The sequence below is a fragment of the Streptomyces sp. NPDC023157 genome (assembly GCF_055560575.1).
In genome coordinates, this window is the sequence record NZ_JBVHIL010000009.1 from 272,386 (window position 1) to 329,710 (window position 57,325).

The window sequence follows — 57,325 nt, forward strand, 5'->3', positions numbered from 1 at the left end:
ACGTCGTCATCAGCAACGTCCTCGTGATCGACGCCGTCCTGGGCATCCGCAAGGTGTCCATCGGCATCCGCGAGGGGCGCATCCACGCGATCGGGCGGGCCGGCAACCCCGACACCCTCGACGGCGTCGACGTCGTCGTCGGCACGGGGACCTCGATCGTCTCCGGCGAGGGCCTGATCGCCACCGCCGGCGCCGTCGACACCCACGTCCACCTGCTGTCGCCGCGGATCATGGAGGCCTCGCTCGCCAGCGGCGTCACCACGATCATCGGCCAGGAGTTCGGCCCCGTCTGGGGCGTGGGCGTCAACTCGCCCTGGGCCCTGCGGCACGCGTTCAGCGCCTTCGACGCGTGGCCGGTCAACATCGGTTTCCTGGCCCGGGGTTCGTCCTCGGACCCGGCTCCGCTGGTCGAGGCGCTGGCCGAGGGCGGCGCGTCGGGCTTCAAGGTGCACGAGGACATGGGCGCCCACACCCGGGCCCTGGACACCGCGCTGCGGGTCGCCGAGGAGCACGACGTGCAAGTGGCGCTCCACAGCGACGGGTTGAACGAGTGCCTGTCGGTCGAGGACACCCTGAGCGTCCTGGAGGGGCGTACGATCCACGCCTTCCACATCGAGGGCTGCGGCGGCGGACACGTACCCAACGTCCTGAAGATGGCGGGCGTCCCGAACGTCATCGGCTCCTCCACCAACCCCACGCTCCCCTTCGGCCGCGACGCCGTCGCCGAGCACTACGGCATGATCGTCTCCGTCCACGACCTGAAGACCGACCTGCCGGGCGACGCCGCCATGGCACGGGACCGGATCAGGGCCGGGACGATGGGCGCGGAGGACGTCCTGCACGACCTCGGCGCCATCGGCATCACCTCTTCCGACGCCCAGGGCATGGGCCGCGCCGGCGAGACCGTCCGGCGCACCTTCGCCATGGCCGGCAAGATGAAGGCCGAGCTCGGCCCCCTCGAAGGCGACGGCGCGCACGACGACAACGCGCGCGTACTCCGCTACATGGCCAAGCTGACCATCAACCCGGCGATCGCCCACGGCCTCGCCCACGAGATCGGCTCCATCGAGGTCGGCAAGATGGCCGACCTCGTGCTCTGGCGGCCCGAGTACTTCGGCGCCAAGCCGCAGATGGTGCTCAAGTCCGGCTTCCCCGCGTGGGGCGTCACCGGCGACCCGAACGCCGCCACCGACACCTGCCAGCCGCTCGTCCTCGGCCCGCTGTTCGGCGCCCACGGGGCGACCCCGGCCGACCTCTCGGTCGCGTTCGTCGCCCAGGCCGCCGTCGACCTCGGCTCCGACCGGATGCCGACCCGGCGCCGCCGCGTCGCCGTGCGCGGCACCCGCGGCATCGGCCCGGCGGACCTGCTGCTCAACTCCCGGATCGGCGACGTCCAGGTCGACGGCCACAGCGGCCTCGTCTCGCTGGACGGCTCGCCGATCCGCTCCGAGGCGGCCGAGTCCGTCTCGCTCAACCGCCTCTACTTCCTCTGACCCGCTAGGACCGCAGCCCATGACGTACCGCATGCCCGCCGAGTGGACCCGCCACGAGCGCACCTGGATGGCCTGGCCCAGCACCAACCCGACCTTCACCGACGCCGAGGAGCTCGCCGAGGCCCGTACCGCCTGGGCCTCGGTGGCCCGCGCCGTGCGCCGCTTCGAGCCGGTCACCGTGGTGGTCGGCCCCGGCGACGCCGACTCCGCCCGCGCCCTTCTCGGCGCCGACATCGACCTCGTCGAGCGCGAGCTGGACGACGCCTGGATGCGCGACATCGGCCCGACCTTCGTCACCGACGGCACCCGACTGGCCGCGGTCGACTGGGTGTTCAACGGCTGGGGCGGCCAGGACTGGGCCCGCTGGGAGCACGACTCCAAGATCGCCCGCCATGTCGCCGACGTGGCCGGCGTCCCCGTCCTGTCCTCCCCGCTCGTCAACGAGGGCGGCGCGATCCACGTCGACGGCGAGGGCACGGTCCTCCTCACCGACACCGTCCAGCTCGGCCCGGGCCGCAACCCCGAGTGGACCCGCCTCCAGGTCGAGGAGGAGATCCACGCGAAGCTGGGCACCACCAAGGCGATCTGGCTCCCGCACGGCCTGGCCGGCGACTACGGCCTGTACGGAACCCAGGGCCACGTCGACATCGTCGCCGCCTTCGCCCGCCCCGGCACCGTCCTGGTCCACAGCCAGCAGGACCCGGCCCACCCCGACCACGCGCGCTCCCGCCTCTACGTCGACCTCCTCCGCGGCCAGACCGACGCCCAGGGCCGCCCCCTGGAGGTCATCGAGGTCCCGGCCCCCACCGTCCTGAAGGACGAGGAGGGCGACTGGGTCGACTACTCGTACATCAACCACTACCTGTGCAACGACGGCGTGGTCCTCTGCGCCTTCGACGACCCGCACGACGAGCTCGCGGCCGAGATCTTCCGCCGCCTCTTCCCGGAGCGCGAGGTCGTCCTGGTGGACGCCCGGACGATCTTCGCGGGCGGCGGCGGCATCCACTGCATCACCCAGCAGCAGCCGGCGGTCTGACCGGCCACAGGGCGGAAAACACGTTGTAGGGGGTCCGACGAGCCCCCTAAGGTGATCGTCAAGGCGGGGTCGTAGCACAGAGGTAGTGCGCCGCGACATCATCTCGGAGGACGCCGGTTCGAATCCGGCCGCCCCGCCCCCTCCTCTCCCCGGCCGCCCCGCTTCCGCGCACGGACCCGGCGGCCGGATCATGTAGAACGTACGAGTGAGTCAGAGCAACGACCCGACCCCCCACCCCCGCCGCCGCAACCAGGCCGCCCCGCCCCGCGAGGACGTGCTGGCCGCCGCGATGGACACCATCGCCGAGCGCGGGCTCGACGGGCTGACCATGGCCGGGCTCGGCCGCCAGGTCGGGATGAGCAGCGGGCACCTCCTCTACTACTTCCGCACCAAGGACGAGCTGCTGCTGCGGACCCTGGAGTGGAGCGAGGGGCGGCTCGGCGCCGAGCGGAGCGCGCTGCTGTCCGGCCCGGGGAGCGCGCGGGAGCGGCTCGACGGCTATGTGGACGTGTACGTGCCCGTGGGGCCGCGCGACCCGCACTGGACGCTGTGGCTGGAGGTCTGGAACCGCTCGCAGAACGCCGACGACGACGCGCGGGCCCGGCAGGCCGCCATCGAGGGCGCCTGGCACCGGGACCTGGTGGCGATCCTCGCCGAGGGCGTCTCGCGCGGGGAGTTCCGGGCCGTCGACCCGGACCGGTTCGCGCACCGGATGCGGGCGCTCCTGGACGGCTTCAGTGTTCACGTCGCGGTCGGCATCCCCGGCACCGGACGAGAGCAAGTACTGGGCCACGTAAGGGAGTTCGTCGAGCAAACCCTGATCGCGCGATCTTAAGGAACGTAAGTACTCCCGATCGTTGCGCGGTGCGGCCTTGTTGGCGGCACGCTTCCTCCGGCACGGTTCCTGCCCATGGGACGAGAGCACTGGAAGAAGATCTGGGTCGGTTCGGCGGGCAACATGGTCGAGTGGTTCGACTGGTTCGTGTACGCCAGCTTCGCGACCTATTTCGCGGGGGCGTTCTTCCCCGAGGGCAACGACACCGCCAAGCTGATGAACACCGCCGGCATCTTCGCCGTCGGCTTCTTCATGCGCCCGGTCGGCGGCTGGCTCCTCGGCCGGGTCGCCGACCGCAAGGGCCGCAAGACCGCGCTGACCCTCACCGTGACACTGATGTCCGCCTCGGCCGTCCTCATCGCCGTCGCCCCCACCTACGCCGTCGCCGGATACGGCGGCGCCGCCGTCCTCCTCGTCGCCCGCCTCCTCCAGGGCCTGTCCGTCGGCGGCGAGTACGCCGCCAGCGCCACCTATCTCACCGAGGCCTCCGCCCCGGAACACCGCGGCTTCGCCTCCAGCTTCCAGTACGTGTCGATGACGGCCGGCCAGATCGTCGGCCTGGGGCTGCAGATCGTCCTCCAGCGCACCATGTCCGCCGAGGCCCTGCACAGCTGGGGCTGGCGCATCCCCTTCATCGTCGGCGCCCTCGGCGCGGGCGTCGTCTTCTACCTGCGCCGCACCATGCTGGAGACCGAGGTGTACGAGGAGACCGCCGAGGACGGGATCGCGCGGGGAGAGAAGGGCACGATCAAGGCGCTGTGGGCGCACAAGCGCGAGGCCTTCCTCGTCATCGCGCTCACCATGGGCGGCACCGTCGCGTACTACACGTACACCACCTATCTGACGAAGTACCTGTCCAACTCCGCCGGGCTGCCCAAGCAGACCGCCACCCTCGTCTCCTTCTGCGCGCTGATCGTCTTCGCCTGCCTCCAGCCGCTCGCCGGCCGCCTCTCCGACCGGATCGGGCGCCGCCCGCTGCTCATCACCTTCGCGGTCGGCTCCACCCTCCTGACCGTCCCGATCATGACGATGCTCCGGCACGCGGGCTCCTTCTGGCCGGCCCTCGGCCTCTCCCTGCTCGCGCTCGTCGTGGTCACCGGCTACACCTCCATCAACGCCTGCGTGAAGGCCGAACTCTTCCCGACCGGCATCCGCGCCCTCGGCGTCGCCCTGCCGTACGCGATCGCCAACGCCCTCTTCGGCGGCACGGCCGAGTACGTGGCGCTCTGGTTCAAGGACGCCGGGATCGAGTCCGGCTTCTTCTGGTACGTGGCGGGCTGCGCGGCCGTCTCGCTGGTCGTCTACCTCACGATGCGCGAGACCCGGGACATCGACCTGGGCCGGGTGGGCGGCGGCGCGCTGCCGGGGCAGCGGGCCGACGGGCCGGAGAAGGCCTCCGCCCCGGCGTCCTGAACCCGTTCGCGGACCGGCCGCCCGCATGCTGAGACCACAGCCCTTTCGGCCACCGGGCTGTGGCAGACTGCGGGCGTGCTCGCTACCACCATGATTATCGGCAGCAGCGCGCCGGTCCGCAGTGGCCGCTGACGCGTGGAACAACCCCCACGCAGGCGGACACCGTGCCCCAGACCCGCGCGCAGACCTCTCGCACCCGCGAGGGGTTTTTTCGTTTTCCGGCCCCACCACCGCCGAAAACGGACCGCGCGTGAGAATGGGGGCAAGTGGATCCAGACTTCCGGAGCCACATCCGACAGGAGCCATCACAGCCATGACCACGGAGAACGACGAGAGCCCGCGCCTCGACGACAGCTTCCATGTCTTCGACACGACGCTGCGCGACGGCGCCCAGCGCGAAGGAATCAACCTCACCGTCGCGGACAAGCTGACGATCGCGCGCCACCTCGACGACTTCGGCGTCGGTTTCATCGAGGGCGGCTGGCCCGGCGCCAACCCGCGTGACACCGAGTTCTTCGCCCGCGCCCGGCAGGAGATCGCGTTCAAGAACGCGCAGCTCGTCGCCTTCGGCGCCACCCGCAGGGCCGGCGGCAGCGCCGCCGCGGACCCGCAGGTCAAGGCGCTGCTCGACTCCGGCGCCCCGGTGATCACCCTCGTCGCCAAGTCGCACGACCGGCACGTCGAGCTCGCCCTGCGCACCACCCTCGAAGAGAACCTGGAGATGGTCCGCGACACCGTCTCCCACCTGCGCGCCCAGGGCCGCCGGGTCTTCGTCGACTGCGAGCACTTCTTCGACGGCTACAAGGCCAACCCCGGCTACGCCAAGGACGTCGTCCGCACCGCGTACGAGGCCGGCGCCGACGTCGTCATCCTCTGCGACACCAACGGCGGCATGCTGCCCGCCCAGGTCCAGGCCGTCGTCGCCACCGTCCTCGCCGACACCGGCGCCCGGCTCGGCATCCACGCCCAGGACGACACCGGCTGCGCCGTCGCCAACACCCTCGCCGCCGTCGACGCGGGCGCCACCCACGTCCAGTGCACCGCCAACGGCTACGGCGAGCGGGTCGGCAACGCCAACCTCTTCCCCGTCGTCGCGGCCCTGGAGCTGAAGTACGGCAAGCGGGTGCTGCCCGAGGGCTCCCTCCCGGAGATGACCCGGATCTCGCACGCCATCGCCGAGGTCGTCAACCTCACCCCCTCCACCCACCAGCCGTACGTGGGCGTCTCCGCCTTCGCGCACAAGGCGGGCCTGCACGCCTCCGCCATCAAGGTCGACCCGGACCTCTACCAGCACATCGACCCCGAGCTGGTCGGCAACACCATGCGGATGCTCGTCTCCGACATGGCCGGCCGCGCCTCCATCGAGCTCAAGGGCAAGGAGCTCGGCGTCGACCTGGGCGGCGACCGCGCACTGGTCGCCCGGGTCGTCGAGCGGGTCAAGGAACGCGAGCTCAAGGGCTACACGTACGAGGCCGCCGACGCCTCCTTCGAGCTGCTGCTCCGCGAGGAGGTCGAGGGGCGGCCGCGCCGCTACTTCCGCACCGAGTCCTGGCGGGCCATCGTCGAGGACCGCCCGGACGGCACCCACGCCAACGAGGCCACCGTGAAGCTGTGGGCCAAGGGCGAGCGGATCGTCGCCACCGCCGAGGGCAACGGCCCCGTCAACGCCCTCGACCGGGCCATCCGCGTGGCCCTGGAGCGGATCTACCCGCCGCTGGCCAAGTTCGGCCTCGTCGACTACAAGGTGCGCATCCTGGAGGGCCGCCACGGCACCGAGTCCACCACCCGCGTCCTGGTCACCACCAGCGACGGCAACACCGAGTGGGCGACCGTCGGCGTCGGCGGCAACGTCATCGCCGCCTCCTGGTACGCCCTGGAGGACGCCTTCACCTACGGGCTGCTCCGGGCGGGCATCGACCCGGCCGAATAGCCCCTCTATGTCCTGTTCGATGCTGTTCGGGTAGCGTCGAACCATGAGGACCAGGGCGATACCCCTTTGGTCGGCCCTCGCCGGGCTGACACTTCTGCTGCTCCTGGTCCTGGCCCCCTCCGCGGGGGCCAGGGCCACGGGCCTCTCCGACGCCGCCGCCGCACTGAAACAGGGGCCGGTGTACGTGGACCCGGCCGCCGCCGCCCAGCTGTCGAAGACCGACGCGGACACCCTGGCGACGAAGATCAAGGACGCGGACAAGCCGCTGTTCGTGGCGGTGCTCCCGGCGAACGCCCAGTTCCCGCCGGAGAACCTGCTGCGCAACCTGCGCACCGAGACCGGCGTGACCGGGCTCTACGCCGTACGCCTCGGCGACGGCTTCAACGCGGCCGCCGACCGCTCGGTGATGTCCCGCGACGCCGTGGGCAACCTCGTCACCGACGTACGGCAGCCGGGCGTCGACGCGAAGACCGAACTGAACAACTTCGTCGACCAGGCCCTGCCCACGATGCGCGGCTCCGCCCCCGCCAGCTGGGGCGCCACCGGCAAGGACTCCGGCGGTGTCCCGGTCGGCGGGCTGATCACCCTCGGCGCGGTCGTCGTGGCCGGCGGCGCCGGTCTCTACGCGGTGTCCCGCCGCAGGCGGCTCCGCCGGGAGGCCGAGGAGCGCGCCGCCCTCGACCGGCTGCGGGTCGTCGTGGACGAGGACATCACCGCCTTCGGCGAGGAGCTGGAGCGGCTCGACTTCCACCCGGCCGAAGCCGGCGCCGACGACGCCATGCGCGGCGACTACGAACGCTCCCTCGACTCCTACGACCGGGCCAAGTCGCTGATGGGCGCGGTCACCCGCCCGCACGAGGTGCGCGGGGTCACCCAGGCCCTGGAGGACGGGCGCTACTCGCTCGCCGTGCTCGCCGCCCGCCGCGAGGGACGGGCGCTGCCCGAGCGGCGCGCGCCCTGCTTCTTCGACCCGCGCCACGGCCCCTCCACCGAGGACCGCACCTGGACCCCGGCCGGCGGCGCCGCCCGCGAGGTCCCGGTCTGCGCCGCCGACGCGGCCCGCCTCGACGACGGGCTCGACCCGCAGGCCCGCACCGTCGAGACCGACGGCGGGCGCCGCCCCTACTGGGAGGCGGGGCCCGCGTACGGCCCGTGGGCGGGCGGCTACTTCGGCGGCGGGATGCTGCCCGGCCTGCTCGTCGGCACCATGCTCGGCTCGATGCTCGCCACCCCGGCCTACGCCGCCGAGTACGGCGGCGCGGACTTCCAGGGCGGGGACTTCTCCGGCGCCGACTTCAGCTCCGGCGACTTCGGTTCGAACGACTTCGGCGGCTTCGACGGAGGCGGTGGCTTCGACGGCGGTGGCGGCTTCGACGGCGGGGGCGGTTTCTGACCGCTCGGGCCCCCGCGTCGAGCGCGTGGGGCACACCTGCCCGCACGCGGGGTGGGACCGTGAACGCCCCGGTCAGACCAGGGGCTTCACCGACATCAGCAGATGCCGGTGGGTCCCGCCCTCCCCGTCCGTGATCAGCGCCCGCTGCCCGGGGCCGAGCAGCTGGAGACACAGCTCCGTGGCGTCGAAGGAGCCCAGGGCGTCCATCAGATAGCCCGGGTTGAAGGCGACCGTCAGCGACGCGGCGCCGGTGAGCGTGGCGGGGAGCCGCTGGGAGGCGATGTCGTCCTCGTACCCCGCCTGGAGGTGGACGCCGGTCGCGTCGAAGGTCAGCTGGACCGGGCTGTCGCCCTCGGCGACGACCGCGACCCGCTTCACCGCCTCGACCAGCGGCGCCCGCCCGGTGACGGCGACCGCGTGCTCGCCGAGCGCGAACAGCTTGTCGTGCCGGGGGAGCCGTCCGTCCAGGAGCCGGGTGGTGGTCCGCATGCCGCCGCTCTCGAAGCCGATCGAGCCGTGGTCGAGGGCGAGCCGGAGCGGCCCGGCGCCCGCGAGGGAGCGGGCGATCTCGGTGAGCCGCCGCGCCGGGACCACCACGTCGGCGGCCTCGGCGCCGGCCGCGGGCGCCTCCTCCGGCTTCCACTCCAGGGTGCGCACCGCGTACCGGTAGCGGTCCGTCGCGGCCAGCGTCATCGTCGTGCCGTCCAGGCCGAGCCGTATCCCCGTGAGCACCGGCAGCGCGTCGTCCCGCCCGGCCGCCACCGCCACATGCCCGACGGCCGCCGCGAAGGCGTCCGCGTCCACCGTGCCGCGCAGGGCGGGCAGCGCGGGCGGGGCCGGGTGGTCGTCCAGGGGCAGCAGCGAGAGGCCGAACCGGGCGTCGCCGCCGGTCACCGAGAGCCGGGCCCCCTCGACCGCGCAGCCCACCGTCCCCGCCGGCAGCACCTTGCAGATGTCCAGCAGCCGGCGCCCCAGCACCAGGGCGCGCCCGTCCCGCAGGGTGTCGGCGTCCACCTCGATCCGGGCGGACGCCTCGTAGTCCAGTCCGGAGACGCGCAGTCGCCCGTCGGCGGCCTCCAGGAGCAGACCGCCGAGGACGGGCACGGGGGAGCGGGCGGGCAGCACCCGGGCCGCCCACGCCACGGCTTCGGTCAACAGGCCACTGTCGATACGGAATTCCATGCCGCCGACGCTAACGCCCGGCACTGACAACGCCGGGAATCCCGCCCGCTCCTTGATCGTTCTGCGGTAGGAAGGCGATGCGGCGCGGTCCGTCGCGCCATGACGAGGGGGAGAAACGCGATGAGTGAAGTCCACGGCGGGATCCACGGCGGGATCCATGGCGAGGTCCATGGCGAGGCCCACGGTGGGGCCCATGGCGAGGTCTACGGCACGGTGGCGCCCGGATTCGAGTCCGTGCGGGAGGAGTTCGCCGGCGTCGTCGCCGACGAGGCGCGGGACGGCGGCGCCCAGCTCGCGGTCTACCACCGCGGCCGGCAGGTCGTCGACCTGTGGGGCGGCGACGGGGTCGACGGCGACTCGCTGCTCGCCCTGTACTCGTCCAGCAAGGGCGCCACCGCCTTGGTCGTCGCCCTCCTTGTGCAGGAGGGCGCGCTCGACCTGGACCGCGAAGTGGCGTCCTGGTGGCCGGAGTTCGCCGCCGAGGGCAAGGGGGGCGTCACCCTGCGGGAGCTCCTGGCGCACCGGGCCGGCTCGATCGGCGTCGAGGGCGGCTTCACGCTGGACGAGCTCGCCGACGACCGGGTGGTCGCCGCCCGGCTAGCCGCCCACCGCCCGTACTGGGAGCCCGGCACCGGCCACGGCTACCACGGCTACACCTTCGGCGCGCTGGTCGGCGAGGTCGTGCTGCGGGCCACCGGCCGCACCGTCCAGGAGCACTACGAGGAGCGGATCCGCGTCCCGTACGGGGTGGACTACCACCTGGGTCTGCCCGAGGAGCTCGAAGCGCGCTTCCGCACGGCCCTGCCGATGCTGCCCACGCCGGACGAGCAGGCCTTCCTCGACGCGCACCCGATCGCCCCCGACAGCCTGATGGGTGTCGCCTTCGACCTGCACGCCGATCCGCCGGTCGACCCCGTCGCGTACGGCAACTCCCGGGCCGTGCGGGCCGGGGCGCCGCTCTCCGGCGGCGGCGTCGGCAGCGCGCGCGGGCTGGCCCGGATGTACGCGGCGGTGGCCGGCGAGCTCGACGGGCGGGCGCCGCTCCTGAAGGCCGACACCCTCGACGTGTTCTCGCGCGTCCACTCCAGCGGCACGGACCTGGTCACCGGGAGTTCCAACGCCTTCGGCCTGGGCTTCGTCCCGGTCGCCACCACCTACCCGGAGCTCGGCGCGACCGCGGTGGGTCACAGTGGCGCCCCCGGCTCGCAGGCCTTCGCCGACCCGAGCAGGGCCCTCGCGTACAGCTACACCCGCCGTCGCTTCGCCGTCGTGGGCGGCCCCGGCGCCCCCGAGAACGTGCGCCTGATCGCGGCCGTGGCCGCGGCGGCCGACCGCCTGGCCTCCTAGGAGTCCCGCCGGGACTCCTGGGAGTCCCGGGAAACGCCGAGCGCCCGCCTTCCGCGGCAGCGGAGAGGCGGGCGCGCTCGTTGTCCGGGCCGGACGGCGGGTGACGGGCCGGACGGCAGTGCGGGGGTGGAGCCCCGGGGGTCAGGCGGCGTTCTTGATGGCGGAGATGTCGAAGTTCAGCTTGACCTTGTCGCTGACCATGACGCCACCGGTCTCCAGGGCCGCGTTCCAGGTCAGGCCCCAGTCGGAGCGCAGGATCTCGGCGTTGCCCTCGAAGCCGACCCGCTCGTTGCCGTAGACGTCGGTCGCGGTGCCGTTGAACTCCAGGTCGATGGCGAGCGGCTTGGTGACGTCCTTGATGGTCAGCTCACCGGTGACGCGGTACTTGTCGCCGCCCAGCTGCTGGGCCTCGGTGGAGCGGAAGCTCATCAGCGGGAACTGCTCGGCGTCGAAGAAGTCGCCGCTGCGCAGGTGTCCGTCACGGTCGGCGATGCCGGTGTCGATGGAGGCGATCTTGACGTCGATGGTGGCGCTGGAGGAGGCCGGGTCCGAGCCGTTCAGCTTCAGCGCGCCCTCGTGCTCCGCGAAGGTGCCGCGGACGTTGGTGACCATGGCGTGGCGGACGGTGAAGCCGATGCTGCTGTGGGCCGGGTCGATCGTGTAGTCGCCGGTCAGGGCGGCGAGAGCCGGGTCCACCGGGAGGGTGGCGGTGGCGGTGGTGGCGGTCTCGTTGTTCTTGCGGCCGAAGATGCCCATGACGTGCTCCTTGATCAGATTTCCCGGCGGGGGTGGGGCCGGATCCCGTGTTGTTGAACCTTCAACGAGAACGACGATAGACCTATTCCGTTCAACTTTCAACATCTGTGGAAGATGTTCACCCGCACGGCCCCGACGCCCTCTGGCGGACGCGCGTAGAACTACGGCACCATCTCCCTGCGCGCCCAGCGCCACCGCACCACCTGCACAGCCGTCCCCAACCGACACGGTCACCAGCAGGAGGCACCCGTATGCAGCCCGTCACGCAGCTCCGTACGCCGTCCCGTATGACGTACCGCTCCGTCCTCACCGCTCTCGCGCTGGTCCTCGGCGCCCTCTTCGCCCCCGGCTTCGGCGCCCTGTCCAGCGCCGCCGACGCCCACGCCGCGGTCACCGTCACCAAGATCAGCCACGCGACGGCGACCTCGATGTTCCGCTCCTCCGGGATCACCTGGTCCTCGTCCGGCGGCTGCTCGGACCGCAACAACTCGACCTGTACGTCCTTCGAGCAGCTCAACCTCGCCACCGCCCAGGGCGCCCAGACCCTGAAGAGCGCCAGCGGCTGCGCCCTGAACATCACCGGCGGCACCGAGACCGGCCACGCGAGCGGCACCTACTCGCACTGGAACGGCTACAAGCTGGACTTCGCCAAGGGCACCTGTGTCACCAACTACGTCAAGAACACGTTCACCTACATCGGCGTGCGCGGTGACGGCGCCCCGCAGTGGCAGTCCGGCGCGGGCAACGTCTACGCCGACGAGGGCAACCACTGGGACGTCACCTTCTACAACTGCGGCGGCTGCTGAGCCACCGGCCCCCACTCGGCTCAGCCACCGGCTTCCCTCGGCTGAGCCACCGGCTCCACTTGGACTAACCGGAGGGGGTTGTTGGACTGGCGGGGCCGTCGGCGGACGATCTCGTTGACGCTGCTCCGCCACCCGGGCCAACTGGTGCGCATGTCGCACCCACACCCTCCCTCCGCCGCGCGGCGGCTGCGCACGATCTGTGCGCTGGCCGCCGCCACCTCCGCCGTCCTCGCCCTGGCCGGACCGGCCCGCGCCGGCACCGCCGGCCCCTCCGGCGCCGAGGCCCCCCACCCGCCGGCCGCCGGCGCGCTCATCGGGTCCGCGCGGCTCTCTGTCGCCGTCGCCGAGGACTTCCCGCGCGTCCTCTCGTACACGGACCGCGCCACCGGCGCCCGGCTGCTCGGCAGCACCGCCCCCGTCACCCAGGTCGTCCTCAACGGCACCGCCCACGCCGTCCGGGCCACCGGCGCGCCCGTCCTGACCCGCGACTCCGCCGCGTACACGCTCGGCTTCCCCGACCTGCCCGGGGTCGAGATCGACGCCCGGCTGAGCGTCGAGGGCCGGGCCACCACCTTCCGGGTCACCGCGGTCCGCGACACCGAGACCTTCCGGGTCGGCACCCTCGACATACCGGGCCACGACCTGGTCTCCGTCGGCTCCGCCGACCCCGGCGCCGAGACCGCGTTCACCCGGCTCGACCCCGACTCCACCCGCACCGCCGACGTCTTCGCGCGGGTCACCGACGCCACCCCGGCCGACCCGGGCGCCGTCGGCGCCACGTACGCGATCGTCAACACCGGGCGGCTCGCCGCCGCCGTCGAGTCCAACTCCTCCTACGACAAGCCCTCCGGCGCCTCCGCCCGCGACGGCGCCCGCCTCTGGCACCAGGCCCGCAGGACCGGCACCGAGACCCGCGTCGGCGTCTGGTCCGGCCAGTGGACCTACCGCGGCGCCGGCGCCCCCGCGCCCGAGAGCGGCGACGCCCTGCCCTGGGCGAAGGTCGTCGTCACCCCCGACGCCAACGGCGACGGGCGCACCGACTGGCAGGACGGGGCCGTCGCCTTCCGCACCATCGGCGTCAAGGCGGCGGGCAGCGAGGGGACCCCCGACCGGGTGGTCGCCCACATCCCGTTCAACTTCGCCTCCCAGGCCACCCACCCGTTCCTGCGCACCCTCGACGACGTCAAGCGGATCTCGCTGTCCACCGACGGTCTCGGCCAGTTCGCCCTGCTCAAGGGGTACGGCTCCGAGGGCCACGACTCCGCCCACCCCGACTACGGCGGCAACTACAACAAGCGCGCCGGCGGCCTCACCGACCTCAACACCCTGCTGCGGGAGGGCCGGAAGTGGGGTGCGGGCTTCGGCGTCCACATCAACGCCACCGAGTCGTACCCCGAGGCGAAGAACTTCAGCGAGACCCTCGTCGACAAGACCAAGCCCGGCTGGAACTGGCTCAACCAGAGCTACTACATCGACCAGCGCCGGGACGTGAACAGCGGCGACCTCGCCCGCCGCCTCCAGCAGCTCCGGGACGAGACCGACCCCAACCTGTCGGCCCTCTACATCGACGTCTACTACACGCACGGCTGGATCGCCGACAAGACGATGCAGGCCGTGCGGGCCCAGGGCTGGAACGTCGCCACCGAGTGGTCCGAGAAGTTCGAGCGGGACTCCCTCTGGTCCCACTGGGCCAACGACCTCGACTACGGCGGCGCCACCAACAAGGGCCTCAACTCGCGGATCGTCCGCTTCATCCGCAACGGCGAGAAGGACGTCTGGAACAACCACCCGGTCCTCGGCCAGACCGCCCTCGTCGACTTCGAGGGCTGGACCGGCGAGACGGACTACACCGCCTTCACCGCCAACATCTGGCAGCGCAACCTGCCCGCCAAGTACCTCCAGCACCAGCGGATCACCCGCTGGGACGGCGACGACATCACCTTCACCGGCGGGGTCCGCGGCACCCTGGAGAACGGCCGCCGCACCTTCTACGACCACGGCCGCAAGGTCCTCGACGGCGACGCGTACCTGCTGCCCTGGTCCGGCGGGAGCAAGCTGTACCACTACAACAAGACCGGCGGGACCACGCGTTGGGCCGTCCCCGGCACCGGCTCGTACACCGTCTACCGGCTCACCGACAACGGGCGCGTGAAGACCGGCACCGTCCGGCCCGTCGACGGGCACCTCACCCTGGACGCCGCCGCCGGACAGCCCTACGTCCTCTACCCGGACCGGGCGCCCGAGCAGCGCGCCCCCCGCTGGGGCCAGGGCACCCCCGTCAAGGACCCCGGCTTCAACGACGCCGGCCTGCGCTCCTGGACGAAGACCGGCACCGTCGCCCGGGACACCGACACCCAGGGCCGCACCAGCGCCCGGCTCACCGGCGCCGACCCCGCGTCCGTCCGCCAGCGGATCGGCGGCCTGACCCCCGGCGCCCGGTACACGGCCTCCGCCCTGATCGAGGTCGAGGCCGGGAAGACCCGGCCCACCACCCTCTCCGTCGGCGGCCGGTCCGTCACCGTCGAGCGCTCGGTCCTGGAGGACCGCGTCGCCGCCTCCGACTGGAACGGCACCCGCCTCCAGCGCGCCAAGGTCACCTTCACCGCCGGGGCGCGCACCGAGCTGAGGATCGAGGCGGCGCCGGGCAGCACGGCAACGGTCCGCGTCGACGACGTCCGGATCGTCGCCGACGCCCCCGCGACCAGGCCCGGCACCCTCGTGTACGAGGACTTCGAGGCCGTCGACCAGGGCTGGGGCCCCTTCCTGAAGGGCGACGCGGGCGGCACCACCGACCCGCGCACCCACATCGCCCAGCTGCACGCCCCGTACACGCAGGCGGGCTGGAACGGGAAGCTCGTCGACGACGTGCTCGACGGCGCCGAGTCCCTCAAGTCGCACGACGAGAACAGCGGCCTGGTCTACCGGACCGCCCCCTGGACCGTCCCGATGAAGGACGGGCACCGCTACCGCGTCGCCTTCGCCTACCAGTCCAGCCACGCCGGCGCCTACGAGTGGGTCGCCGGCTACGACCGTACGAGCGGACCGGGCGCCCCCGTCGAGACCCGCCGCACCCCGATCGGGCAGCAGCGGACGACCGGGCACTTCGCCGAGACCGTCACCGCGGGCTGCGGCGACACCTGGACCGGTCTGCGCAAGCGGGCGGACGCCCCCGACGGCGCCGACTTCGTGCTCGACGGCTTCACCGTGACCGACCTCGGCCCGGCCGCCGAGCGCCCCGCCTGCGGCACCCTCGGCGTCACCGCGCCCGAGACGCTGGAGCCGGGCCGCGCGAACACCGTCACCGTCACCTTCGGCAACGACGAGGCCGCCGAGGTCTCCGGCGCGCGGGCCGTGCTCACCCTCCCCGAGGGCTGGACCGCCGAGCCCGCCGGGCCCGTCGTCCTCGCCCCGGTCGCCGTGGGCGGGAAGGCCACCGCCACCTGGCGGGTCACCCCGCCGGTCGACGCCCCCTACCGGCCGTACGAGCTGGGCGCGAGCGTCGCGTACGAGACCGGCGGCGGGCCCCGGAGCCTGACCGCCGCCACCACCGTCCGCACCCTGCCCCCGCCGCCCACGGCCGACAGCTGGGCCAGCGACCTCGACTGGACCTCCGCGAGCAACGGCTGGGGCCCCGTCGAGAAGGACCTCTCCAACGGCGAGACCGGCACCGGCGACGGCAGCCCGCTGCGTATCGGGGGAGTGACCTACGCCAAGGGTCTGGGCAGCCACGCCCCGGCCACCGTCCGCTACTACCTGGGCGGCCGGTGCACCTCCTTCACCGCCGAGGTCGGTGTGGACGACGTCCAGACCAGCCGAGGATCGGTCAGCTTCTCGGTGCGCGCGGACGGGACGGAGAAGGCGGCGTCCCCGGTGCTCCGGGCGGCCGACCCGGCGTGGGCGCTCACCGCCGACGTCACCGGGGCCGCGTATGTCGACCTGGTCGTCGGGGATGGCGGCGACGGCAACGGCAACGACCACGCCGACTGGGGGAGCGCGCGGTTCCACTGCGGCGGCTGAACCCGCACAGGCCCGGCAGGCCAAGGTAGAAAGCGTTTGCTGTGCTCATTGATTGCGTCGGGCGACGGATGCTACACCGGGCGCCAACCGGTCCCCACCTCTTCCCCCGGGAGGCTCCCGTGTCCGTCCCCTTCGCAAGCGGCTGGTCCCGCCGCACCTTCCTCGGCGCCACCTCCGCCGCCGCGGCCGCCCTCGCCCTCGCACCCCACGCCCAGGCCGCTCCCCTCGCCCAGGCCGCCCAGTCCGCCGAGCCCGGCGGTGACGCGTTCGAGACCCTGCGGCTGCGCTGGCTCGACCTCCAGCTCGGCTCCGGCTACGACGCCGGGGCCGAGCCCTACGCCTCCCGGCTCGCCGAGACCGGCACCCTCGCCCGCGGCTTCCGCGCCACCATGGCGCCCGCCGCGAACTCCCTGTGGCCCGACGCCCCCTTCGACCCGCCCGCCGGCATCACCCAGGGCTACGGGCGGCTGTGGACGATGACCCAGGCGTACGTCCAGGACGGCACCGGCTCCACCGGCGACCCCGCCCTCCTCGCCGACGTCCTGCGCGGCCTCGACCACCTCTCCGAGCGGGTCTACCACTCCGGCACCACCCGGTACGGCAACTGGTGGGAGTGGCAGATAGGCGCCCCGCGCCTGCTCATGGACATCGTCGCCGCCCTCCACCCGCTGCTCGGCGCCGACCGGATCGCCGCCGCCTGCGCCGCCGTCGACCACTTCGTCCCGGACTCCGCGATCGGCGCGTACACCGGCACCTCCACCGGCGCCAACCGGGTCGACCTGTGCCGCTCGGTCGCCCTGCGCGGTGTGCTCGGCGCGCACCCCGCCAAGCTGGCCCTCGCCCGCGACGCCCTCTCGCCCGTCTTCCCGTACGTCACGAAGGGCGACGGCCTCTACGCCGACGGCTCCTTCGTCCAGCACACCTGGGTCGCCTACTCCGGCACCTACGGCCAGGTCATGCTCGACGGCCTCGGCCGGCTCTTCACCCTGCTCGCCGGCTCCCCCTGGGAGGTCACCGACCCGAACCGGCAGATCATCCTCGACAGCGTCGAGCACGCCTACGCGCCCCTCATCTACGACGGCCTGATGATGGACAGCGTCAACGGGCGGGCCGTCAGCCGCGGCTACCTGAAGAGCGACGAGCGGCGGATCATGCGCTCCGACCACTTCCACGGGCAGGGCCTCATCGCCGCCATCGCCCTGCTCGCCGGCGGCGCGAGCCCCGCCGAGCGGACCCGCTGGCACGCCCGCGTGAAGGGCTGGATCGAGCGGGACACCGTCTCCCCGGTCCTCGCCGCCCGCCAGCTCGGCGTCGCCGACCTCGCCCGGCTGCACGCCATCGCCGCCGCCCCCGCCCCGGCCGCGCCCGAACCCACCGGCCACCGCCTGTTCGCCGCCATGGACCGGGCCGTGCACCGCCGCCCTGGCTGGGCCGCCAACATCGCCATGGCCTCCGAGCGCATCGCGTACTACGAGTGCGGCAACGGCGAGCACCCGCGCGGCTGGCACACCGGCGCCGGCATGCTCTCCTGGTGGACCCGGGGCCAGGGCGACCAGTACACCGACTGGTTCTGGCCCACCGTCGACCCCTACCGGCTGCCCGGCACCACCGTCTCCACCAAGCGCCTCGCCGACCGCGCGGGCGGCGAGTGGGGCGCCGCCCGGCCGGCCGTGCAGTGGGTCGGCGGCGCCACCGACGGGGAGTTCGCCGCCGTGGGCCAGCACCTCAAGGGCCTCGGCTCCACCCTGGAGGCCCGCAAGTCCTGGTTCTGCGCCGCCGACACCGTCATCTGCCTGGGCGCCGGGATCACCGCGCGCGACGGCGTCCCCGTCGAGACCGTCGTCGACAACCGCCTGCTCGGCGAGGCCGGCACCGAGGCCCTCACCACCGGCGACGGCTGGGCCCACCTCGAAGGCCACGGCGGCTGGGTCCTCCCGGGCGGTACGGGAGGGCTGCGCACCCTGCGCGAGGACCGCACGGGCGCCTGGAGCGACATCAACACCACCAGCTCCACCGAGCGCCGCACCCGCCGCTACCAGACCCTCTGGCTGGACCACGGCACCGACCCGACGGGCGCCTCGTACGCCTACCTCCTGATGCCGGGGGCCTCGGCGCGCACCCTCGCCGCCCGCGCCGCCGACCCCGGCTGGCTGCGGATCCTCGCCAACGACGCCGCCCGGCAGGCGGTCGCCGTGCCCTCGCTCGGACTGACGGCGGCCTCCTTCTGGCAGGCCGGTACGGTGGACCGGCTCACCGTGTCCGCGCCCGCGAGCCTGCTGCTGCGGCGGAGCCGCTCCACGGTGACGCTGCGGGTGAGCGAGCCGGTGCGGTCGGGGCAGCCGTTCGAGCTGGTCTGGGACCGGCCGGTGCGCGCGGTGCTCGCCCACGACGCCACCGTCGAGGTGCTCGGCACGGGGGCGGCGCTGCGGCTGCGGATCACGCCCGGTACCGCGGGGGCCACCCACCGTTGCGATGTGCTTGTGTAGAAACCCTACAATCACCTGGGGTGTCTGGCTGTTGACTCGGCCTGGTGGGGCCAAGGTTCTGTCAAGCCCCACCAGGAATCGACACGGGAGACTGTACGGAGTCGACGGCGGGGTTTCCTTGCCTGAGTTCGTAGGGTCGGTACATGACCGTTGTGGACCAGATCCCGAGCGAGCCCGCTGACGCCCGTGGCCGTGTGGCCGAGCTGCACGAGCTGCGCGAGCAGGCTCGGCGTGGCCCGAGTGACCGAGCGACCGAGGCCCAGCACGCCAAGGGCAAGCTGACCGCTCGTGAGCGCATCGAGCTGCTGCTCGACGCCGGTTCCTTCCAGGAGGTCGAGCAGCTCCGCCGGCACCGCGCCAGCGGCTTCGGCCTGGAGTCGAAGAAGCCGTACACCGACGGCGTCATCACCGGCTGGGGCACCGTCGACGGCCGCACGGTCTTCGTCTACGCGCACGACTTCCGGATCTTCGGCGGCGCCCTCGGCGAGGCCCACGCCACCAAGATCCACAAGATCATGGACATGGCCATCGCGGCCGGTGCCCCGCTGGTCTCCCTGAACGACGGCGCCGGCGCCCGCATCCAGGAGGGCGTCTCCGCCCTCGCCGGCTACGGCGGCATCTTCCAGCGCAACACCCGCGCCTCGGGCGTCATCCCGCAGATCTCGGTGATGCTCGGCCCGTGCGCCGGCGGCGCGGCCTACAGCCCCGCCCTCACCGACTTCGTCTTCATGGTCCGCGAGACCTCGCAGATGTTCATCACCGGCCCGGACGTCGTCAAGGCGGTCACCGGCGAGGAGATCACCCAGAACGGCCTCGGCGGCGCCGACGTGCACGCCGAGACCTCCGGCGTCGCGCACTTCGCGTACGACGACGAGGAGACCTGCATCGCCGAGGTGCGCTACCTCCTGTCGATGCTCCCGCAGAACAACCGCGAGAACCCGCCGACCGTCGCCTCCGAGGACCCGGCCGACCGCCGCTCGGACGTGCTGCTCGACCTCGTGCCCGCCGACGGCAACCGCCCGTACGACATGCACAAGGTCATCGAGGAGCTCGTCGACGACGGCGACTACCTGGAGATCCACGAGCGCTGGGCCCGCAACATCATCTGCGCCCTCGCCCGGCTCGACGGCCAGGTCGTCGGCATCGTCGCCAACCAGCCCCAGTCGCTGGCCGGCGTGCTCGACATCGAGGCCTCCGAGAAGGCCGCCCGCTTCGTGCAGATGTGCGACGCGTTCAACATTCCGATCATCACTCTTCTGGACGTACCCGGCTTCCTGCCCGGCGTCGACCAGGAGCACGGTGGAATCATCCGCCACGGCGCGAAGCTGCTCTACGCGTACTGCAACGCGACCGTGCCCCGGATCTCGCTGATCCTGCGCAAGGCGTACGGCGGCGCGTACATCGTCATGGACTCCCAGTCGATCGGCGCCGACCTGACGTACGCCTGGCCCACCAACGAAATCGCGGTGATGGGTGCCGAAGGCGCCGCCAACGTGATCTTCCGCAAGCAGATCGCGGAGGCCGCGGACCCCGAGGCCATGCGTGCGCGCATGGTCAAGGAGTACAAGGCCGAGCTGATGCACCCCTACTACGCCGCGGAGCGCGGCCTGGTCGACGACGTCATCGACCCCGCCGAGACCCGCGAGGTACTCGCCAAGTCCCTCGCGATGCTCCGCACCAAGCACGCCGACCTGCCGTCCCGCAAGCACGGCAACCCGCCTCAGTAAGAGGAGCCCACCCAAGTGACCACGCCTGCCACAGCCAACCTTCTCCGCGTCGAGAAGGGGCACGCCGAGCCCGAGGAGCTGGCCGCGATCACCGCGGTCCTGCTGGCCCGCGCCGCCGCCCAGCCCGACGAGAGCACGCTGACCGCCCACGGCCGCTCCACGGCCGGCTGGCGCCGCCTGGAGCGCGAGAACGGCTTCCGCGCCCCGCACAGCTGGCGCTGACGCCCGTACCGAAGGGGCCCCCGGGAGACCGGGGGCCCCTTCGGCGTACCCGGACACGGCGAAGGCCCCGTACACCGCGAACGGCGTACGGGGCCTCCGTACCTCCTCGGCCCGTCGGGACGGTTACCGCAGGCGCGCCATGAGGGCGTGCTCGACCAGGGTGATGAGCGCGCTCTTGGCGTCCGCGCGGTGGCGGGCGTCGGTGGTGATGATCGGGGTGTCGGGCCCGATCTGGAGGGCCTCGCGGACCTCTTCGGGGTTGTACGGCTGGTGTCCGTCGAAGCCGTTGAGGGCGATGACGAAGGGGAGGCCCGAGTTCTCGAAGTAGTCGACCGCGGGGAAGCAGTCGGCGAGTCGCCGGGTGTCGACGAGGACGACGGCGCCGATGGCGCCGCGGACGAGGTCGTCCCACATGAACCAGAAGCGGTCCTGGCCCGGCGTACCGAAGAGGTACAGGATCAGGTCCTGGTCCAGGGTGATGCGGCCGAAGTCCATGGCGACAGTCGTCGTCGTCTTGTCGCCGGTGTGGGTGAGGTCGTCGATGCCCGCGGACGCGGACGTCATCACGGCCTCGGTCCGCAGCGGGTTGATCTCCGAGACCGCGCCGACGAACGTGGTCTTGCCCACGCCGAAGCCACCCGCCACCACGATCTTCGCGCTGGTGGTTGAACGGGCCGCGCCGCCGTTAGAGCTTGCGAAGTCCACTGAGCACCCTTTCGAGCAGTGTCACGTCTGGCTGACCGCCGGCGGCCTCGTCGCCGCCGGGCTGGTGGATGGCGACAAGTCCGGCCTCCGCCAGGTCGGCGACGAGAATCCGGGCAACGCCGAGGGGGATGGAGAGAAGGGCCGAGATCTCCGCGACCGACTTGATCTCGAAGCACAGCCGGCAGATCCGCTGGTGCTCGGGCAACTGCCCCTGCAGCCGGGACGGATCGGCCGTCGTGCTGACCAGCGCCTCGATGGCGAGCTGGTAACGCGGCCGGGTCCGGCCGCCGGTCATCGCATACGGACGTACGAGCGGGTTGTGCCCGCCCGAGCTGCCCTGACCGCCCGACCGGTGGCCCGGCGCGGTGGACGCGCTCGGGCTGCCGGCGGCGGAGGGCTGAGGCTGCGGCTGCTGCTGGTAGGGCTGCGGTACACCCTGTCTGCTCGGCGTGGAGGGAAAGTTGAACCGGTTCTGCGCCGGGTCGCCCTGCGGCGCCCGGTGCGCGTCGAAACCGTTGTAAGGGCTACTGCCCGGGGGTGTTCCCACGTCTCCTCCTCCGACTGCCTCGCGGCTCCATGTCCCTTGGAACCGCGCCACCGCACCCTACGGGGCGGTGACGAGAAACGCACTGTCTGTCTGTTAGTTGAGAAGACTTCCCTGAAGCTCCGCCCGGAGGTCAGGAGTCAGGACGCTTCCCGCACGGTCGACCAGCAGTGCCATCTCGTAGCCCACCAGACCGATGTCGGCCTCCGGGTGGGCCAGCACGGCCAGCGAGGACCCGTCCGAGACCGACATGATGAAGAGGAAGCCGCGCTCCATCTCCACCACGGTCTGGTTGACCGCGCCGCCCTCGAAGATGCGGGACGCGCCCGCGGTCAGCGAGGTCAGCCCGGAGGCGACCGCCGCCAGCTGGTCGGCACGGTCCCGGGGGAAACCCTCGGACATCGCGAGCAGGAGTCCGTCGGCGGAGACCACCACCGTGTGGGACACCCCGGGGGTGTTGTCCACGAAGTTGGTGATCAACCAGTTCAGATTCTGCGCCGCCTGGCTCATCGGGCTCACACTAACGCTCCTGGTTGTAGGTACTACCCGGGCCGAGGCCCGATCCGTTCGTGTCCGTCCCCGCGTTGCGTCCCTGCTGGACACCGCGGCGCAGGTTGCTCAACCTGCCCCGCACGTCCTCGGGTGCGCGGGAGACCTGGGGGCCGCCCTGCGGGGTGTGCTCCGCCGATCCCTCGACCAGGTTGGCCTTGGGGACCCGCCGCGGAAGACCGGAGGGGGTGACCCCGCCCGCCTTCGGATCGCGGAGCTTCTCGGCCCGGGACCAGCGCTCGTCATTGGCGGAGCGCCAGTCCTCGGTGCCTTCGGCTGCGTCGGCGACCGGCTGCGCGGGCTGGGCCGGCGGCGCGGGCTGCTGCGTTGCCTGCGGGGTCTGCGGCGCCTGCGGGGCGACGCTGCCGCGGCGCGGCAGACCGGCGTCGGTCAGTGCGTGGCCGGCGTCCGGGGTGGGACTCTGCGTGGGACCCGGACGGTCGAAGCCTACGCGCTCGGGGGCCTGTTCGGGAGCGGCCTGGACAGATTCCGATTCGGTCCCGAACTCCTGCGCGTAACCGTTCTGGTACGCCGTCTGCTGAGGCCAGTCACCCTGGTGGGCCTGGGGTTCGTAGCTGTTCTCGTACGCCGTGTGGCCACCGGCCTGACCGTCGTACGCGGCTTCCGCATACGCCTGGTCCCGGTAGCCGTCGACCGGCTGCGCGTAGCCCTGCTGGGCCTGCTGCTCCGGGTAACCCTGCGGGGCGTAGCCGAAGCCGTTCTGCTCCTGCGGGTACTCGGCGGGGTAGCCGGCGTTCGGGTACTCGGCGTTCGGGTACTCCGTGGCGTACGGCTGCGCGTGCTCCGGCGCCTGCTCCTGCGGCGCGAAGCCCTGCTGCGCGGCGGCGTCGGCCTCGTCCCGGTACAGCGGGTGCTCCCCGCCCTGCGCCTGGGCCTCCAGGTTGGCGCGGCGCTCCTCGCGCTGCAGCGAACGGTTCACCGGGTCGAGCTGCTGCTCCTCGGCCGGCTCCTCGTAGCGGGAGTCGTCGAAGCCGAGCTCCGCGGCGGTCCGCATCGGCTGGAGCTGCTGCTGCGGCGCCTCGAAGGCCGAGTGCTGCTGCTGCGGGATCATCTGCGAGACGGTGAAGTCGTCCTGCGTCGGCTGCTCGCCGCCACCGCCGTGGGTGATCGCGTCCGGCAGCATGACCAGCGAGGTCGTGCCGGCCTGCTCGCCCGAGGGGCGGAGCTGGACGCGGATGCCGTGCCGGTCGGCGAGGCGGCCGACCACGAAGAGGCCCATGCGCTGCGAGACGGCGGCGTCCACCGTCGGCGGGTTGGCCAGCTTGTGGTTGATGTCCGCGAAGTCCTCGGCGGTCAGGCCGATGCCCTTGTCGTGGATCTCGACCATCACGCGGCCGTCGGGGAGACGGGTCGCGGTGACGCGGACCTTGGTCTGCGGGGAGGAGAACGTGGTGGCGTTCTCCAGGAGCTCGGCGAGCAGGTGCACGAGGTCGGTCACGGCCTGGCCGTGGATCTCGGCCTCCGGCACGCCGGCCAGCTCGATGCGCTCGTACTGCTCCACCTCGGAGGAGGCGGCGCGCATGACGTCGACCAGCGGGACCGGCTGGTCCCAGCGGCGGCCGGGCTCCTCGCCGGCGAGGACGAGGAGGTTCTCGCCGTTGCGGCGCATACGGGTCGCCAGGTGGTCCAGCTTGAAGAGGTTCTCCAGCTGGTCCGGGTCGGCCTCGTTGTTCTCCAGGTCGGTGATGAGGGTCAGCTGGCCCTCGATCAGCGACTGGTTGCGGCGCGACAGGTTGGTGAAGATCGCGTTGACGTTGCCCCGGAGCATGGCCTGCTCGGCGGCGAGCCGGACGGCCTCGCGGTGCACCTGGTCGAAGGCGCGGGCGACCTCGCCGATCTCGTCCTGGGAGTCGATCGGGATGGGCTGCACGCGGGTGTCGACCCGGCCGGGCTCGGTACGGGACAGCTGGTCGACCAGCATCGGCAGGCGCTGCTCGGCGATGCCGAAGGCGGCGGTGCGCAGCTCGCGCATCGAGCGGCTCATCTGCCGGGCCATCATCCCGGCCAGGATGAAGGCGGCGAGCAGGGCGATCACGACGATGCCGCCGTTGACGTACGCGTCGGTCTGGGCGCCGTCGGAGATGTCGGCGGCCTCCGTCACGGCCTTGTCGACGAGCTCCTTCTCCACCTCGGTGTAGCCGTCGAACTTGCCGGTGGAGACGGCCAGCCAGCTCTCGGGCGTGATGCCCTGGCTCTTGAGGTCGGCGAGCGCCTCGGGGTCCTTGGCGGAGCCGATCAGCTGGGCGACACCGGTGTAGACGGAGTCGTCCTTGCCCTTGGGCAGCTCGACGCCGGCGCCCGCCATCTTCTTGGCGCCGTCGGCGGCCTTGCCGGCCATGACCTGCTTCAGCCGCTCGACGTCGGCCTCGGTACCACCGGACTGGAACTCGCCCAGGGCGATCTGCTCCAGATAGTTGTACGAGTTGAACGCAACCGACTGCTGCGCGAAGACGTCGTCCTTCTTGCTGGGACGCACGAGGAGCTGGGTGCCGATCGACCGCTGGAGCGACTCGGCGGCCTTCGCGAGCTGGATCGCGTAGACCGTGCGGCCGTAGCTGGTGATGTTGCCGGTGCCCAGACCGAGCTCGTTGGAGAACTCCATCAGGTAGTGCTGGATGCCCGTGTAGCCGAGCTGGGTGTTCACCGGGTCGAGGGAGCGCGTGTAGGCGATCTTGCGCAGCCCCTCCAGCTTGGGCTCGGAGTCCCGGAACAGCTTGAGGCGCCGCTCCAGGCCCTGCCCGCTGGGCATGTCCTTGACGGCCTCGTCGAAGCTGAGCTTGGCGGCGTCGGTGGCGGCGTACGCCTGGGTGACCTCGTCGCTCTGCCGGTCCTCGGCCGTCTTGGCCCTGAGCAGGGGAGCGGCGGTGAGGTCACGCTCGTTGAGCAGCGCCTGGCCGTACTGGGAGGCGGCGCGCACGATGAGCGCCGTCTTCTCGGCGTCCTGCGCCTCCTGCCAGGTGTCGATGGACGCCTTCACCTGGAAGCCGCCCATGACCAGACCGACGAGGACGGGTATGAGCAGGATCGCGTTCAGCCTGGTGGGCACGCGCCAGTTGCGCGGGGACAGCTTGCTGGAGCTGCCCTTGCGGCTCGGGGCCGGGGGCGTCACGGGCTCGTCCGCGGGCGACATCGCCGCGCGCGACGGCGGCGTGAAGTTGCCCCGCGTCTGCTGCTCCGCGGAGCTTTCCTTGCTTCGCCTCACTCGACCAACAACCTCTCGGCGTCGGCACCTACGTTGTGCCGGTGTTTCGTTCAGGGCCGTACTACTCGGGAGTTCATGAATTGCAGCACGTGAAGGGGGTCCCTTCCAAACAGTGCGAAGCAGCCGGTTTTTGGGCTTCACGCCAGAGATAAAACGGGCATAAAGAGCGAGCCCCGCCAAATGGCGGGGCTCATGTGAGCGCAGCGGCACCGATCGGATGCGTCGGGTGTCCGAGGCGGCCCAATTCTCTGTCGAAATGTTATGAACTCGGGGGTGGCCGTGTCGAAGGACACAGACCGCCCCCAAAACCTCTACGACAACTTCCGTATATCAACTTCTACTTGATGTGTACTACTTCAGCCGCGCCATGAGGGCGTGCTCGACCAGGGTGATGAGCGCGCTCTTGGCGTCCGCGCGGTGGCGGGCGTCCGTGACGATGATCGGGGTGTCGGGCCCGATCTGGAGGGCCTCACGGACCTCTTCCGGGTTGTACGGCTGGTGTCCGTCGAAGCCGTTGAGGGCGATGACGAAGGGGAGGCCCGAGTTCTCGAAGTAGTCGACCGCGGGGAAGCAGTCGGCGAGCCGCCGGGTGTCGACCAGCACCACGGCACCGATGGCGCCGCGGACGAGGTCGTCCCACATGAACCAGAAACGGTCCTGGCCCGGCGTACCGAACAGGTACAGGATCAGGTCCTGGTCCAGGGTGATGCGGCCGAAGTCCATCGCCACCGTCGTGGTGGTCTTGCCCCCGGTGTGGGTGAGGTCGTCGATGCCCGCGGACGCGGACGTCATCACGGCCTCGGTCCGCAGCGGGTTGATCTCGGAGACCGCCCCCACGAACGTGGTCTTGCCGACGCCGAAGCCACCCGCCACCACGATCTTCGCGCTGGTGGTGGAACGGGCCGCGCCGCCGTTAGAGCTTGCGAAGTCCACTGAGCACCCTTTCCAGGAGCGTCACGTCCGGCGTGCCGCCGGCCTCTCCGTTGCCCGGCTGGTGGATCGCCACCATGCCCGCCTCCGCCAGGTCGGCGACGAGGATGCGGGCCACACCGAGCGGCATCGACAGGAGCGCCGAGACCTCGGCCACCGACTTCACCTCGCGGCACAGGTGGCAGATCCGCTGGTGCTCGGGGAGCAGGGTGGCCAGATGCGCCGGGTCGGCCGTGGTGCTGACCAGGGCCTCGATGGCGAGCTGGTAGCGCGGCCGGGTCCGGCCGCCGGTCATCGCGTAAGGGCGGACCAGCGGCTGGTCGCCTTCAGCTCCGTACCCCTCGTCGAGCGAGGCGCCATACGGATCGTGAGAGGCGGGGGGCGGGGTCATGAATCCTCCGGGCGTGACAGCAGAAGGTTCTGCCGTCTGATGGGGCCGGTGGGGGGCCGGGTGGGGCGGCCGGACGATGAACGGTCCGGGGGCGGCGCGGAGGGGCGCACCGCCCTGCGGTCGGTCGTGTTCGGAGTACGAGGTCGGTTTCGGCTCAGTGGAGCAGGCTGCCCTGGAGCTCGGCACGCAGGTCCGGGGTGAGGACGGTGCCGGCCCGGTCCACGAGGAGGGCCATCTCGTAGCCCACGAGGCCGATGTCGCACTCGGGGTGCGCGAGCACGGCCAGCGAGGAACCGTCGGAGACGGACATGAGGAAGAGGAAGCCGCGCTCCATCTCCACCACCGTCTGGGCGACGGGACCCCCCTCGAAGATCCGGGACGCCCCCGCGGTCAGCGAGGTCAGTCCGGACGCGACCGCCGCCAGCTGGTCGGCGCGGTCGCGGGGGAACCCTTCGGACATGGCAAGGAGCAGACCGTCGGCGGAGACCACCACCGTGTGGGACACCCCGGGGGTGTTGTCCACGAAGTTGGTGATCAACCAGTTCAGATTCTGCGCAGCCTGGCTCATCGCGCTCAACTAGTGCTCCTGCTGGTGGGTCGGACCGACGTGGTGGGAACCCGTGGTCGAGTTGCCGGCCTGTCGGCCCTGCTGGATACCGCGGCGCAGATTGGTGAGCCGGCCGCGGACGTCGTCGGGTGCACGGGAGACCTGGGGGCCGGCCGACTGGGCCTGCTCCTGGGCGGTCCCGGGCACGAGGTTGGCTCGCGGCACCCGCCGCGGAAGCCCGGAATCGGTGACACCGCCGGCCGCGGGCTTACGCACCCGCTCGGCCTGGCGCACCAGTTCGTCATTGGGGGAGGTGCGCCAGGCGCCGCCTCGCTGCTGCTCCTGCGTCGGCTGCGGACCCTGCTGCTGCGGGGCCGCGGCGACGGGCTGCTGGGGGACGCCCGGAGCCGGGGCCTGCTGCCGGTGCCGCGCGGGAGCCTGGCCCGGGGCCTGACCCTGCGCCTGACCTTGCGGCTGACCCGGGACCTGACCAGGGGTCTGGCCCTGGCCCTGCTCCTGGCGGAACCAGTTGGTCTCCAGCGTGTCGTACAGCGGGGTACGCACGTCACCGGAGCTCGGCGCCGGCGGCAGGGCCTCCGGCTGGCGCGGCTGCTGGAGCTGCGGCTGCTGGGGCCGGCCCTGCTGCTGGTCCTGCGGCTGCCGGCGCGGGGCCGGGGCCTGCGGGGCCTGCTGCTGCGGCTGACCCTGCGGGACCTGCTGCGGGGTCTGCGCCTGCGGGACGAACGGCTGCTGGCCGTACGCCTGCTGCTGGGCCTGCTGGGCCTGCTGGGCCTGCGGCTGCGGGGCGCCGAAGTCGGGGCGCGGGAACTGGCCCGTGGAGCCCGGACCCTGCGGAGCACCGAAGTCGGGCCGCGGGAACTGCGCGGTGGACGCCGGGTCCTGCGCACCGCCCTGGTAGCCCTGCGGCACCTGCGGCTGCGGCATCTGCTGCTGCGGGGCACCGAAGTCGGGCCGCGGGAACTGGCCCGTGGAGCCGGGGCCCTGCGGGGCGCCGGGCTGCGCGTAGCGGCCCGTGTTGTCCGGCTCCTCGTGACCGCGCGGCGCGTCGAGCGGCGTCATGTCCTGCTGCGGCCTGCGGACCGGCTGCGCCGGGTCGTTGCCCCAGCTGGTGGCCTGCGGGCGCTGCGGCTGCGGGTTGCCGCCCGGGAGCTCGGCGCGCGGGAAGCCGTTCTGGCCCTGCTGGGGCTCCTGCGGCGCCCGCTGCTGCGGAGCCTGGCCGGCCGGCTGGCCGCCCCAGACGTCCGTACGGGACGGGATCGCGCTCTGCGCGCCGCCGACGAAACCGCCGGGGGCGCCGAGACCCGGACGCTGCTGCGGCTCGGGCCGCTGCGGCTCCTGGGGGATCTGCGGCAGCTGTGCCGTCTGCGGGCCCTGGGCCTGCGCGGGCAGCGGGCTGCGCTCCTGGAACAGGTTCGGGCCCTGCGGACCGCCCTGGCCCTGCGGACCGCCCTGGCGCTGGGCGCCGTCCCGACCGGGCAGCGCGGTGCGCGGTCCGGCACCGGGGTTGAGCCGGCCGCCGGGAGCGCCCGGGGCACCGCCCGGACGGCCGCCGGGAGCACCGGGGCCACCGGGCGCGCCGGGACCGCCGGTCAGCAGACCGCCGGGGGCGGACTGGCCCTGCGGCATGGCGCCCTGGCCGCCGGCGCCGGGCTTCGGCGCGGGCTTCTTGCCGCCGTGGGCGACGTCGACCGGGAGCATGACGAGCGCGGTGGTGCCGCCCGAGTCGGACGGGCGGAGCTGGATCCGGATGCCGTGTCGCAGGGACAGGCGGCCGACCACGAACAGACCCATGCGGCGGGAGACGGAGACGTCCACGGTGGGCGGCGAGGCGAGCCGCTCGTTGATCGCGGCGAGGTCCTCGGGGGAGAGGCCGATGCCGGTGTCGTGGATCTCGACGAGCACCCGGCCGTCGGGCAGGGCGTGACCGGTGACCTTGACCTTGGTCTGCGGGGAGGAGAACGAGGTGGCGTTCTCCAGCAGCTCGGCGAGGAGGTGCACGAGGTCGTTGACGACCCGGCCGGCGACCTCGGTCGCCGGGACCGAGGCCAGTTCGATGCGCTCGTACTGCTCCACCTCGGACGCGGCGGCGCGCAGGACGTCGACCAGCGGGACCGGGCGGGTCCAGCGACGGCCCGGCTCCTCACCGGCGAGGACGAGGAGGTTCTCGCCGTTCCGGCGCATACGTGTCGCGAGGTGGTCCAGCTTGAAGAGCGAGGACAGCTGGTCCGGGTCGGCCTCGCGGGACTCCAGCTCGGAGATGAGCGAGAGCTGACGCTGGATGAGGCCCTGGGAACGGCGCGAGAGGTTGGTGAACATCGCGTTGACGTTGCCCCGGAGGAGGGCCTGCTCGGCGGCGAGGCGGACGGCCTCGCGGTGCACGTCGTCGAAGGCCGCGGCCACCTGGCCGATCTCGTCGCGGGAGTGCACACCGACGGACTCGACGGAGGTGTCGACGTCCTGCGGGTCGGACTCGGAGAGCTGCTTGACCAGCTCGGGCAGGCGTTCCTGGGCGACCTTGGTCGCGGTGTCCTGGAGCCGGCGCAGCGAGCGGATCATGGACCGGGCCACGACGAAGGCGCCGACGAGGGAGACGCCGAGGACGAGGAGGATCAGCGCACCGTTGATGATGGCGTCGCGCTGCGACTCCTGGCGCAGCTCACGGGCCTTGCTCTCCATCTCGCCCAGCAGCGTGGCCTCGATGGTGTTCATGGCCTGGATCTTCGTGCCGTACTCGTCGGTGAAGTTCAGGTGACCGCGCTTGACGCGGTCGGACATCCCGCGGTCCGACTGGAGTACCCGCTCGGTGTACTTGTCGGCCGCCTCGATGGACGGGTTGCCGCTGGTCAGGGAGCCGGTCAGCTCGTCCGCGTTGCCACCGGTCGACTCGTAGATCGACTGGAAGGTCTTGAGCTCGACGCCCTCACTGTTGAGGGCGGCTTCGCCGTAGAGGCGGTCGCCGAGCTGGAGGCTGCCCGACTTGCTGTCGCTGGAGGGCAGCGCGGCGGCGATGATCGCCTGCTGGATGGAGGCGTACTCCTTGGCGGACGAGAACGCGGCGAGCGCGCGGGTCCGCTTGATCATCTCCGGGTTGCTGGTCGCCTGCGCCATGTCCTGGGACAGGCTGAGCAGCGAGCGGATGAGGCGGCTGTACGCCTCGACCGTCACCGAGTGGGCGATGTTCTTCTCGTACGCGGAGGTGCGGATCGCACCGAGCTGGCTGACCTGCGAGGCGATCTGGCTGACGTTCTGCCGGATGCTGCGCAGCGACTCGTCGTCCTCGGTGGCCGGGATGTCGTTGGTCGCGTCGAGGAACGCCTTGTACGCGCGGTCGGTCGCCTTGCGCGGGTTGGAGATCTGGTAGTCGCTGACCGACTTGTCGTTGGCCAGCGGACCCGCCGACAGGTCACGCTCGGCCTGCAGGGCCTGCGCGAAGTCGGTGGCCTCCTTGGTCAGCTTGGTGAGCAGCTGCATGTGGTCGAGCTGCTGCATGTCCTCGAGGGACTCGCTGATACGGATGCCGCCGAGGCTGGTCGCCGCGACCACGGGGAGGGTCAGCAGCGCCACCAGACGGGTGGAGATGCGCCAGTTGCGCAGGGCTATTCGGGGCCCGACCTCGTTCTCCGTGCCGGCCTTGGGCAGCACGGTCTGCTCGGCGGACGGCTCGGCGGCACCGCGCGCGGCGGTGTCGCTCTCGCCCTGTCCCGGGTTCGGGGAGTGCGGGGCCGAGGAGCCGTGCTGGGCTCCGGCACGCGGCTCCTGCTCCGCCGGAGCTTCCCCTCGGCCCTGCCGGGCCTGGGAAGAGCCCGTGCCATCCCTCTTGAAACGTCCCTGCACTAGCGTCGCAACCTCTGGACCAGGCGTCCCTCCGGGTGAGCGGAGAGGACGGTGTCGGCTTCGTGGGGCGCAGGCGCGCCCCAGTGGTGGTCGTCGGTGACCGGCGCAGATCCCCCTTCCCCGCCACTCGGCCGGCGCTGCGTTGCGCCCTCCTGCGCGCCGGCTTGCAAACCCGCGGCGGTGCGGGAATTCCAGCACAGTGCCGGATCTCCAACAAGGGCTGTGGGGCGTGGCGCGAAGGGGATGACAACGTGTGAACGGCATGTCACCCCATGTAGAAGATGATCAGGGAGGAATCGGGCGTATCGCAGCGAAGGGGCGAGGGGGCCGGGGTGTCCCAGTCGCCATGATCAGGAGCGGAATGGATCATTCAATGGCGGAATGTCCGTTTCGGTGACGACCCGTGGCGGTGCGTAATGCCCCTTTTGCTCCCGTGGTGGTGAGCAAACTCACACGTAGTTCGTTGGATCGACCATGCATTCGCAGGGAATTGCATGTTTAGCCTGACGCTTTACAAAATGGGTGCTCCACCCCGCCACTCCCCAGACAAGGGTCCGACACCGCGATGAACACGACGCCCGTACTCCGCACCACGGCCAACCCCCGCCGCGCCACCCTCGCCCACCTCGAGGACGCCGCCCAGCTCGGCCGCGGCGCCCAGCCCGAGTACGCCGTCCAGCTCCCGGGCCAGACGGCCAACCCGCGCCGCACCATCCTGATGACCGCCCCCGAGCCGTACCGCCCGGAGCGCTAGTCCCCGGCCGGCCCGGCGGGAAACCCGCAGGGTGCGCCCCCTCGCCGCGTTAGCCTGGAGCGTCAGACTCCAGCCAGTAGCAAGTGAGGGGCGACAGCACTCGTGCGCATCGCCAGATTCTCCATCGACGGCAACGTCGCCTTCGGCGCGGTCGAGGGCGAAGGGACCGTCGAGTCCGGCGGCCTGGTCCTCGACATCATCAAGGGCATCCCGTACACCGACTTCGAGCTGAGCGGCACCAAGGTCCCGCTCAGCAAGGTGCGGCTGCTGCCGCCCGTGCTCCCCAACAAGATCGTGGCCATCGGCCGCAACTACGCGGAGCACGCCAAGGAGCTCGGCCACGAGGTCCCCGAGGTTCCGGTGACCTTCTTCAAGCCCACCACCTCGGTCATCGGCCCCGGTGACGCCATCGAGTACCCCTCCTTCTCCGACGAGCTGCACCACGAGGCCGAACTGGCCGTGGTCATCGGCCGCATGTGCCGCGAGGTTCCCCGCGAGCGCGTCAAGGACGTCATCTTCGGCTACACCTGCGCCAATGACGTCACCGCCCGCGACGTCCAGAAGCGCGAGGCCCAGTGGGCCCGCGCCAAGGGCTTCGACACCTCCTGCCCGCTGGGCCCCTGGGTGGAGACCGACCTGACCCCGGCCGCCGCCGGCGACCTGACCGTCCAGGCCACCGTCAACGGCGAACAGCGCCAGCTCGGCCGCACGAGCGACATGATCCGCTCCATCGAGGACCTGGTCGTCCACATCACCGAGGCCATGACGCTGCTCCCGGGCGACGTCATCCTCACCGGCACCCCCGCCGGGGTCGGCCCCCTCAACGTCGGCGACGAGGTCGCCGTCACCATCGAAGGCATCGGCACTCTCACCAACAAGGTGATCAAGCGTGGCTAACGCGATCCGCGTCCGTTTCTGTCCCTCCCCGACCGGCAACCCCCACGTGGGCCTGGTCCGCACCGCCCTCTTCAACTGGGCCTTCGCCCGGCACAACCAGGGCACGTTCGTCTTCCGCATCGAGGACACCGACGCCGCGCGCGACTCCGAGGAGTCGTACCAGCAGCTGCTCGACTCGATGCGCTGGCTCGGCTTCACCTGGGACGAGGGCCCGGAGATCGGCGGCCCGCACGCCCCGTACCGCCAGTCCCAGCGCATGGACGTCTACCGCGACATCGCCGAGCGCCTGGTCGCCAACGGCAACGCGTACCCCTGCTACTGCACGGCCGAGGAGCTCGACGAGCGCCGCGAGGCCGCCCGCGCGGCCGGCCGCCCGTCCGGCTACGACGGCCACTGCCGCGACCTCACCGCCGAGCAGAAGCAGGCGTACGAGGCCGAGGGCCGCAGCCACATCGTCCGCTTCCGGATGCCCGACGAGGCGACCACGTTCACGGACCTGGTCCGCGGCGAGATCACCGTCCAGGCGGAGAACGTCACCGACTACGGCATCGTGCGCGCCAACGGCGCCCCGCTGTACACCCTGGTCAACCCGGTCGACGACGCCCTGATGGAGATCACCCACGTCCTGCGCGGCGAGGACCTGCTCTCCTCCACCCCGCGCCAGATCGCGCTCTACAAGGCGCTGATCGAGCTGGGCGTCGCCAAGGAGATCCCCGCCTTCGGCCACCTGCCGTACGTCATGGGCGAGGGCAACAAGAAGCTCTCCAAGCGCGACCCGCAGGCCTCCCTCAACCTCTACCGGGAGCGCGGCTTCCTCCCCGAGGGCCTGCTGAACTACCTGTCGCTGCTCGGCTGGTCGTTCTCCGCCGACCAGGACGTCTTCTCGATCGAGGACATGGTCGAGAAGTTCGACATCGCGGACGTCAACGCCAACCCGGCCCGCTTCGACCTGAAGAAGGCCGAGTCGATCAACGCGGACCACATCCGCATGCTCGACCCGAAGGCCTTCGCCGAGGCCTGCGAGCCCTGGCTGGCGGCCCCGCACGCCAACTGGGCCCCCGAGGACTTCGACCGTGCCGCCTGGGAGGCCATCGCGCCGTACGCCCAGACCCGCGTGACCGTCCTGTCGGACATCACGGCCAACGTCGACTTCCTCTTCCTCAAGGAGCCGGTCCTCGACGAGGCCAGCTGGGCCAAGGCCATGAAGGAGGGCTCCGACGCCCTCCTCGTGACCGCCCGCGAGAAGCTGGAGGCCGCCGACTGGAGCGACCCCGAGTCCCTCAAGAACGCCGTCCTGACCGCCGGCGAGGCCCACGGCCTCAAGCTGGGCAAGGCGCAGGCCCCGGTCCGCGTCGCCGTCACCGGCCGCACGATCGGCCTGCCGCTCTTCGAGTCGCTGCAGATCCTGGGCAAGGAGAAGACCCTCGCCCGCGTCGACGCCGCGCTGGCGAAGCTGGCCGGCTGACACCCTTCCGTACGCCCACGGGGGCGGCGCCCGGATCCCCTCCGGCCGCCGCCCCCGTGGCGTCGGCGCACCCGGGGGAGCCGAACCCCGGCGGCCGGCGGCGCCCCGGCGGTACCGTCGTGCCATGGGCATCCGCGCGATCCTCTGGGACATCGACGACACCCTCTTCGACTACGCCCGCGCCGACCACGACGGCATGAGCGCGCACCTCGCGGCCGAGGGCCTGGCCGACGGATACGACTCCGTCGACCAGGCCCTCGTGCGTTGGAAGGAGCTCACGGCGCTGCACTGGCGCCGCTTCGAGGCCGGCGGCGTGGACTTCCTCGACCAGCGCCGCGACCGGGTCCGGGACTTTCTCGCGCTGCCGGGCCTGAGCCCCGCCGAGGCCGACGCCTGGTTCGAGCGGTACATGGCCCACTACGAGGCCGCGTGGGGGCTGTTCCCGGACGCCCTGCCCGCGCTCGACCTGCTCGCGGGGGAGTACCGGCAGGCGGTCCTGTCGAACTCCAGCATCCACAACCAGGAGCGCAAGCTGAGGCTGCTGGGCGTGCGCGACCGGTTCGAGGCCGTCCTGTGCGCCGCGGAGCTCGGCGTCGCCAAGCCGGCCGCCGAGGCCTTCCACGCCGCGTGCACGGCCCTCGGGCTGCCGCCGGCACAGGTCGCGTACGTCGGGGACCAGCCCGACATCGACGCCCGGGGCGCGGCCGAGGCGGGGCTGCGGGGCATCTGGCTGGACCGCGCGGACACCGGCGGACGACCCGAGCTGACCCGCATCACCGGCCTTCGTCAGCTGTCCCGCGTCCTGCGTGCGGATACGCGTTTTGGAGCACCGTCCACCTTCGGGTAATGTTCTTCCTGCGCCGAGGGGAACGGGCCGAAAGGCCGGAAAGCCCCGGAAGCGCAAGCCGAGCAAGATCCCCCCTCGGAGGGATCGCGCCCCGGTGGCCTATGGTGTAATTGGCAGCACGACGGTTTCTGGTTCCGTTAGTCTTGGTTCGAGTCCAGGTAGGCCAGCTCGCAGAGCTTCATCTGCACGTACGCGGATCTCATCCGCAAAGCCCCCGTTGTGTAGCGGCCTAGCACGCCGCCCTCTCAAGGCGGTAGCGCCGGTTCGAATCCGGTCGGGGGTACAGATCCTTCCCGCGGGATCACTTGGGTAGCTCCCGGTGAACTCGATGCAGGATCGCTAGGGCCCCCGTTGTGTAGCGGCCTAGCACGCCGCCCTCTCAAGGCGGTAGCGCCGGTTCGAATCCGGTCGGGGGTACGGTGTAACCACCATGGCCTATGGTGTAATTGGCAACACTACGGTTTCTGGTACCGTCATTCTTGGTTCGAGTCCAGGTAGGCCAGCTCGCAGAGCTCATCTGCACCTGCGGATCTGATCCGCAAAAGGCCCCCGTTGTGTAGCGGCCTAGCACGCCGCCCTCTCAAGGCGGTAGCGCCGGTTCGAATCCGGTCGGGGGTACAAAACGAAGAAGCCCTTCCCTTCGGGGAAGGGCTTCTTCGTCGTTATCCGACCACGGACACAACTCCGGCCCACCGCTGCGGCGTTGGAGCGGTGGGCCGGTGAACGAACAGAGGGAGAGTGGGAAAGGACGGCGGGTCAGCCGTTGCGGCGCAGGGCCTCGGAGAGGCGCGCGGCCGCGTCGATGACCGCCTGGGCGTGCATCCGGCCCGGGTGCCGGGTCAGGCGCTCGATCGGGCCCGAGACCGACACGGCGGCCACCACGCGGTTCGAGGGGCCGCGTACGGGCGCGGAGACGGAGGCGACGCCGGGCTCCCGCTCACCGATCGACTGGGCCCAGCCGCGGCGCCGTACGCCCGACAGGGCCGTCGCCGTGAAGCGGGCGCCCTGCAGACCGCGGTGCAGTCGCTCGGGCTCCTCCCAGGCCATCAGGATCTGCGCGGACGAGCCGGCCTTCATGGTCAGCGTCGAGCCGACCGGGACGGTGTCCCGAAGTCCGGACAGCCGCTCGGCCGCCGCAACGCAGATCCGCATGTCGCCCTGGCGCCGGTAGAGCTGGGCGCTCTCGCCGGTGACGTCGCGCAGGTGCGTGAGCACCGGCCCGGCCGTCGCGAGGAGACGGTCCTCGCCGGCCGCGGCGGCGAGCTCCGCCAGCCGCGGTCCGAGGATGAACCGGCCCTGCATGTCGCGGGCCACCATCCGGTGGTGTTCCAAAGCCACGGCGAGTCGGTGTGCCGTGGGTCGTGCGAGTCCCGTCGCCGCGACCAGACCTGCGAGGGTGGCCGGACCGGACTCCAGGGCGCTCAGGACAAGGGCTGCCTTGTCGAGAACGCCTACGCCGCTAGAGTTGTCCATGCAACGATATTCGCGTCTCACTCTGTGAAACGCAAGTTCAATTTTCCGAGGAACTTGTCACTCTGGTGGGGCGGCCGCACAACGGCCCGCCAAACGGGTCTCTAGTGGTGCCGGCGCACGCCGTCGGCCGGAGGGAAAGCGATGGGTAGGACACTCGCGGAGAAGGTCTGGGACGACCATGTCGTCCGGCGCGCCGAAGGCGAGCCCGACCTCCTCTTCATCGATCTGCACCTGCTGCACGAGGTGACCAGCCCGCAGGCGTTCGACGGGCTCCGGCAGAACGGCCGGCAGGTGCGGCGCCTCGACCTCACCATCGCGACCGAGGACCACAACACCCCCACCCTCGACATCGACAAGCCGATCGCCGACCCGGTCTCCCGCGCGCAGCTGGAGACCCTGCGGAAGAACTGCGCCGACTTCGGCGTCCGGCTGCACCCGCTGGGCGACGTCGAGCAGGGCGTCGTCCACGTCGTGGGACCGCAGCTGGGCCTGACCCAGCCGGGCACCACCGTGGTCTGCGGCGACTCGCACACCTCCACGCACGGCGCCTTCGGCGCGCTGGCCTTCGGCATCGGCACCAGCCAGGTCGAGCACGTGCTGGCCACCCAGACGCTGCCGCTGGCCCGCCCCAAGACCATGGCCATCACGATCGACGGCGAGCTGCCCGAGGACGTCACCGCCAAGGACCTGATCCTGGCGATCATCACGAAGATCGGCACCGGCGGCGGCCAGGGCTACATCCTGGAGTACCGCGGCTCCGCCATCGAGAAGCTCTCGATGGAAGCCCGGATGACCATCTGCAACATGTCGATCGAGGCCGGTGCCCGCGCGGGCATGATCGCCCCCGACGAGACCACCTTCGCCTACCTCCAGGGCCGTGACCACGCCCCCGAGGGCGAGGACTGGGACGCCGCCGTCGCGTACTGGAAGACGCTGAAGTCGGACGAGGACGCGGTCTTCGACGCCGAGGTCGTCATCGACGCCGCCGCGCTGGCCCCCTTCGTGACCTGGGGCACCAACCCGGGCCAGGGTGCGCCGCTTTCGGCGAACGTCCCCGACCCCGCTTCGTACGAAGACGCCTCGGAGCGCCTGGCCGCCGAAAAGGCCCTGGAGTACATGGGGTTGACCGCCGGACAGCCGCTGCGCGACATCAGGGTCGACACCGTCTTCGTAGGCTCCTGCACCAACGGGCGCATCGAGGACCTGCGCAACGCGGCCTCCCTGCTGGAGGGCCGCAAGGTCGCCGACGGCGTCCGCATGCTGGTCGTCCCCGGCTCGGTCCGGGTCGCCCTCCAGGCCGTCGAGGAGGGTCTGGACAAGGTCTTCAAGGAGGCCGGCGCCGAATGGCGGCACGCGGGCTGCTCGATGTGTCTGGGCATGAACCCCGACCAACTGGCCCCCGGTGAGCGCTCCGCGTCCACCTCCAACCGCAACTTCGAGGGCCGGCAGGGCAAGGGCGGGCGCACCCACCTGGTCTCCCCCCAGGTCGCCGCCGCCACCGCCGTCCTGGGCCATCTGGCCTCCCCGGCCGATCTGTCCGACGTCGCCACCACCGCGGGGGTCTGAGGAACCATGGAAGCATTCACCACCCACACCGGCCGCGCCGTCCCGCTGCGCCGCAGCAACGTCGACACCGACCAGATCATCCCGGCGCACTGGCTAAAGAAGGTCACCCGCGACGGCTTCGAGGACGGTCTCTTCGAGGCCTGGCGCAAGGACTCCGAGTTCATCCTCAACCGCCCCGAGCGGCAGGGCGCCACGGTCCTGGTCGCCGGCCCCGACTTCGGCACCGGCTCCTCCCGTGAGCACGCCGTCTGGGCGCTGCAGAACTACGGCTTCCAGGCCGTCATCTCCTCCCGCTTCGCCGACATCTTCCGCGGCAACTCGCTGAAGAACGGCCTGCTGACCGTCGTCCTGCCGCAGGACACCGTCGACGCGCTGTGGGCGGCCACCGAGGCCGACCCGACCGTCGAGGTCACCGTCGACCTGGAGGCCCGCAAGGTCCTCGCCCCGGGGATCGACGCCGACTTCGAGCTCGACGAGAACGCCCGCTGGCGGCTGCTGAACGGTCTGGACGACATCAGCCTCACCCTTCAGAACGAAGCGGACATCGCCGCCTACGAGGCCTCCCGACCGGCCTTCAAGCCCCGTACAATTACGGCCTGAGCAGCGCTTTTCCAGGACTGCGCCCCCCACCGCCCGGTGGGGGGCGCAGTCGCTTGTTGGGACCCCGTCGGGCGACAACTCGCCCTAGATGGCACAATCGGTGCATGGAACGCGACAGCCAACTCGAGCTCTACGAGTCAGTCGCCGCCCGATTGAAGGAAGCGCACACAAGAGTGCGCTCACTGCAAGTCCCGGAGGGCGTAAGGATGGCGCTGTCCCGGAAGCTGCTGGTCATCACGGCCGCGGCGAAGCACGATCTCCCGGACGCAGCAACGCGTCTGGAACGGTTGATGAAGGACCTCGACGAGGGTCGATTCCCCGAAGACGACTGACACCAGGAACTCCGTAACGTGCTTCCGCGTTGCGGCAGTAGGGTGATTAGCCCGTTTCGTGTTTGATTTGCGGTATATACATGCCTAACGTGCGAAATAGCTTGAACACTTTCGTTCCGGCAATGTCTCCGAAGGGGAAGACGTGAACAAGGCGCAGCTCGTAGAAGCGATTGCCGACAAGATGGGCGGCCGCCAGCAGGCCGCCGACGCCGTCGACCACGTGCTCGACGCCATCGTGCGGGCCGTGGTCAGCGGGGACCGGGTCTCGGTCACCGGCTTCGGCTCGTTCGAGAAGGTCGACCGCCCGGCCCGCTACGCCCGCAACCCGCAGACGGGTGAGCGGGTGCGGGTCAAGAAGACCTCCGTTCCGCGCTTCCGTGCGGGTCAGGGCTTCAAGGACCTGGTCAGCGGCTCGAAGAAGCTCCCCAAGGGTGGCGAGGTCTCCGTCAAGAAGGCGCCCAAGGGCAGCCTGACCGGTGGCGCCTCCGCGACCGTCAAGAAGGCCGCGGCCAAGAAGGCCACCACCGCCAAGAAGGCCGCCGCGAAGAAGGCGACGACCCCGGCGAAGAAGACGACGGCCGCCGCGAAGAAGACCAGCGCGGCCGCGAAGAAGACCACCACGGCGGCGGCCAAGAAGGCCACCACCGTCGCGAAGAAGACCACCGCGGCCGCGAAGAAGGCGGCCCCGGCGAAGAAGACGGCGGTCACGGCCAAGAAGACCGTCGCCAAGAAGACCGCACCGGCGAAGAAGGCCACCGCGAAGAAGGCGCCCGCCAAGAAGACGACGGCGCGCAAGACCACCGCGAAGAAGGCCGCCGCGAAGAAGTAAGGCGGCAGACGCTCACACGCCGGGCCGGGCTCCCCGAGAGGGAGCCCGGCCCGCGGCGCGTCCGGAGGACGCGGCACTTCCGGACGGCGAAACGCCCCGACTAGAAGGTCTGCAGCGTCACCAGCGTGATCCGCCGGGCCTCGCCCTCGCCCGCCGTCTCGATCCGCACCCGCTGCCCCGGGCGGAGCAGTCGCAGCCCGCCCGCCTCGAAGGCCTCGGCCCCGAACTCCACCGGGGTGCCGTCGTCGAGCAGCACACTGCCGCTGCGGGTCTCGGGATCGTACGTGTACGCGGTCGCCTGCATGGACCGCAGCCTATCCGGCCGCGCCCACCCACCGGGCCGCCGTCCGCGGCCCCACGCCCAGGGCCAGCGCCGCCGCCAGATCCTTCCCGGTGTCCACGTCCCGGCGCACGGAATCCACCCCTCCGAGCCGGATTTCCACCGCCCCCGAGGACAAATGCCGCCGCCGCGAAGCTCCTCCGAATGCCGGTTCCAATTCCGTACCGGAGCACGCCGCGAGGAATGTCGTACCTATTTCGGCCGCATCCGCGAGAAAAGACCGGGGAAATTCTCCGGCCGCCTCCAGGACCCGGGCCAGCTCAGCGGACCGCAGCGCCGGCAGATCGGCGTTCAGCGCCGCCACCGCCGCACCCGGCCGCGCGGCCCGCACCGCACGGGCCCCGTGCGCGAGCGCCCCGTTGAGCCCACCGCCCGGAACGTCGGGGACGATCCGCGCCCCGAGCGCCGCCAGCGCCGCCGCGGCCGTCCGGTCGTCCGTGACGACCACCACATCCCGTACCGTCGCGCAGGCCAGTGCCGCCGCCACGGTGTCCTCGGCGAACGCCAGGGCCAGCCGGGGGCGCAGAGCCCCCGCCGCGGCCGGGGCCAGCCTGCTCTTGGCGCGCGCCAGCGGCTTCAGGGGCACGACCAGGGACCAGCCGTCGGCGGTGGTGTGGCCGGCGCTGCCGGCGGCGGAGTTCCTCATCGGGTCCCATTCTGTCCCGCCCGCGCGGAGCGGCCGAGCCCCGGGGCGTACGGTGTCCTCGACAGACCAGGAGCGGGGAGTGACACTTGACCCCCTGCGAACAAGTCCCGGAGAAAGGTGCACGAGTGCCCCGCCGCAGAATCGGCTTCTGGTACCGCCTGGCGGCGGTCATCGCCAAACCCCCACTGGTGGTGCTGTTCAAGCGGGACTGGCGCGGGACGGAACACATTCCGGCCGACGGCGGATTCATCACCGCGGTCAACCACAACTCGTACCTGGACCCGCTGTCGTACGCGCATTACCAGTACAACACCGGCCGGGTGCCCCGCTTCCTCGCCAAGGCGGGCCTCTTCAAGGGCTTCGTCGGCACCATGCTGACCGGCACCGGACAGATCCCGGTCTACCGCGAGACCACCAACGCCCTGGACGCCTTCCGGGCCGCCGTCGACGCCATCGAGCGCGGCGAGTGCGTCGCCTTCTACCCCGAGGGCACCCTCACCCGCGACCCCGACATGTGGCCCATGGCCGGCAAGACCGGCGCCGCCCGCGTCGCGCTGCTCACCCAGGCCCCCGTCGTCCCGGTCGCCCAGTGGGGCGCCAACCTCGCGATGCCGCCGTACGCCAAGGAGGACAAGCTGCGGCTGTGGCCGCGCAAGACCCTCATCGTGCAGGCCGGTCCGCCGGTCGACCTCTCCCGCTTCTACGGCCTCGAGCCCACGCCCGACGTGCTGCGCGAGGCCACCGAGGTGATCATGGCGGCCATCACCCGCCTCCTGGAGGAGGTCCGGGGCGAGAAGGCGCCGGCCGAGCCGTACGACCACCGCAAGGCCCGGCTGGAGCAGCGGCGCAAGGCCGCGGGGGAAGGCAAGAAGTGACCAAGGCAGCCGTCTTCGGCAATGGATCCTGGGGTACCGCCTTCGCGATGGTGCTCGCCGACGCGGGGTGCGAGGTGAGCCTGTGGGGCCGCCGCGCCGCCCTCGCCGAGACCATCAACAGCACCGGGGTCAACCCCGACTACCTGCCGGGGATCGAACTCCCCAAGGGCATCACGGCCACCGCCGATCCGGCCGAGGCCGCCCACGGCGCCGACTTCACCGTCCTCGTCGTGCCCTCGCAGACGCTCCGCGAGAACCTGGCCGCCTGGAAGCCGGTGCTCGCCCCGGACACCGTCCTCGTCTCCCTCATGAAGGGCGTCGAACTCGGCACCGCCGAGCGGATGAGCGAGGTCGTCATGGAGGTCGCGGACGTCCCCGCCGACCGCGTGGCCGTCCTCACCGGCCCCAACCTGGCTCTGGAGATCGCCGCCCGGCAGCCCGCCGCCGCCGTCGTCGCCTGCGTCGACGAGACGGTCGCCCAGCGCTTCCAGGCCGCCTGCATGACCCCGTACTTCCGCCCGTACACCAACACCGACGTCGTGGGCTGCGAGCTCGGCGGAGCGGTCAAGAACGTCATCGGTCTCGCCGTCGGCATCGCCAACGGCATGGGGCTCGGCGACAACTCCAAGGCCACCCTGATCACCCGCGGCCTCGCCGAGACCACCCGCCTCGGCCTCGCCATGGGCGCCGACCCGCTCACCTTCTCCGGCCTCGCGGGCCTCGGCGACCTCGTCGCCACCTGCTCCTCGCCGCTCTCCCGGAACAACACCTTCGGCACCAACCTGGGCCGCGGGATGACCCTCCAGGAGACCATCGCGGCCACCAAGCAGACCGCCGAGGGCGTCAAGTCCTGCGAGTCCGTGCTCGATCTGGCCCGGCGGCACGGCGTCGACATGCCCATCACCGAGACCGTGGTCTCGATCGTCCACGAGGGCAAGCCGCCGATCGTCGCCCTCAAGGAGCTGATGTCCCGCAGCGCGAAGGCGGAACGGCGCTAGCGGAGTGAGCCGTACACGCGCGGCGGCAGCGGGGCGCTCAGCAGTTCGGACGTCGCAAGGTACCCTCAACGCGATATGAGCGAGAACACCCAGAGCCCCCGCAAGCCGCGCGTGGCCGTCGTCTTCGGCGGACGCAGCTCGGAGCACGCCATCTCCGTCGTCACCGCAGGCGCCGTCCTGAGCGCCATCGACCGGGACAAGTACGACGTGCTGCCCATCGGCATCACCACCGACGGGCGCTGGGCGCTGACCGCCGACGCCCCGGAGCGGATGGCCATCGCCGACCGCACCCTGCCGAGCGTGACCGACCTCGCCGAGTCCGAGACCGGCGGCGTGGTCCTCTCCGTCGACCCGGCCAGCCGCGAGGTCGTCCACCACGAGCCCGGCTCGGTGCCGAAGGCGCTCGGCGAGGTCGACGTCGTCTTCCCCGTGCTGCACGGCCCGTACGGCGAGGACGGCACCCTCCAGGGCCTGCTGGAGCTCTCCGGCGTCCCGTACGTCGGCGCGGGCGTCCTCGCCTCCGCCGTCGGCCAGGACAAGGAGTACATGAAGCGGGTCTTCGTCTCCTTCGGCCTGCCGGTCGGCCCGTACGAGGTCATCCGGCCCCGCGAGTGGGAGCAGAACCCCGCCGAGGCCCGCAAGAAGATCGTGGAGTTCGCCGCCGACCACGGCTGGCCGCTCTTCGTGAAGCCCGCCCGTGGCGGCTCCTCCATGGGCATCACCAAGGTCGACGACCTCTCCGGCCTCGACGAGGCCGTCGAGGAGGCCCGCCGCCACGACCCGAAGATCATCGTGGAGTCGCTGATCCGCGGCCGCGAGATCGAGTGCGGCGTCCTGGAGTTCGAGGACGGCCCGCGCGCCAGCGTGCCGGCCGAGATCCCGGCCGTCACGAACCACGACTTCTACGACTTCGAGGCCAAGTACATCGACTCGGCCTCCGGCATCGTGCCCGCGCCGATCGGCGACGAGGCCACCGCCGAGATCCAGCGCCTGGCGGTCGCGGCCTACGAGGCCGTCTCCTGCGAGGGCCTGGTGCGCGCCGACTTCTTCCTCACGGAGGACGGCGGCTTCGTCATCAACGAGATCAACACCATGCCCGGCTTCACGCCCATCTCCATGTACCCGCGCATGTGGCAGGAGAGCGGCGTCGGCTACCCGGAGCTCGTCGACCGGCTCATCCAGGCCGCGCTGAACCGCTCCACGGGCCTGCGCTAGGCCCCGGGCCGCCCGGGAGGGCGGCCCTGAGGGTGCCTAGAGGCTGGGGGGAACGGCCTTCTTCACGGGGGCGGCGAGATCCACGAGCGGGCCGACGTCATGCGCGTACCGCTTGTCCAGCGTCACCTCGACGTACGCCTTGCGGTACGTCGTGGTGAAGCGGGGTCCGTCGCCCTCGCGCCGCTCGTAGAGCCAGTTCACGCCGTCGGCGTCGATCCCCTGGGCCTGGGGATCGTTCATCTTTTCGGGCCGGGGGACCCCGCAGCGCAGTACGATCGCGGCATCCCCCCACGCGGCGGTCAGTTCGGAGTCCGGCTCGGTGCCGGAGCGCTCCAGACCCGCCACGGTGCCGGGCAGCTCCTTCGCGAGCGACCGGCAGACGGCGGCCTCGGCCGCCGCCGGACCGGGGACCGGGACCGACGCCTTCGCGTCCGGAGGGGAACAGCCCGCGACGGCCAGCAGCAGCAAGGCCGCGGCGGCGGAAGCGGGCAGGCCGAAGGGCCGGTGGGAAGACGTCACCGGCCTAGGGTAGACGGGGGCTAGATATGTACGACCGGGCAGGTGAGTGTGCGGGTGATGCCTTCCACTTGCTGGACCTTGGCGACCACCATGCGGCCGAGCGCGTCCACGGTGTCGGCCTCCGCCCGCACGATCACGTCGTACGGACCGGTCACGTCCTCCGCCTGGATCACCCCCGGGATCTTGGCGATGGTCTCGGCGACGGTCGACGCCTTGCCCACCTCGGTCTGAATAAGGATGTACGCCTGTACCACGGAACCTCCAGGGCGGCCACGAGGATCTTGTGCACGAGGATCTTGTGGGAGAAAGAGACGCCACGTTACCGCGTCGCCTCGCGTCGCGGGGAGACCTGCGCGCCCGAAGGCACTCGCAGTGTGGCGCACGCACGGAAGAAGTTGACGGTCTACTTGACGGTATCCGGCACGGTGACGGCCCGCGACCCGCAGCGCGAGGAACGGCGGAGCGGCGCGGCGGCCGGCACGACGACACGAGGTGAGACGCGGTGAAGGGCACAGTCGGAGAGCTGGGCGAGTTCGGGCTGATCAAGGAGCTCACTTCCCGGCTCACCGCCACCCCGGCGGTACGGATCGGACCCGGCGACGACGCGGCGGTCGTCTCCGCCCCCGACCGGCGGGTGGTGGTCAGCACGGACATCCTGCTCGAAGGACGTCACTTCCGCCGCGACTGGTCGACGGCCTACGACGTCGGCCGCAAGGCCGCGGCACAGAACCTGGCCGACATCGCGGCCATGGGCGCCGTCCCCACCGCGCTCCTGCTCGGCCTGGTCGTCCCCGCCGAACTCCCCGTCACCTGGCCCACCGAGCTCATGGACGGCCTGCGCGACGAGTGCCAGGTGGCCGGCGCGGCCGTGGTCGGCGGCGACGTGGTCCGCGGCGACACGATCACGGTCTCCATCACCGCCCTGGGCGACCTGCGCAACCAGGACCCGGTGACCCGCGGCGGCGCCCAGCCCGGCGACGTCGTCGCCTACACCGGCTGGCTCGGCTGGTCCGCCGCCGGCTACGCGGTGCTCTCCCGCGGCTTCCGCTCCCCGCGCGCCTTCGTCGAGGCCCACCGGCGCCCCGAGCCGCCGTACCACGCGGGCCCCGCGGCGGCCGGGCTCGGCGCCACCGCCATGTGCGACGTCAGCGACGGCCTGATCGCCGACCTCGGGCACATCGCCGAGGCCAGCAAGGTCCGCATCGACCTGCGTTCCGGCCTCATCGACATTCCCACCCAGATGAACGACATCGGCCAGGCGGTCGGAGTGGACCCGCTCCAGTGGGTGCTCACCGGCGGCGAGGACCACGCGATCGTGGCCACCTTCCCGCCGGACGTGAAGCTGCCCGCCCGCTGGAAGGTCATCGGCGAGGTCCTCAACCCCTCGGCGCTGCCCCAGGTGACCGTCGACGGGGCGCCCTGGCACAGCACGGGAGGCTGGGACCACTTCGGAGAGACCGAGTGACGTCCCGTCCGCCGCTGGTGCTGACCGTCGCCGGATCGGACTCCGGCGGCGGCGCGGGCATCCAGGCCGACCTGAAGACGATGCTCGCGCTCGGCGTGCACGGCATGAGCGTGATCACCGCCGTCACCGCCCAGAACTCGCGGGGCGTCCACGGAGCCTGGGAGCTGCCCGAGGAGGCCGTACGGGCCCAGTTCCGGGCCGTGGTGGACGACATCGGCGTCCAGGCCGTGAAGACCGGCATGCTCGCCTCCGCCCCGCTCGTGGAGACGGTGGCCGGACTGCTCGCCCCGGTCGGCGTCCCCGTGGTCGTCGACCCGGTCGGCGTCTCCAAGCACGGCGACCCGCTGCTCGCCGCCTCCGCGCTCGACTCCGTCCGCACGAAGCTGCTGCCGGTCGCGACCGTCGCCACCCCGAACCTGGACGAAGTGGCGCAGCTCACGGGCGTCGTGGTCGAGGACGAGCCGGGGATGCGGCGGGCGGCCGACGCGATCCTGGCGTACGGGCCGCGCTGGGCGCTGATCAAGGGCGGACACCTGCCCTCGGGCGAGGACGCCGTGGACCTGCTCACGGACGGCTCCGAGGAGCACTGGCTGCGCGCGCCGCGGCACGACAACCGGCACACCCACGGCACGGGCTGCACGCTCGCCTCCGCCGTCGCGTCCGGGCTCGCCAAGGGCCTGCCGGTGCCGGAGGCGGTACGGCAGGCCAAGACCTATGTGACCGGGGCGATCGCCGCCGGTTTCTCCCTGGGCGCGGGCATCGGCCCGGTCGACCACGGGTGGCGCTTCCGGGGCTGAGGGCCACCGGCGCCAGAAGGAGGGGGCCTCGCCCCGTTCCGTACGCGGGCAAGGCAAGAGGCCGGTTCACCTAGGTGAACCGGCCTCTCAAGGCAACCGCAGGGGCTGCGCTACGACATAACGTCGCGGTTAGCGCGAGACCTTGCCGGCCTTGATGCACGAGGTGCAGACGTTGAGCCGCTTCGGCGTCCGACCGACCACGGCACGCACACGCTGGATGTTCGGGTTCCAGCGACGAGACGTACGGCGGTGCGAGTGCGAAATGTTGTTGCCGAAGCCCGGCCCCTTGCCGCAGACGTCGCAGTTGGCAGCCACGGGTCACTCCAAAGACTTCAGATTTACAGTGAAACCGGCGCACCGGAATCAGGTAACTGAAGTGGCTTGCCGGGGAATGGCCCGACGAGTGCCGGGCAACCGAAGCAGCATACAACGACTGCTTCCGTGGAACGAAACTACCACGGTCTTCGCCGCCCCCGCCCCGGGCCCGGGGTGATCACGGGTCTACCCTGCGGTGAACCGACCGCAGCGCACAGGAGGACCACCCGTTGCCGCGAGCTCCGCAGACCCTCGACGCCGAAGCGGTCCGAACCTGGTGCGCAGGGGCGCTGGAGGCGCTCGGCAGAGAGCGCGAGGAGATCGACGCCATCAACGTCTATCCCGTCGCGGACGGCGACACCGGCACCAACCTGTACCTGACCGTGGAGTCCGCCGCGCGGTCCGTCACGGCCCTCGCCGAGGCCGCCGAAGCAGCCGGGGAACGCCCGGACGTGGCCCAGGTCATACGCGCCATGGCGCACGGCGCGCTGCTCGGCGCCCGCGGCAACTCCGGGACGATCCTCTCCCAGCTGCTGCGCGGCATGGCCGCCGTGCTCGCCGAGGGAAGTGACGGCGATCACCTCGCCCGCGCCTTCGCCGAAGCCGCCGACGCGGCCCGGCAGGCCGTCGCCCACCCCGTCGAGGGCACCGTCCTCACCGTCGCCTGCGCCGCCGCCGAGGCCTGCGCGGGGGGCGGACCGCTCGTGACGGTGGCCACGACGGCGTACGAGGGGGCCAGGAGCGCCCTGGAGCGGACCCCCGGCCAACTGGACGTCCTGCGCCGCGCGGGCGTCGTGGACGCCGGAGGACGCGGTCTGGTGACCGTGCTCGGGGCGCTCGTGGCGAGCCTCACCGGGGAGGCGCCGGCCCGGCTCGCGGCCCCCGCGCACCGCCCGGTCCTCGACCCGGGATGTGACGGCGGGGGCGGGCCCGGCTACGAGGTGATCTACCTCCTGGAGGCCGAGGACCGGGCCGTGGAGCGGCTGCGGACCCGGCTCGACGCGCTGGGGGAGTCCCTGGTCGTCGTCGGCGGCGACGGGCTGTGGAACGTGCACGTCCACGTCGACGACGCGGGGGCGGCCGTCGAGGCCGGGGTCGAGGCGGGACGCCCGTACCGGATCCGGATCACGCACTTCGAGGGCGCCGCCGCGCAGCCGCGCGAGCCCGTCCAGCGGGCCGTGGTCGCCGTCCTGCCCGGCGAGGGCCTGGCCGGGCTCTGCGCCGAGGCCGGGGCGACCACGCTGCTCGCCCTGCCCGGCGCACCGCCGACCGGGGCGGAGCTCGCCGAGGCGATCCGGCGGGCCCACGCGCGCGAGGTCGTCCTGCTGCCCAACGACACCGAGCTGCGGCAGGCCGCGGCGGCCGCCGTCGAGCAGGCCCGCGCCGAGGGCATCCGGGTCGCCCTCATCCCCACCCGCGCCGCGGTCCAGGGCATCGCCGCCCTCGCCGTCCACGAGCCGGACCGGCGCTTCGACGAGGACGTCGTCGCCATGAGCGCCGCGGCCGGCGCGACCCGCTACGCCGAACTCGCCGTCGCCGAACACCAGTCCTTCACCTCCGTCGGCGTCTGTCAGGCCGGGGACGTCCTCGGTCTCATCGAGGGCGACGTCGCCGTCATCGGCCAGGACCTCACCACCACGGCCCGCACCGTCCTCGACCGGATGCTCTCCGCCGGCGGCGAGCTCGTCACGCTCGTCGTCGCCGCCGACACCCCGCCGGACCTGGCCCCCACCCTGGAACGCCACGTACGGGCCACCCACCTGGCGGTGGACACCACGACGTACGAGGCGGGGGCGGGCGCCCCGGCCCTGCTCATCGGGGTGGAGTAGCCCCCGGTCCCGCCTCCCGTCACGGTTCCCGGGGCGGGGGAGGCGTCGCCGTCCTGGACAGGAGGGCGCTCGCCTCCGCGTGGTGGTCCGGGGAGCCCGCGGACAGCACCGCCCGGGCCAGCTCCGCCGCCGGCCCCGGGTCGCCCAGGTCCAGGTGGAGCCAGCCGGCCAGCAGGTCAGCGGACAGCCGGGCGGCCAGGTCGCCCACGGCGGCGTAACCGGCCGAGGCGCGCTCGGCGAAGGCGAGCACCTCGGGCAGGTCCGGCTCCGGCGCGCGGGCGAGGAGGTCGGCGGTCTGCCGGTACGTGTCCGCCAGCTGCCGCGGGTCCTCGCCGCAGGCCTCCGCCGCCGTCGCCATCAGCGCGCGCCCCTGGGCGTCCGGGCCCGCGATCCAGGCCCGTACCCGCAGGGTGCGGACGTACGCCGGGGTGTCGCCGAGGGTCCGCCACAGCTCGCCGGCCCGCTCGAACGCGGCCGCCGCCTGCTCGTTCAGCTCCGCCCGCAACAGGGCCTGCGCCGCCAGGTTCGCCAGCGTCGCGTGGTCCAGCTGGTCCGGCCACGCCGCCGCCAGCTCGGCCGCCCGCAGCCACCGCTCGGCCGCCGACCGGGGCTCCGCCACGTTCATCAGGCAGTCGCCGAGCCACCACAGCGTCTGGACGACCGTCCCGTCCCCGTGCTCCTCGGCCGAGAGCTCCGGAAGCACCGCCTCCAGGACCGCCGCCGCCTCCTCGCACCGGCCCTCGCGCAGCAGCCAGCCGCCGAGCAGATGGCGCGCGTACGCCCCGAGGCCCCGGCTCTCGCCCGCCTCGTCCGCCCAGTGCGCCGCCTCCAGGGCCTGCTCGGCCGCCTCGCCGGGCCGGCCGGCCGCGCCGAGGACCTCCGCGAGCCGCAGCCGCAGCCGGGCCTGCCCGGCGGGCCCCGCGTACCCGGCGCCGTGCGCCAGGGCCGCCCGCGCCGCCCGCTCGGCCGTCGCGAGGTCGCCCTCGCGCTGCGCCAGCGCCGCGAGCCGCGCCTCCGGCTCCACCGCGTACCAGGGCAGCCCGGCCTCGCGGAACAGCTCCGCCGCCCGCTCGTACCGCCCGGCCGCCCGCCCGGTGTCGCCGTCCCGCGCCGCCGCGTCGCCCAGCAGCCATTCGGCCTCGGCGATCCGGTCGGCGACCTCCGGGGCCCCGGCGAACGCCAGCACCTCCTCGGCCGCCTCCGCCGTGCCCAGCACCCGGGCCCGCAGCAGCAGCGCCCCCGACAGCTGGCGGGCCGTCGCCCCGCCGCCCTCGTGGAGCCGGCGCAGCGCGGCGACCGGCTCCGCGAAGGCCTCGGGCTCGCCGAGCGCGTAGGCGCCCCTGGCCCGGGCCGCCCACGCCTCGCCGACGGCGCCCGCCGCCTCGTACCGCCCGGCCGCCGACCGGAACAGGGCCGCGGTCTCGGCGGGGTCCGCCTCCAGGGACATCGCCCGGTGGTCGGTCAGCTCGGCCGAGGCCAGGCCGTCGAGCTCCGCGAGGCCCGCCGCCTCGGCCCGCGCGAGCGCCGCCCAGGCCGCGTCCGCCTCCGGCCGCCGCTCCGCCGTCAGCCGCCGCGCCTCGGCCAGCAGGTCGCGCGGGGCGGCCACCGCCGGCGGCGCCGGGGCCTCGGCGGGTACGGACGGGCCCGCGGACCGGACGCCCAGCGGCAGCCGGTCGACCAGCGGCTGCGCCGCCATCTGCCGCCGGGCCAGGCGGCTCACCCGGTCCGAGCCGTTGCGCGCGTCGAACCGCGCGGCCAGCTCCTCGGCCCGCTCCCGCGCGTGGCGCCCGAGCTCCGCCGCCGTCCACTCCCGCGCCGGGGCCGTGGCCGTCTCCCCGGCCGAGGGGCCCGGCACCCGCTGCCCGCCGAGCCCGCGCGCCACCAGCCGGTCCATCAGCAGCGCCGTCACGGCCAGGAAGTCCAGCTCGCTGTCCGGGTCGCCGTGGTCCGTGAAGTACGCCGGGCGCTCCGCGAGCAGTTCCAGGGCCCGTCCCTCGTTGCCGGTCAGCGCGCAGAACTCGATGTGCAGCGCCATCGCGCCGCGCATGCTCTCCATCGGGCGCACCAGCCGGTGCCCGCGCAGATGGTTCGCCCGCGCCTGCTCCGTCCGGCCGAGCCGCAGCAGCGGCAGCAGCGAGGAGGCGAGCACCGCGTGCGGCTCGTGGGCGCAGGAGTGCTCGCCGTCCAGGACCGGCGCCCAGGCCGCGAGCGCGGCCTCGTCGTCGCCGAGTTCGGCCTGCCACAGCCCCTGCCCGTGCAGCTCGCAGGCGTGACAGTCGGCCATCTCGTCGCGCTCGGCCGCCAGCCACGCCGCGTACGCGCGGGCCGCCCGGTCGAGGTCGCCGATGTGCCGGGCGACCCGGAACTCGCCCTGCCGCACCGCCCGTTCGGAGTGCCCGGCGAGCCGGTAGCGGTGCTCCATCTCGCCCAGCCACTTCTCGATCGAGGCGAGCGGGATGTGCGGCTGGTCGAGCATGCCGCTGGAGACCCACTTGAAGACCCAGTGCAGCGTGTACGTCTCCTGGGCGTCGAAGTCGGCCGGGTTCTGGTCCCACATCCGCAGCAGCCGCGAGAAGGGCACGAACAGCTTCGCCTTCTCGGAGCTGTAGTTGTAGACCTGGAGCTGGTGGCCGAGCGCCTCGATGACCGCGAGCGGCTCGCCGATCCGCTCCGCGTCCGCGAGCAGCCGTTCCGCGCGGGCGTTGCGCGCCGGGCCCTCGGGCTGGGCGTGGTTGTCCCGCATGGCCTCGCGCAGGGCCTGGAACTCCGGGCCCGTCACGCCCCGGTCCCCCCGTCGGTGCCGTGGCCGGTCTCCCCGTCGGCGCCGTGCCCGGTGCTCCATTCGAGGAGGCCGAGGAAGGTGCGGTTGAGGAGGGCGTTGTCGGCGGGGCGGAGGGGGCGTTGGGCCATGAGGAGGGCTTGTCCGTAGAGGGCTTCGACGGCGGTCGCGGTGAGCTGGGGTTCGTCGAGGGCGGCGATGCGGCGGACGAGGGGGCTCTGGTGGTTGAGGACGAGGCGGGCGCGGGGTGCGCTGCCGCGCAGGGAGCCGAGGATGCCGGCCCACAGGTCGTCGGCCTCGCCCTCCGCCTCCGCCCGCGCCTGCTCATGGCGGGCCGACCGGTCGTCCAGATGCAGCGCCGGGACGGTCACCGGATGGAAGGAACGCAGCGACACGTCACAGCCGAGCGCGTCCAGGGTGGCCCGCGCGACCGACAGGAAACCGGTCAGGGCGAGCTCCCGCGCCGGATCGACCGCGTCGAGATGCGCCGTGACGGTGTCGGCGTCCAGCTCCGCCACCACCGTCCCCGGCCGCACCTCCGGCAGCCGCTCCACCAGCTCCGTGTCGTACGTGTAACCGCCGTTGACGACGCCGATGCCCTGGGCGGCGGCGATGGCGGCGACCTGGCGGAACTCCTCGACGGTGCGGGTGAAGTGGACGACGGGGTGGCGGCGGGCGAACTCGTCGAGGGAGAGGCGGCCGTCGGTGGTCTCGAACGGCAGCCACGGCAGCATCGCCGCCAGGATCCCGTCGTCGTGCCGCGCCAGCGACTTCACCCCGAGATGGTGGACCGCGAGGAACTGCCCGAGCCGCTCCGGCGATCCGACGGCCAGCCCGGTGAGCCAGTCGCGGATCGCGTCCCCGAGCGCGTCCCGCACCCCCGCCAGGGCCTCGTCCTCGTACAGCGACTCGCGCGAGGCGGTCGGGCGCAGGGTGTCCGTGTCCAGGACGCACCGGACGAAGAACGCCCAGTCAGGCAGCAGCCCGTCGGCCTTCTCGGTCAGCAGCATCCCCTTGAGGTGGACCCGGTGCCCGGCCCGCTGCGCGGGACTCACCGCCGACGGCAGGACGTACGCCACGCCCCGGATGCCCGCCAGCGGCAGGTCCAGGTCGATCGAGTCCAGCGGCCCGAACCCGAACAGGTTCTGACAGTGCGCCGCCAGTGCCACCCGCCGCGCGGCCGGACTCGGATACGTCCGCTCCCACGGCGCCGGTACCTCGGTGACCGGCTCGTCCCCGACGTGGATGGGGTGGGGGAGGAGGGTGCCGTAGTGGCGGGCGAGGGTGAGGGCGCGGTCGTGGGTGAGCCAGTCGGTGGTGCCGGGGCGGGCGGTGAGGTGGACGGTGGTGCCGGGTTCGGGGTGTTGGGTGGGGTCGAGGGTGGTGACGGTGTAGGAGCCGTCGTCGTGGGCGCGCCATTCGACGGGGGGTGCGTCGGGGGTGCGGGCGGAGCGGGAGACGACGCGGATCTCGGCGGCGACGACGAAGCAGGCGAGGAGGCCGATGCCGAACTGGCCGAGGAAGTCGGCGCGGGCGGTTTCGAGTCCGTGGGCGGTGTCGAGGCCGTGGGTGGTGTCGCGTTTGGAGCTGCGGCCGATGGTGGCGAGGAGGGTGTGGACGTCGGTCTCGGTGAGGCCGATGCCGGTGTCGGTGATGCGCAGGGTGGTGCCGTCGGCGTGGATCTGGACCCGGGCGGGTGCCCGGGGGTCGAGGGCGCGTCGGGCGGTGAGGGCGTCCACGGCGTTCTGGAGGAGTTCGCGCAGGTAGACCCGGGGACTGGAGTAGAGGTGGTGGGAGAGCAGATCCACCAGGCCACGCAGATCGACCTGGAACGTGTGCGGTGTCTGGTCAGCAGTCATCGTCGCTGCGCCGGTGGGGGGACGGGCGACGGCGCGGGTCAGGCGATCCCGGCGTCCGGTGATCGCGGGGGAGGAGCGGAAGAGCGGCCATCCTAGGCGCCCCGGCTCCGACGTGACCAACCGATGGCCACGGCCTGCGCGACGTCTGTCAGTGCCGTGGTGTGCAATGGACCGCGTGCCTGCGCTCGACGAACCACTGAAGAAGCCGACCGGAGCCGCCACCGCCGCGGCGACCGCCGGGGCCGCCGCCCGCCCGCAGGAGGTGCCGTGCAGCTCGCCGACCCGCTGAAGAACCTGCTCGGAGCCGCCACCGCCAAGGTGATGGCCGAGCACATGGACCTGCACACCGTGGGCGACCTGCTCCACCACTACCCCCGGCGGTACGCGGAGCGCGGCGAGCTGACCGCGCTGGCCGACCTGCCCCTCGACGAGCACGTCACCGTCGTCGCCCAGGTCGCCGACGCCCGCGTGCACACCTTCAACAAGGGCGGCCGCGGCAAGGGCCAGCGCCTCGAAGTCACCATCACCGACGGCAGCGGCCGCATGCAGCTGGTCTTCTTCGGCCGCACCGTCCACTTCCACCAGAAGGAACTGCTGCCCGGCCGGCGCGCCATGTTCGCCGGCAAGGTCGGCCTGTTCAACCGCAAGCTCCAGCTCGCCCACCCCGAGTACAAGCTGATCGACGCCGACAGCGACACCGAGACCGTCAAGGCCTTCGCGAGCGAGCTGCTGCCCATCTACCCGGCCTGCAAGCAGCTGGAGTCCTGGACCATCGAGCAGTCCGTGGCCATCGCCCTGGACTCCATGGCCGCCACCGGCTGGGCCGGCCTCGTCGACCCGCTGCCGCCCGCCCTGCGCGAGGGCCGGGGCCTCACCGACCTGGCCGACGCCCTCGGCAAGGTCCACCGCCCGCACACCAAGGCCGACATCGCCGACGCCCGCGACCGCCTCAAGTGGGACGAGGCCTTCGTCCTCCAGGTCGCCCTCGCCCGCCGCCGCCACGCCGACACCCAGCTCCCCGCCGTCCCCCGCAGACCCGTCGAGGGCGGCCTGCTCGACGCCTTCGACGCCAAGCTGCCCTTCACCCTCACCGACGGCCAGCAGAAGGTGACCCGCGAGATCTTCGACGACCTCGCCACCGACCACCCCATGCACCGGCTCCTCCAGGGAGAGGTCGGATCGGGCAAGACGATGGTCGCCCTGCGCGCCATGCTCGCCGTCGTCGACGCCGGGGGACAGGCCGCCATGCTGGCGCCCACCGAGGTCCTCGCCCAGCAGCACCACCGCTCGGTCACCGAGATGATGGGCGAGCTCGCCGAGGGCGGCATGCTCGGCGGGTCCGAGCACGCCACCAAGGTCGTGCTGCTCACCGGCTCGATGGGCGCCGCCGGGCGGCGCAAGGCGCTGCTCGACCTGGTCACCGGCGAGGCCGGGCTCGTCATCGGCACCCACGCCCTCATCGAGGACAAGGTGCAGTTCCACGACCTGGGCCTGGTCGTCGTCGACGAGCAGCACCGCTTCGGCGTGGAGCAGCGCGACGCCCTGCGCGGCAAGGGGAAGCAGCCCCCGCACCTGCTCGTGATGACCGCGACGCCCATCCCCAGGACGGTCGCCATGACCGTCTTCGGCGACCTGGAGACCTCCGTCCTCGACCAGCTGCCGGCCGGCCGGTCCCCGATCGCCAGCCATGTGGTGCCCGCCGCCGACAAGCCGCACTTCCTCGCCCGGGCCTGGGAGCGGGTCCGCGAGGAGGTGGAGGGCGGCCACCAGGCGTACGTGGTCTGCCCCCGGATCGGCGACGAGGAGGACCAGAAGCAGAAGCGGAAGGCGAGCCCGGAGGACGAGGCCGAGAAGCGCCCGCCGCTCGCCGTCCTGGAGGTGGCCGAGCAGCTGCGCGCCGGGCCGCTCGCCGGCCTCCGCGTCGAGGTGCTGCACGGCAGGATGCACCCCGACGACAAGGACGACGTCATGCGCCGCTTCGCCGCCGCCGAGGTGGACGTCCTGGTCGCCACCACCGTCATCGAGGTCGGCGTCAACGTGCCGAACGCCACCGCCATGGTGATCATGGACGCCGACCGCTTCGGCGTCTCCCAGCTCCACCAGCTCCGCGGCCGCGTCGGCCGCGGCTCCGCCGCCGGACTGTGCCTGCTCGTCACCGAGATGCCCGAGGCCAGCCCCGCCCGGCAGCGGCTCGGCGCCGTCGCCTCCACCCTCGACGGCTTCGAGCTCTCCCGTATCGACCTCGAACAGCGCCGCGAGGGCGACGTCCTCGGCCAGGCCCAGTCCGGCGTGCGCTCCTCCCTGCGGATGCTCACCGTCATCGACGACGAGGAGGTCATCACCGCCGCCCGCGAGGAGGCCACCGCCGTCGTCCTCGCCGACCCCGACCTCACCGCCCACCCCGAGCTGCGCACCGCCCTCGACGCGCTGCTCGACAAGGAGCGGGAGGAGTACCTGGAGAAGGGCTGACTCCACGGGGGTCGCGATCGCCATAACCTGGTGCGTACGTACGCACCAGGTTATGGAGACGAGGACCCAGATGACCCGCGTGATCGCCGGCAGCGCCGGCGGACGCCGACTCGCCGTGCCGCCCGGCACCGGCACCCGCCCCACCTCCGACCGGGCGCGGGAAGGCCTCTTCTCCACCTGGGAGTCGTTCCACGGCCTGGAGGGGGCCAGAGTGGCCGACCTGTACGCGGGCTCCGGCGCCGTCGGCCTGGAGGCGCTCTCCCGTGGCGCCTCCCACGCCCTGCTGGTCGAGGCCGACCCGCGCGCCGCGAAGACCGTCCGGGACAACATCAGCTCGCTCGCCCTGCCGGGAGCCGAGCTGCGCACCGGCAAAGCGGAGCAGATCGTGACGGGTCCGGCGCCCTCGGAACCGTACGACCTGGTCTTCCTCGACCCCCCGTACGCCGTCGCGGACGCCGATCTTCGGGAGATCCTCCTCACAATGCGCTCAGGGGGCTGGATCGCGGACGATGCCCTCGTCACCGTGGAGCGCAGCACCCGGGGCGGCGAGTTCGGCTGGCCGGACGGCTTCGCAGCGCTGCGGGCCCGTCGTTACGGCGAGGGAACGTTTTGGTACGGTCGCGCCGCCTCTACGTGCGAAGACGCACGATGACCGGACCGGAGAGCGAGGGACCGAAGTTGCGCCGCGCCGTCTGTCCGGGGTCATTCGACCCCATCACCAATGGACATCTCGACATCATCGCCCGCGCCTCCAAGCTGTACGACGTGGTGCACGTCGCGGTGATGATCAACCAGTCGAAGAAGGGCCTCTTCACCGTCGACGAGCGGATCGGCCTGATCCGCGAGGTCACCGCCGACTTCGGCAACGTCGAGGTGGAGTCCTTCCACGGGCTGCTCGTCGACTTCTGCAAGCAGCGCGACATCCCCGCCATCGTCAAGGGACTCCGGGCCGTCAGCGACTTCGACTACGAGCTCCAGATGGCCCAGATGAACAACGGGCTCTCGGGCGTCGAGACCCTGTTCGTGCCGACCAACCCGACGTACAGCTTCCTGTCGTCCTCGCTGGTCA

47 protein-coding genes and 5 tRNA genes (2 of these 52 running past the window's edge) are annotated in these 57,325 nt (G+C 72.2%); 34 read left to right on the forward strand and 18 right to left on the reverse strand.

Annotated elements, in window-relative coordinates:
• From ACZ3ZE_RS29870 to ACZ3ZE_RS29895, 6 genes are all read left to right on the forward strand, one after another.
• A protein-coding gene (locus tag ACZ3ZE_RS29870; protein WP_361175136.1) for an urease subunit alpha crosses the window boundary here: on the forward strand, nt 1-1,493 show its 3' portion. Its footprint begins 190 nt before the window's first position; only the last 1,493 of its 1,683 coding nucleotides appear in the window; its start codon lies beyond the left edge, outside the window; its stop codon occupies nt 1,491-1,493.
• A gap of 19 nt (nt 1,494-1,512) precedes the next feature.
• Nucleotides 1,513-2,529: an agmatine deiminase family protein gene (locus tag ACZ3ZE_RS29875; protein WP_467261449.1), complete on the forward strand. Its 1,017-nt coding sequence runs from the start codon at nt 1,513-1,515 to the stop codon at nt 2,527-2,529.
• A 289-nt stretch (nt 2,530-2,818) separates the two neighbouring features.
• Nucleotides 2,819-3,364 (forward strand): TetR/AcrR family transcriptional regulator, encoded by a 546-nt coding sequence (locus tag ACZ3ZE_RS29880; RefSeq protein ID WP_361175620.1) that lies wholly within the window; start codon nt 2,819-2,821, stop codon nt 3,362-3,364.
• A gap of 75 nt (nt 3,365-3,439) precedes the next feature.
• Nucleotides 3,440-4,777, forward strand: coding sequence for an MFS transporter (locus ACZ3ZE_RS29885; protein WP_361175131.1), 1,338 nt, complete (start codon nt 3,440-3,442; stop codon nt 4,775-4,777).
• A 313-nt stretch (nt 4,778-5,090) separates the two neighbouring features.
• Complete coding sequence (cimA, locus tag ACZ3ZE_RS29890; protein ID WP_361175128.1) at nt 5,091-6,707, forward strand: citramalate synthase; 1,617 nt, start codon at nt 5,091-5,093, stop codon at nt 6,705-6,707.
• 43 nt (nt 6,708-6,750) lie between these two features.
• Nucleotides 6,751-8,100, forward strand: coding sequence for a hypothetical protein (locus ACZ3ZE_RS29895; RefSeq protein WP_467261451.1), 1,350 nt, complete (start codon nt 6,751-6,753; stop codon nt 8,098-8,100).
• A gap of 72 nt (nt 8,101-8,172) precedes the next feature.
• Here ACZ3ZE_RS29895 and dnaN read toward each other — a convergent pair whose 3' ends face one another.
• The gene (dnaN, locus tag ACZ3ZE_RS29900) at nt 8,173-9,282 is read right to left on the reverse strand and encodes a DNA polymerase III subunit beta (protein WP_467261453.1); all 1,110 of its coding nucleotides are present in this window, start codon (nt 9,280-9,282) and stop codon (nt 8,173-8,175) included.
• Nucleotides 9,283-9,402: 120 nt separating this feature from the next.
• On the opposite strand from dnaN, the gene ACZ3ZE_RS29905 reads away from it, so the two are divergent.
• Nucleotides 9,403-10,629 carry a serine hydrolase domain-containing protein gene (locus ACZ3ZE_RS29905; RefSeq protein WP_467261455.1) on the forward strand — a complete coding sequence of 409 codons (1,227 nt, stop codon included), beginning with the start codon at nt 9,403-9,405 and terminating at the stop codon, nt 10,627-10,629.
• Between the two features lie 141 nt (nt 10,630-10,770).
• On the opposite strand, the gene ACZ3ZE_RS29910 is transcribed toward ACZ3ZE_RS29905, so the two are convergent.
• Complete coding sequence (locus tag ACZ3ZE_RS29910) at nt 10,771-11,385, reverse strand: YceI family protein (protein ID WP_361175116.1); 615 nt, start codon at nt 11,383-11,385, stop codon at nt 10,771-10,773.
• A 287-nt stretch (nt 11,386-11,672) separates the two neighbouring features.
• On the opposite strand from ACZ3ZE_RS29910, the gene ACZ3ZE_RS29915 reads away from it, so the two are divergent.
• The 5 genes from ACZ3ZE_RS29915 (at nt 11,673) to ACZ3ZE_RS29935 (ending at nt 20,643) form a co-directional block, all read left to right on the forward strand.
• On the forward strand, nt 11,673-12,191 hold the full coding sequence (locus ACZ3ZE_RS29915) for a hypothetical protein (RefSeq protein ID WP_467261513.1): 519 nt from the start codon (nt 11,673-11,675) through the stop codon (nt 12,189-12,191).
• A 150-nt stretch (nt 12,192-12,341) separates the two neighbouring features.
• Nucleotides 12,342-16,208: an endo-alpha-N-acetylgalactosaminidase family protein gene (locus ACZ3ZE_RS29920; RefSeq protein ID WP_467261457.1), complete on the forward strand. Its 3,867-nt coding sequence runs from the start codon at nt 12,342-12,344 to the stop codon at nt 16,206-16,208.
• A 119-nt stretch (nt 16,209-16,327) separates the two neighbouring features.
• The gene (locus ACZ3ZE_RS29925) at nt 16,328-18,694 is read left to right on the forward strand and encodes a polysaccharide lyase 8 family protein (RefSeq protein WP_467261459.1); all 2,367 of its coding nucleotides are present in this window, start codon (nt 16,328-16,330) and stop codon (nt 18,692-18,694) included.
• A 143-nt stretch (nt 18,695-18,837) separates the two neighbouring features.
• Nucleotides 18,838-20,421 (forward strand): acyl-CoA carboxylase subunit beta, encoded by a 1,584-nt coding sequence (locus ACZ3ZE_RS29930; protein ID WP_361175107.1) that lies wholly within the window; start codon nt 18,838-18,840, stop codon nt 20,419-20,421.
• Nucleotides 20,422-20,436: 15 nt separating this feature from the next.
• Nucleotides 20,437-20,643: an acyl-CoA carboxylase subunit epsilon gene (locus ACZ3ZE_RS29935; protein ID WP_361175104.1), complete on the forward strand. Its 207-nt coding sequence runs from the start codon at nt 20,437-20,439 to the stop codon at nt 20,641-20,643.
• Nucleotides 20,644-20,766: 123 nt separating this feature from the next.
• Here the strand turns inward: ACZ3ZE_RS29935 and ACZ3ZE_RS29940 are convergent, their stop codons facing one another.
• The 8 genes from ACZ3ZE_RS29940 to ACZ3ZE_RS29975 all read right to left on the reverse strand — a co-directional run bounded on the left by ACZ3ZE_RS29940 (nt 20,767) and on the right by ACZ3ZE_RS29975 (nt 31,387).
• Nucleotides 20,767-21,348 (reverse strand): GTP-binding protein, encoded by a 582-nt coding sequence (locus ACZ3ZE_RS29940; protein WP_046905430.1) that lies wholly within the window; start codon nt 21,346-21,348, stop codon nt 20,767-20,769.
• Nucleotides 21,329-21,895 carry a DUF742 domain-containing protein gene (locus ACZ3ZE_RS29945; RefSeq protein WP_361175101.1) on the reverse strand — a complete coding sequence of 189 codons (567 nt, stop codon included), beginning with the start codon at nt 21,893-21,895 and terminating at the stop codon, nt 21,329-21,331. The genes ACZ3ZE_RS29940 and ACZ3ZE_RS29945 overlap by 20 nt, the downstream gene beginning before the upstream one ends.
• A gap of 93 nt (nt 21,896-21,988) precedes the next feature.
• Nucleotides 21,989-22,402 (reverse strand): roadblock/LC7 domain-containing protein, encoded by a 414-nt coding sequence (locus tag ACZ3ZE_RS29950; RefSeq protein ID WP_053725133.1) that lies wholly within the window; start codon nt 22,400-22,402, stop codon nt 21,989-21,991.
• A 10-nt stretch (nt 22,403-22,412) separates the two neighbouring features.
• Nucleotides 22,413-25,664, reverse strand: a complete 3,252-nt coding sequence (locus ACZ3ZE_RS29955; RefSeq protein WP_442304403.1) for a sensor histidine kinase — start codon at nt 25,662-25,664, stop codon at nt 22,413-22,415.
• A 351-nt stretch (nt 25,665-26,015) separates the two neighbouring features.
• Nucleotides 26,016-26,597, reverse strand: coding sequence for a GTP-binding protein (locus tag ACZ3ZE_RS29960; RefSeq protein ID WP_361175095.1), 582 nt, complete (start codon nt 26,595-26,597; stop codon nt 26,016-26,018).
• Nucleotides 26,578-26,985: a DUF742 domain-containing protein gene (locus ACZ3ZE_RS29965; protein WP_329424536.1), complete on the reverse strand. Its 408-nt coding sequence runs from the start codon at nt 26,983-26,985 to the stop codon at nt 26,578-26,580. The genes ACZ3ZE_RS29960 and ACZ3ZE_RS29965 overlap by 20 nt, the downstream gene beginning before the upstream one ends.
• A gap of 154 nt (nt 26,986-27,139) precedes the next feature.
• On the reverse strand, nt 27,140-27,553 hold the full coding sequence (locus tag ACZ3ZE_RS29970) for a roadblock/LC7 domain-containing protein (RefSeq protein WP_046905435.1): 414 nt from the start codon (nt 27,551-27,553) through the stop codon (nt 27,140-27,142).
• 9 nt (nt 27,554-27,562) lie between these two features.
• The gene (locus ACZ3ZE_RS29975) at nt 27,563-31,387 is read right to left on the reverse strand and encodes a sensor histidine kinase (protein WP_467261461.1); all 3,825 of its coding nucleotides are present in this window, start codon (nt 31,385-31,387) and stop codon (nt 27,563-27,565) included.
• A gap of 565 nt (nt 31,388-31,952) precedes the next feature.
• On the opposite strand from ACZ3ZE_RS29975, the gene ACZ3ZE_RS29980 reads away from it, so the two are divergent.
• The 9 genes from ACZ3ZE_RS29980 (at nt 31,953) to ACZ3ZE_RS30020 (ending at nt 35,968) form a co-directional block, all read left to right on the forward strand.
• Nucleotides 31,953-32,141 (forward strand): hypothetical protein, encoded by a 189-nt coding sequence (locus tag ACZ3ZE_RS29980; protein ID WP_361175087.1) that lies wholly within the window; start codon nt 31,953-31,955, stop codon nt 32,139-32,141.
• Nucleotides 32,142-32,243: 102 nt separating this feature from the next.
• Nucleotides 32,244-33,038, forward strand: coding sequence for a fumarylacetoacetate hydrolase family protein (locus tag ACZ3ZE_RS29985; protein WP_361175085.1), 795 nt, complete (start codon nt 32,244-32,246; stop codon nt 33,036-33,038).
• Complete coding sequence (gene gltX / locus ACZ3ZE_RS29990; RefSeq protein ID WP_467261463.1) at nt 33,031-34,503, forward strand: glutamate--tRNA ligase; 1,473 nt, start codon at nt 33,031-33,033, stop codon at nt 34,501-34,503. The genes ACZ3ZE_RS29985 and gltX overlap by 8 nt, the downstream gene beginning before the upstream one ends.
• Before the next feature lie 124 nt (nt 34,504-34,627).
• Entirely contained in the window at nt 34,628-35,350 is a 723-nt protein-coding gene (locus ACZ3ZE_RS29995) for an HAD family hydrolase (protein WP_361175080.1), read from the forward strand.
• A 95-nt stretch (nt 35,351-35,445) separates the two neighbouring features.
• A tRNA-Gln gene (locus ACZ3ZE_RS30000) sits at nt 35,446-35,517 on the forward strand.
• A gap of 43 nt (nt 35,518-35,560) precedes the next feature.
• Nucleotides 35,561-35,633: transfer RNA gene (locus ACZ3ZE_RS30005), tRNA-Glu, on the forward strand.
• Nucleotides 35,634-35,694: 61 nt separating this feature from the next.
• A tRNA-Glu gene (locus ACZ3ZE_RS30010) sits at nt 35,695-35,767 on the forward strand.
• Nucleotides 35,768-35,781: 14 nt separating this feature from the next.
• Nucleotides 35,782-35,853, forward strand: a tRNA-Gln gene (locus ACZ3ZE_RS30015).
• A gap of 42 nt (nt 35,854-35,895) precedes the next feature.
• Nucleotides 35,896-35,968: transfer RNA gene (locus ACZ3ZE_RS30020), tRNA-Glu, on the forward strand.
• 138 nt (nt 35,969-36,106) lie between these two features.
• On the opposite strand, the gene ndgR is transcribed toward ACZ3ZE_RS30020, so the two are convergent.
• On the reverse strand, nt 36,107-36,823 hold the full coding sequence (gene ndgR / locus ACZ3ZE_RS30025; RefSeq protein WP_005311436.1) for an IclR family transcriptional regulator NdgR: 717 nt from the start codon (nt 36,821-36,823) through the stop codon (nt 36,107-36,109).
• Between the two features lie 141 nt (nt 36,824-36,964).
• Between ndgR and leuC the strand changes: the two genes are divergently transcribed.
• The 4 genes from leuC (at nt 36,965) to ACZ3ZE_RS30045 (ending at nt 40,150) form a co-directional block, all read left to right on the forward strand.
• The gene (gene leuC / locus ACZ3ZE_RS30030; protein ID WP_361623745.1) at nt 36,965-38,389 is read left to right on the forward strand and encodes a 3-isopropylmalate dehydratase large subunit; all 1,425 of its coding nucleotides are present in this window, start codon (nt 36,965-36,967) and stop codon (nt 38,387-38,389) included.
• Between the two features lie 6 nt (nt 38,390-38,395).
• On the forward strand, nt 38,396-38,989 hold the full coding sequence (gene leuD / locus ACZ3ZE_RS30035) for a 3-isopropylmalate dehydratase small subunit (protein ID WP_361175073.1): 594 nt from the start codon (nt 38,396-38,398) through the stop codon (nt 38,987-38,989).
• Nucleotides 38,990-39,093: 104 nt separating this feature from the next.
• The gene (locus ACZ3ZE_RS30040) at nt 39,094-39,321 is read left to right on the forward strand and encodes an SCO5555 family protein (protein ID WP_361175070.1); all 228 of its coding nucleotides are present in this window, start codon (nt 39,094-39,096) and stop codon (nt 39,319-39,321) included.
• 142 nt (nt 39,322-39,463) lie between these two features.
• Entirely contained in the window at nt 39,464-40,150 is a 687-nt protein-coding gene (locus tag ACZ3ZE_RS30045; protein ID WP_361175067.1) for an HU family DNA-binding protein, read from the forward strand.
• A gap of 100 nt (nt 40,151-40,250) precedes the next feature.
• Here the strand turns inward: ACZ3ZE_RS30045 and ACZ3ZE_RS30050 are convergent, their stop codons facing one another.
• A complete protein-coding gene (locus ACZ3ZE_RS30050) occupies nt 40,251-40,454 on the reverse strand; it encodes a hypothetical protein (protein ID WP_207926432.1) in 204 nt (67 codons plus the stop codon).
• A gap of 10 nt (nt 40,455-40,464) precedes the next feature.
• Nucleotides 40,465-41,136, reverse strand: coding sequence for a 2-phospho-L-lactate guanylyltransferase (gene cofC / locus ACZ3ZE_RS30055; RefSeq protein WP_361623742.1), 672 nt, complete (start codon nt 41,134-41,136; stop codon nt 40,465-40,467).
• A gap of 125 nt (nt 41,137-41,261) precedes the next feature.
• Here cofC and ACZ3ZE_RS30060 point away from each other — a divergent pair, with 125 nt between their 5' ends.
• From ACZ3ZE_RS30060 to ACZ3ZE_RS30070, 3 genes are all read left to right on the forward strand, one after another.
• Nucleotides 41,262-42,011, forward strand: a complete 750-nt coding sequence (locus tag ACZ3ZE_RS30060; protein ID WP_361175061.1) for a lysophospholipid acyltransferase family protein — start codon at nt 41,262-41,264, stop codon at nt 42,009-42,011.
• Entirely contained in the window at nt 42,008-43,009 is a 1,002-nt protein-coding gene (locus ACZ3ZE_RS30065) for an NAD(P)H-dependent glycerol-3-phosphate dehydrogenase (RefSeq protein WP_361623739.1), read from the forward strand. The genes ACZ3ZE_RS30060 and ACZ3ZE_RS30065 overlap by 4 nt, the downstream gene beginning before the upstream one ends.
• Before the next feature lie 75 nt (nt 43,010-43,084).
• A complete protein-coding gene (locus tag ACZ3ZE_RS30070; protein WP_361175055.1) occupies nt 43,085-44,224 on the forward strand; it encodes a D-alanine--D-alanine ligase family protein in 1,140 nt (379 codons plus the stop codon).
• A 36-nt stretch (nt 44,225-44,260) separates the two neighbouring features.
• Here ACZ3ZE_RS30070 and ACZ3ZE_RS30075 read toward each other — a convergent pair whose 3' ends face one another.
• Nucleotides 44,261-44,743 (reverse strand): DUF3515 domain-containing protein, encoded by a 483-nt coding sequence (locus ACZ3ZE_RS30075; RefSeq protein ID WP_361175052.1) that lies wholly within the window; start codon nt 44,741-44,743, stop codon nt 44,261-44,263.
• 20 nt (nt 44,744-44,763) lie between these two features.
• The gene (locus tag ACZ3ZE_RS30080; RefSeq protein ID WP_046905450.1) at nt 44,764-44,997 is read right to left on the reverse strand and encodes an Lrp/AsnC family transcriptional regulator; all 234 of its coding nucleotides are present in this window, start codon (nt 44,995-44,997) and stop codon (nt 44,764-44,766) included.
• Between the two features lie 248 nt (nt 44,998-45,245).
• On the opposite strand from ACZ3ZE_RS30080, the gene ACZ3ZE_RS30085 reads away from it, so the two are divergent.
• Both ACZ3ZE_RS30085 and thiD read left to right on the forward strand, forming a co-directional pair.
• A complete protein-coding gene (locus tag ACZ3ZE_RS30085) occupies nt 45,246-46,208 on the forward strand; it encodes a thiamine-phosphate kinase (RefSeq protein WP_361175048.1) in 963 nt (320 codons plus the stop codon).
• Nucleotides 46,205-47,005, forward strand: a complete 801-nt coding sequence (gene thiD, locus ACZ3ZE_RS30090) for a bifunctional hydroxymethylpyrimidine kinase/phosphomethylpyrimidine kinase (RefSeq protein ID WP_361175046.1) — start codon at nt 46,205-46,207, stop codon at nt 47,003-47,005. Before ACZ3ZE_RS30085 ends, thiD begins: the two co-directional genes overlap by 4 nt.
• 129 nt (nt 47,006-47,134) lie before the next feature.
• Here thiD and rpmB read toward each other — a convergent pair whose 3' ends face one another.
• On the reverse strand, nt 47,135-47,320 hold the full coding sequence (gene rpmB, locus ACZ3ZE_RS30095; RefSeq protein ID WP_003957616.1) for a 50S ribosomal protein L28: 186 nt from the start codon (nt 47,318-47,320) through the stop codon (nt 47,135-47,137).
• A 230-nt stretch (nt 47,321-47,550) separates the two neighbouring features.
• On the opposite strand from rpmB, the gene ACZ3ZE_RS30100 reads away from it, so the two are divergent.
• A complete protein-coding gene (locus ACZ3ZE_RS30100; protein ID WP_361623736.1) occupies nt 47,551-49,149 on the forward strand; it encodes a DAK2 domain-containing protein in 1,599 nt (532 codons plus the stop codon).
• Between the two features lie 19 nt (nt 49,150-49,168).
• Here ACZ3ZE_RS30100 and ACZ3ZE_RS30105 read toward each other — a convergent pair whose 3' ends face one another.
• Both ACZ3ZE_RS30105 and ACZ3ZE_RS30110 read right to left on the reverse strand, forming a co-directional pair.
• Nucleotides 49,169-51,892, reverse strand: a complete 2,724-nt coding sequence (locus tag ACZ3ZE_RS30105) for a tetratricopeptide repeat protein (protein WP_467261515.1) — start codon at nt 51,890-51,892, stop codon at nt 49,169-49,171.
• Between the two features lie 32 nt (nt 51,893-51,924).
• Nucleotides 51,925-53,787 carry an HSP90 family protein gene (locus tag ACZ3ZE_RS30110; RefSeq protein ID WP_467261465.1) on the reverse strand — a complete coding sequence of 621 codons (1,863 nt, stop codon included), beginning with the start codon at nt 53,785-53,787 and terminating at the stop codon, nt 51,925-51,927.
• A 321-nt stretch (nt 53,788-54,108) separates the two neighbouring features.
• Here ACZ3ZE_RS30110 and recG point away from each other — a divergent pair, with 321 nt between their 5' ends.
• From recG to coaD, 3 genes are all read left to right on the forward strand, one after another.
• Complete coding sequence (recG, locus tag ACZ3ZE_RS30115) at nt 54,109-56,256, forward strand: ATP-dependent DNA helicase RecG (RefSeq protein ID WP_361626215.1); 2,148 nt, start codon at nt 54,109-54,111, stop codon at nt 56,254-56,256.
• Between the two features lie 70 nt (nt 56,257-56,326).
• Nucleotides 56,327-56,908: a 16S rRNA (guanine(966)-N(2))-methyltransferase RsmD gene (gene rsmD / locus ACZ3ZE_RS30120; protein WP_361177682.1), complete on the forward strand. Its 582-nt coding sequence runs from the start codon at nt 56,327-56,329 to the stop codon at nt 56,906-56,908.
• Between the two features lie 26 nt (nt 56,909-56,934).
• On the forward strand, nt 56,935-57,325 hold the 5' portion of the coding sequence (gene coaD, locus ACZ3ZE_RS30125) for a pantetheine-phosphate adenylyltransferase (protein WP_329428554.1). 101 nt of this gene lie beyond the right edge of the window; 391 of the gene's 492 nt are visible here — the first part of the coding sequence; it begins with the start codon at nt 56,935-56,937; its stop codon lies beyond the right edge, outside the window.

What these genes read in the sequence shown, in the direction of transcription:
- ACZ3ZE_RS29875 (WP_467261449.1), top strand. Translation starts at nt 1,513, where the DNA reads ATGACGTACCGCATGCCCGCCGAGTGGACCCGCCACGAGCGCACCTGG.
- ACZ3ZE_RS29880 (WP_361175620.1), top strand. Translation starts at nt 2,819, where the DNA reads ATGGACACCATCGCCGAGCGCGGGCTCGACGGGCTGACCATGGCCGGG.
- ACZ3ZE_RS29885 (WP_361175131.1), top strand. Translation starts at nt 3,440, where the DNA reads ATGGGACGAGAGCACTGGAAGAAGATCTGGGTCGGTTCGGCGGGCAAC.
- cimA (WP_361175128.1), top strand. Translation starts at nt 5,091, where the DNA reads ATGACCACGGAGAACGACGAGAGCCCGCGCCTCGACGACAGCTTCCAT.
- ACZ3ZE_RS29895 (WP_467261451.1), top strand. Translation starts at nt 6,751, where the DNA reads ATGAGGACCAGGGCGATACCCCTTTGGTCGGCCCTCGCCGGGCTGACA.
- dnaN (WP_467261453.1), bottom strand. Translation starts at nt 9,282, where the DNA reads ATGGAATTCCGTATCGACAGTGGCCTGTTGACCGAAGCCGTGGCGTGG.
- ACZ3ZE_RS29905 (WP_467261455.1), top strand. Translation starts at nt 9,403, where the DNA reads ATGAGTGAAGTCCACGGCGGGATCCACGGCGGGATCCATGGCGAGGTC.
- ACZ3ZE_RS29910 (WP_361175116.1), bottom strand. Translation starts at nt 11,385, where the DNA reads ATGGGCATCTTCGGCCGCAAGAACAACGAGACCGCCACCACCGCCACC.
- ACZ3ZE_RS29915 (WP_467261513.1), top strand. Translation starts at nt 11,673, where the DNA reads ATGACGTACCGCTCCGTCCTCACCGCTCTCGCGCTGGTCCTCGGCGCC.
- ACZ3ZE_RS29920 (WP_467261457.1), top strand. Translation starts at nt 12,342, where the DNA reads ATGTCGCACCCACACCCTCCCTCCGCCGCGCGGCGGCTGCGCACGATC.
- ACZ3ZE_RS29930 (WP_361175107.1), top strand. Translation starts at nt 18,838, where the DNA reads ATGACCGTTGTGGACCAGATCCCGAGCGAGCCCGCTGACGCCCGTGGC.
- ACZ3ZE_RS29950 (WP_053725133.1), bottom strand. Translation starts at nt 22,402, where the DNA reads ATGAGCCAGGCGGCGCAGAATCTGAACTGGTTGATCACCAACTTCGTG.
- ACZ3ZE_RS29965 (WP_329424536.1), bottom strand. Translation starts at nt 26,985, where the DNA reads ATGACCCCGCCCCCCGCCTCTCACGATCCGTATGGCGCCTCGCTCGAC.
- ACZ3ZE_RS29970 (WP_046905435.1), bottom strand. Translation starts at nt 27,553, where the DNA reads ATGAGCCAGGCTGCGCAGAATCTGAACTGGTTGATCACCAACTTCGTG.
- ACZ3ZE_RS29980 (WP_361175087.1), top strand. Translation starts at nt 31,953, where the DNA reads ATGAACACGACGCCCGTACTCCGCACCACGGCCAACCCCCGCCGCGCC.
- ACZ3ZE_RS29995 (WP_361175080.1), top strand. Translation starts at nt 34,628, where the DNA reads ATGGGCATCCGCGCGATCCTCTGGGACATCGACGACACCCTCTTCGAC.
- ndgR (WP_005311436.1), bottom strand. Translation starts at nt 36,823, where the DNA reads ATGGACAACTCTAGCGGCGTAGGCGTTCTCGACAAGGCAGCCCTTGTC.
- leuC (WP_361623745.1), top strand. Translation starts at nt 36,965, where the DNA reads ATGGGTAGGACACTCGCGGAGAAGGTCTGGGACGACCATGTCGTCCGG.
- leuD (WP_361175073.1), top strand. Translation starts at nt 38,396, where the DNA reads ATGGAAGCATTCACCACCCACACCGGCCGCGCCGTCCCGCTGCGCCGC.
- ACZ3ZE_RS30040 (WP_361175070.1), top strand. Translation starts at nt 39,094, where the DNA reads ATGGAACGCGACAGCCAACTCGAGCTCTACGAGTCAGTCGCCGCCCGA.
- ACZ3ZE_RS30050 (WP_207926432.1), bottom strand. Translation starts at nt 40,454, where the DNA reads ATGCAGGCGACCGCGTACACGTACGATCCCGAGACCCGCAGCGGCAGT.
- cofC (WP_361623742.1), bottom strand. Translation starts at nt 41,136, where the DNA reads ATGAGGAACTCCGCCGCCGGCAGCGCCGGCCACACCACCGCCGACGGC.
- ACZ3ZE_RS30070 (WP_361175055.1), top strand. Translation starts at nt 43,085, where the DNA reads ATGAGCGAGAACACCCAGAGCCCCCGCAAGCCGCGCGTGGCCGTCGTC.
- ACZ3ZE_RS30105 (WP_467261515.1), bottom strand. Translation starts at nt 51,892, where the DNA reads ATGCGGGACAACCACGCCCAGCCCGAGGGCCCGGCGCGCAACGCCCGC.
- ACZ3ZE_RS30110 (WP_467261465.1), bottom strand. Translation starts at nt 53,787, where the DNA reads ATGACTGCTGACCAGACACCGCACACGTTCCAGGTCGATCTGCGTGGC.
- recG (WP_361626215.1), top strand. Translation starts at nt 54,109, where the DNA reads ATGGCCGAGCACATGGACCTGCACACCGTGGGCGACCTGCTCCACCAC.
- rsmD (WP_361177682.1), top strand. Translation starts at nt 56,327, where the DNA reads ATGACCCGCGTGATCGCCGGCAGCGCCGGCGGACGCCGACTCGCCGTG.